This is a genomic window from Prevotella phocaeensis (genome assembly GCF_900065875.1).
Lineage (GTDB): Bacteria > Bacteroidota > Bacteroidia > Bacteroidales > Bacteroidaceae > Prevotella > Prevotella phocaeensis.
Genome location: NZ_LT160624.1, coordinates 115,343 through 173,013, shown reverse-complemented (window position 1 = coordinate 173,013; position 57,671 = coordinate 115,343). Strand labels below are relative to the sequence as shown.

General features: G+C 40.6%; 43 protein-coding genes, 2 tRNA genes and 3 pseudogenes (2 of these 48 running past the window's edge). 13 read left to right on the top strand and 35 right to left on the bottom strand.

All coding sequences use genetic code 11. The features are described 5' to 3' along the window. The 4 genes from BN3912_RS06140 to BN3912_RS06125 form a co-directional block, all read right to left on the bottom strand. Positions 1–87: the 5' portion of a glycoside hydrolase family 10-like protein gene (locus BN3912_RS06140; RefSeq protein WP_023983187.1), read on the bottom strand. Its footprint begins 1,425 nt before the window's first position; only the first 87 of its 1,512 coding nucleotides appear in the window; its start codon is at positions 85–87; its stop codon lies beyond the left edge, outside the window. A gap of 256 nt (positions 88–343) precedes the next feature. Continuing rightward, a complete protein-coding gene (locus tag BN3912_RS06135) occupies positions 344–808 on the bottom strand; it encodes a lipocalin-like domain-containing protein (protein ID WP_023983188.1) in 465 nt (154 codons plus the stop codon). A gap of 362 nt (positions 809–1,170) precedes the next feature. Then, positions 1,171–2,799 (bottom strand): hypothetical protein, encoded by a 1,629-nt coding sequence (locus BN3912_RS06130; RefSeq protein WP_023983189.1) that lies wholly within the window; start codon positions 2,797–2,799, stop codon positions 1,171–1,173. 61 nt (positions 2,800–2,860) lie between these two features. Next, positions 2,861–3,868, bottom strand: a complete 1,008-nt coding sequence (locus tag BN3912_RS06125; RefSeq protein ID WP_023983190.1) for a hypothetical protein — start codon at positions 3,866–3,868, stop codon at positions 2,861–2,863. A 140-nt stretch (positions 3,869–4,008) separates the two neighbouring features. Here BN3912_RS06125 and prmA point away from each other — a divergent pair, with 140 nt between their 5' ends. Further along, on the top strand, positions 4,009–4,869 hold the full coding sequence (gene prmA / locus BN3912_RS06120; protein WP_023983191.1) for a 50S ribosomal protein L11 methyltransferase: 861 nt from the start codon (positions 4,009–4,011) through the stop codon (positions 4,867–4,869). 17 nt (positions 4,870–4,886) lie between these two features. On the opposite strand, the gene BN3912_RS06115 is transcribed toward prmA, so the two are convergent. Both BN3912_RS06115 and BN3912_RS06110 read right to left on the bottom strand, forming a co-directional pair. Beyond that, entirely contained in the window at positions 4,887–5,717 is an 831-nt protein-coding gene (locus BN3912_RS06115) for a glycoside hydrolase family 25 protein (protein WP_023983192.1), read from the bottom strand. 113 nt (positions 5,718–5,830) lie between these two features. Further along, positions 5,831–7,471: a diphosphate--fructose-6-phosphate 1-phosphotransferase gene (locus BN3912_RS06110; protein ID WP_023983193.1), complete on the bottom strand. Its 1,641-nt coding sequence runs from the start codon at positions 7,469–7,471 to the stop codon at positions 5,831–5,833. A gap of 813 nt (positions 7,472–8,284) precedes the next feature. On the opposite strand from BN3912_RS06110, the gene BN3912_RS06105 reads away from it, so the two are divergent. From BN3912_RS06105 to BN3912_RS06080, 6 genes are read left to right on the top strand one after another with little or no spacing between them, the layout of a single operon-like run. After that, entirely contained in the window at positions 8,285–8,557 is a 273-nt protein-coding gene (locus BN3912_RS06105) for a hypothetical protein (protein WP_004370526.1), read from the top strand. A gap of 8 nt (positions 8,558–8,565) precedes the next feature. Further along, a complete protein-coding gene (locus tag BN3912_RS06100) occupies positions 8,566–9,123 on the top strand; it encodes a 1-acyl-sn-glycerol-3-phosphate acyltransferase (RefSeq protein ID WP_023983194.1) in 558 nt (185 codons plus the stop codon). 2 nt (positions 9,124–9,125) lie between these two features. Further along, entirely contained in the window at positions 9,126–11,729 is a 2,604-nt protein-coding gene (locus BN3912_RS06095) for a golvesin C-terminal-like domain-containing protein (protein ID WP_023983195.1), read from the top strand. Positions 11,730–11,779: 50 nt separating this feature from the next. Then, positions 11,780–12,112 carry a hypothetical protein gene (locus BN3912_RS06090; RefSeq protein WP_023983196.1) on the top strand — a complete coding sequence of 111 codons (333 nt, stop codon included), beginning with the start codon at positions 11,780–11,782 and terminating at the stop codon, positions 12,110–12,112. Positions 12,113–12,150: 38 nt separating this feature from the next. Then, positions 12,151–14,097 carry a YgiQ family radical SAM protein gene (locus tag BN3912_RS06085; RefSeq protein ID WP_023983197.1) on the top strand — a complete coding sequence of 649 codons (1,947 nt, stop codon included), beginning with the start codon at positions 12,151–12,153 and terminating at the stop codon, positions 14,095–14,097. Then, entirely contained in the window at positions 14,024–14,836 is an 813-nt protein-coding gene (locus tag BN3912_RS06080) for a hypothetical protein (protein ID WP_036858933.1), read from the top strand. Before BN3912_RS06085 ends, BN3912_RS06080 begins: the two co-directional genes overlap by 74 nt. 35 nt (positions 14,837–14,871) lie before the next feature. Here the strand turns inward: BN3912_RS06080 and BN3912_RS06075 are convergent, their stop codons facing one another. Continuing rightward, positions 14,872–15,918 (bottom strand): esterase-like activity of phytase family protein, encoded by a 1,047-nt coding sequence (locus BN3912_RS06075; RefSeq protein WP_023983199.1) that lies wholly within the window; start codon positions 15,916–15,918, stop codon positions 14,872–14,874. Between the two features lie 139 nt (positions 15,919–16,057). Here BN3912_RS06075 and feoB point away from each other — a divergent pair, with 139 nt between their 5' ends. After that, positions 16,058–18,613 carry a ferrous iron transport protein B gene (feoB, locus tag BN3912_RS06070; RefSeq protein ID WP_023983200.1) on the top strand — a complete coding sequence of 852 codons (2,556 nt, stop codon included), beginning with the start codon at positions 16,058–16,060 and terminating at the stop codon, positions 18,611–18,613. 104 nt (positions 18,614–18,717) lie between these two features. Here the strand turns inward: feoB and BN3912_RS06065 are convergent, their stop codons facing one another. Further along, positions 18,718–20,232, bottom strand: coding sequence for a DUF4301 family protein (locus BN3912_RS06065; protein WP_023983201.1), 1,515 nt, complete (start codon positions 20,230–20,232; stop codon positions 18,718–18,720). Positions 20,233–20,451: 219 nt separating this feature from the next. Between BN3912_RS06065 and BN3912_RS06060 the strand changes: the two genes are divergently transcribed. The 5 genes and pseudogenes from BN3912_RS06060 to BN3912_RS12625 all read left to right on the top strand — a co-directional run bounded on the left by BN3912_RS06060 (position 20,452) and on the right by BN3912_RS12625 (position 27,719). Further along, positions 20,452–22,662, top strand: a complete 2,211-nt coding sequence (locus BN3912_RS06060) for a RelA/SpoT family protein (RefSeq protein ID WP_036858935.1) — start codon at positions 20,452–20,454, stop codon at positions 22,660–22,662. 564 nt (positions 22,663–23,226) lie between these two features. Beyond that, the gene (locus BN3912_RS06055; protein ID WP_036858937.1) at positions 23,227–24,423 is read left to right on the top strand and encodes a hypothetical protein; all 1,197 of its coding nucleotides are present in this window, start codon (positions 23,227–23,229) and stop codon (positions 24,421–24,423) included. Positions 24,424–24,434: 11 nt separating this feature from the next. After that, positions 24,435–25,307 carry a nucleoside phosphorylase gene (locus BN3912_RS06050; protein WP_023983204.1) on the top strand — a complete coding sequence of 291 codons (873 nt, stop codon included), beginning with the start codon at positions 24,435–24,437 and terminating at the stop codon, positions 25,305–25,307. Between the two features lie 61 nt (positions 25,308–25,368). After that, on the top strand, positions 25,369–26,730 hold the full coding sequence (gene mnmE, locus BN3912_RS06045; RefSeq protein ID WP_023983205.1) for a tRNA uridine-5-carboxymethylaminomethyl(34) synthesis GTPase MnmE: 1,362 nt from the start codon (positions 25,369–25,371) through the stop codon (positions 26,728–26,730). 257 nt (positions 26,731–26,987) lie between these two features. Beyond that, a pseudogene (locus BN3912_RS12625) lies at positions 26,988–27,719 on the top strand (hypothetical protein). Between the two features lie 330 nt (positions 27,720–28,049). On the opposite strand, the gene BN3912_RS12490 reads toward BN3912_RS12625, so the two are convergent. From BN3912_RS12490 to BN3912_RS05910, 27 genes and pseudogenes are all read right to left on the bottom strand, one after another. Further along, positions 28,050–28,514 (bottom strand): transposase, encoded by a 465-nt coding sequence (locus tag BN3912_RS12490; RefSeq protein WP_230204671.1) that lies wholly within the window; start codon positions 28,512–28,514, stop codon positions 28,050–28,052. A 692-nt stretch (positions 28,515–29,206) separates the two neighbouring features. Then, positions 29,207–29,506: a hypothetical protein gene (locus tag BN3912_RS12485; protein ID WP_023983211.1), complete on the bottom strand. Its 300-nt coding sequence runs from the start codon at positions 29,504–29,506 to the stop codon at positions 29,207–29,209. Then, a complete protein-coding gene (locus BN3912_RS12480) occupies positions 29,484–30,398 on the bottom strand; it encodes a hypothetical protein (RefSeq protein WP_023983212.1) in 915 nt (304 codons plus the stop codon). The genes BN3912_RS12485 and BN3912_RS12480 overlap by 23 nt, the downstream gene beginning before the upstream one ends. 83 nt (positions 30,399–30,481) lie before the next feature. Further along, a pseudogene (locus BN3912_RS06025) lies at positions 30,482–30,796 on the bottom strand (bifunctional DNA primase/helicase); the annotation flags it as partial. Next, on the bottom strand, positions 30,793–31,191 hold the full coding sequence (locus tag BN3912_RS06020; RefSeq protein ID WP_023983214.1) for a hypothetical protein: 399 nt from the start codon (positions 31,189–31,191) through the stop codon (positions 30,793–30,795). The pseudogene BN3912_RS06025 and the gene BN3912_RS06020, both read right to left, overlap by 4 nt. Further along, a pseudogene (locus tag BN3912_RS06015) lies at positions 31,181–31,659 on the bottom strand (hypothetical protein). The gene BN3912_RS06020 and the pseudogene BN3912_RS06015 overlap by 11 nt, the downstream one beginning before the upstream one ends. 452 nt (positions 31,660–32,111) lie before the next feature. Continuing rightward, positions 32,112–35,033: a PD-(D/E)XK nuclease family protein gene (locus BN3912_RS06010; RefSeq protein ID WP_023983217.1), complete on the bottom strand. Its 2,922-nt coding sequence runs from the start codon at positions 35,031–35,033 to the stop codon at positions 32,112–32,114. Then, the gene (locus BN3912_RS06005) at positions 35,030–38,338 is read right to left on the bottom strand and encodes a UvrD-helicase domain-containing protein (protein ID WP_023983218.1); all 3,309 of its coding nucleotides are present in this window, start codon (positions 38,336–38,338) and stop codon (positions 35,030–35,032) included. The genes BN3912_RS06010 and BN3912_RS06005 overlap by 4 nt, the downstream gene beginning before the upstream one ends. 136 nt (positions 38,339–38,474) lie before the next feature. Then, a tRNA-Glu gene (locus BN3912_RS06000) sits at positions 38,475–38,546 on the bottom strand. A gap of 29 nt (positions 38,547–38,575) precedes the next feature. Further along, positions 38,576–38,662 (bottom strand) — tRNA-Ser (locus tag BN3912_RS05995). 179 nt (positions 38,663–38,841) lie between these two features. Continuing rightward, a complete protein-coding gene (locus tag BN3912_RS05990; protein ID WP_230204666.1) occupies positions 38,842–41,178 on the bottom strand; it encodes a TonB-dependent receptor in 2,337 nt (778 codons plus the stop codon). A 209-nt stretch (positions 41,179–41,387) separates the two neighbouring features. Beyond that, on the bottom strand, positions 41,388–42,260 hold the full coding sequence (locus tag BN3912_RS05985) for a GLPGLI family protein (protein ID WP_023983220.1): 873 nt from the start codon (positions 42,258–42,260) through the stop codon (positions 41,388–41,390). A gap of 57 nt (positions 42,261–42,317) precedes the next feature. Continuing rightward, positions 42,318–42,509 (bottom strand): hypothetical protein, encoded by a 192-nt coding sequence (locus BN3912_RS05980; RefSeq protein ID WP_023983221.1) that lies wholly within the window; start codon positions 42,507–42,509, stop codon positions 42,318–42,320. A gap of 21 nt (positions 42,510–42,530) precedes the next feature. Further along, positions 42,531–43,010 (bottom strand): cytidine deaminase, encoded by a 480-nt coding sequence (cdd, locus tag BN3912_RS05975; RefSeq protein ID WP_023983222.1) that lies wholly within the window; start codon positions 43,008–43,010, stop codon positions 42,531–42,533. Positions 43,011–43,018: 8 nt separating this feature from the next. Continuing rightward, positions 43,019–44,452 (bottom strand): right-handed parallel beta-helix repeat-containing protein, encoded by a 1,434-nt coding sequence (locus BN3912_RS05970; RefSeq protein ID WP_023983223.1) that lies wholly within the window; start codon positions 44,450–44,452, stop codon positions 43,019–43,021. Positions 44,453–44,702: 250 nt separating this feature from the next. Next, positions 44,703–46,031 (bottom strand): Na+/H+ antiporter NhaA, encoded by a 1,329-nt coding sequence (gene nhaA, locus BN3912_RS05965; RefSeq protein WP_023983224.1) that lies wholly within the window; start codon positions 46,029–46,031, stop codon positions 44,703–44,705. Positions 46,032–46,337: 306 nt separating this feature from the next. After that, positions 46,338–47,870, bottom strand: a complete 1,533-nt coding sequence (locus BN3912_RS05960; protein ID WP_023983225.1) for a calycin-like domain-containing protein — start codon at positions 47,868–47,870, stop codon at positions 46,338–46,340. A gap of 7 nt (positions 47,871–47,877) precedes the next feature. Further along, on the bottom strand, positions 47,878–48,645 hold the full coding sequence (locus BN3912_RS05955) for a porin family protein (RefSeq protein WP_023983226.1): 768 nt from the start codon (positions 48,643–48,645) through the stop codon (positions 47,878–47,880). A gap of 8 nt (positions 48,646–48,653) precedes the next feature. Continuing rightward, positions 48,654–49,775, bottom strand: a complete 1,122-nt coding sequence (locus tag BN3912_RS05950; protein ID WP_023983227.1) for a PCMD domain-containing protein — start codon at positions 49,773–49,775, stop codon at positions 48,654–48,656. A gap of 247 nt (positions 49,776–50,022) precedes the next feature. After that, positions 50,023–51,510 (bottom strand): NADH-quinone oxidoreductase subunit N, encoded by a 1,488-nt coding sequence (locus BN3912_RS05945; RefSeq protein ID WP_023983228.1) that lies wholly within the window; start codon positions 51,508–51,510, stop codon positions 50,023–50,025. 17 nt (positions 51,511–51,527) lie between these two features. Continuing rightward, complete coding sequence (locus BN3912_RS05940; protein WP_023983229.1) at positions 51,528–53,009, bottom strand: complex I subunit 4 family protein; 1,482 nt, start codon at positions 53,007–53,009, stop codon at positions 51,528–51,530. Positions 53,010–53,056: 47 nt separating this feature from the next. Then, positions 53,057–55,021, bottom strand: coding sequence for an NADH-quinone oxidoreductase subunit 5 family protein (locus BN3912_RS05935; protein WP_023983230.1), 1,965 nt, complete (start codon positions 55,019–55,021; stop codon positions 53,057–53,059). A 78-nt stretch (positions 55,022–55,099) separates the two neighbouring features. Then, positions 55,100–55,408 carry an NADH-quinone oxidoreductase subunit NuoK gene (gene nuoK, locus BN3912_RS05930; RefSeq protein WP_004370218.1) on the bottom strand — a complete coding sequence of 103 codons (309 nt, stop codon included), beginning with the start codon at positions 55,406–55,408 and terminating at the stop codon, positions 55,100–55,102. Further along, on the bottom strand, positions 55,405–55,926 hold the full coding sequence (locus BN3912_RS05925) for an NADH-quinone oxidoreductase subunit J family protein (protein WP_004370217.1): 522 nt from the start codon (positions 55,924–55,926) through the stop codon (positions 55,405–55,407). The genes nuoK and BN3912_RS05925 overlap by 4 nt, the downstream gene beginning before the upstream one ends. 14 nt (positions 55,927–55,940) lie before the next feature. Continuing rightward, positions 55,941–56,474: a 4Fe-4S dicluster domain-containing protein gene (locus BN3912_RS05920; protein WP_004370216.1), complete on the bottom strand. Its 534-nt coding sequence runs from the start codon at positions 56,472–56,474 to the stop codon at positions 55,941–55,943. A gap of 64 nt (positions 56,475–56,538) precedes the next feature. After that, on the bottom strand, positions 56,539–57,627 hold the full coding sequence (gene nuoH / locus BN3912_RS05915; RefSeq protein ID WP_023983231.1) for an NADH-quinone oxidoreductase subunit NuoH: 1,089 nt from the start codon (positions 57,625–57,627) through the stop codon (positions 56,539–56,541). A 2-nt stretch (positions 57,628–57,629) separates the two neighbouring features. Beyond that, a protein-coding gene (locus BN3912_RS05910; protein WP_023983232.1) for an NADH-quinone oxidoreductase subunit D-related protein crosses the window boundary here: on the bottom strand, positions 57,630–57,671 show its 3' portion. 1,530 nt of this gene lie beyond the right edge of the window; only the last 42 of its 1,572 coding nucleotides appear in the window; its start codon lies off the right edge, out of view; it ends in the stop codon at positions 57,630–57,632.

Genomic DNA, 57,671 nt, shown 5'->3' with positions numbered 1-57,671 from the left:
CTTTCCTTGCGCCATGCACTCTGGGTGGAACAGTAAAGAGGCAACCATGAACGCAACAAATAAAACAGAGAAAAAACTTTTCTTCATGATAGGTTATGTATATTTTTGGTCGCAAAGGTAATAAAATAAGGTGCAATCGCTTGAAAGGTTCATGCCATTTTTATTCTTTTTTAAGAGTTTATTTCCTCGAAATCATCCGCATTTCATTTATTATATCGCTCTCCGCATCTCATATCCGACTAATATTTCGGGTAATCTTCGGTGGTTAAACAAAAAAGCACCTACCGGCAATCGGTAAGTGCTTAATTATTCGGGTAGTTTTAACCGTACAAAAATAATTGTTTTATCTTACTTTTATGAATGTTATTCGGTGCGGATACCGCGGATCATTATCCAAATTATGCTCCACAATTGCACTATTTCCATTAATGGAGAGGACTGTATAAGCACTCTCAAGTACCCCTATAAGCGTATGAAAATAAATTTTATTTTCATTAATATCATACTTGTAAGTTTCCTTATCACTCCAGTCTTTGGTTATTTCCGAATAGGCTGATAAATATTGACATGTCCCGTCGTCTTTGAAAATAAAGCGTTCGGAATCTTCGCCCATAATATCTTTATCAACTTCGACAACTTTCTCATTTTTATCAAAAATATAACCAGACACATGAGTTGCTTGCCACGTTCCCACAATATTGGCCTTGATGGTGTCGGAAGATACCTTGTCATCATCTGAAGAGCAGGATAACAGTGCAAACGCACACATAAACAAACTGATAAAGCTAAATAAATGTAGTCGTTTCATTTATATATCTATTAAGAACATATTTGCCTATAGCTCCCTTAAATTAGGCAAGATTAATAATTTTATTCTTAGAAGCGAGGGAGCCAAAAGATACGCTTAAGTACGGTGCAAAGATAAACAAAATTTTTTATTATAGCCAAAGTTCAGTATAAAAATTACACAACAGACTCACTTTTACTGTTGTTATCAAGAATTACGTTACACAATTAATGCGAATAAACATAGCATATAAACTCAATAAAATTAGCTTCCATGCAAGATAGGCCGGCAATTTATTTCACGCAATAATGAGTAATAACATAAGAAAAGCCTGAAAGTATTATAGGAATACTTTCAGGCTAAAATATTTAACTTATCGATTATTAGAACCTGTAACCAAGCGTCAATAACAATTGATGACGCTTATTATTCACACTCACCGCATTTGTATAGTTGTTGATTTCTTCTTTTTCAATTTTATTAGTATTCGTATTCAGCGACCAGAAATCTCCATATGAATTCATGAATGGATAAAAATCACCCTCTGTTACGCTATACTGATATGCCAAATCTACAGAAAAATTCTTCACAGCATAACCAAGTCCGAGTGTTATACGGTTCGTGGCTTTCCAATTAGTATAATCTGTGGCAGAACTATAGTTTGTACTATAACTATCTATCAAACCGTTCTTAAACCCGTTTTTATTAAACATCGGCGATAAATAATTATAACCCATGCGGATAGCAAACTCCGGCGAAACCTTTACTTCGGCACCTATTTTGAAAGTAGAAACCCCTTTCAACGTTTCTTTCGTATGATCATTCATCGCCCGATCACTATGGCTCGCCTCATAATATCCACCATAAAAATAGCTATAATGCGTACCATCATTGACTCTATTATCCATACTTCCATAATCTGCATATTCATAACTTGCGCCTAAAGCAAGATATTTACCTACCGTATGCCCTAAACTTACACCGAATTTCCACGGAGTATATAGTTTGAAATCGTAAGAGGCACCCGTCGTATAGTTGGGATTATAACCCTGATATTGCGTACCATTTACTAAATAAGTATAGTTCTGCGTAGTGAGATTGTACCATGTAGGCGTCGCAATAGATAGACCTATACGGAAAGGCGACGATTCTATAGGGCGAAAAATCGCACCTATTTTTACGTCGAAGCCTGTTCCTGTAATCCGTCGTTCGTCGTTTATGGCAACTGTCCCCACATTTTCATTTTTATAATCGAGCAGATTTTCCGTATATTCACTTACCCCCTTGTAGTGTACATCATGAAGACCGAACGTAATACCGAGATATATACGGTTGTTGATATTACCGCTTACATTGAAATCATACTCTCCGATATAACCGGTGTTTGCACGGTTCATGACATAAGCATTGGCAGTGTTGCGTGCAAGTTGTCCGTTACTGTTCGCTAAAAAAGCGTTGTAATAGAGATTATCCAATTGACTTATTCGCGGATCTACACCTTTCAAATTACCATGATCATTCGCAATATTGAACTTAGATTGTGTGTCTTTATCTCCTCCTGCAATACCCTTAAGGAACGACTGCGTATTCTGAGAAGCATCTTTCAGACCGCCTGCCGCAGAAAGAATATAATCGAAGTTACGACTCTTATGATAGTTAAATCCTATATTAAGGAAAGAGTTACGACTTTCGCGCATGGTGTAAACAAAACCGACCTGATCAAAACTGGCGTTAGTTTTGTTTCCGTTGCGGAAGTTTTTACCGTCTTGCTGCGAAACCATGCCAAAAGAGATGGCCGCCATAGAACGTCTGAAGAGTCCGAGTCCTGCAGGGTTCGAACTAATCGTCGACAAATCTGCTCCCAAGGCATCCATTGCCCCTCCCATACCTACATAACGTGCAGTTCCATTTAGGTCGTTTTCTACGAGTTTGGTATCCTCATACGTCTCTTGGGCTGCCATAGGTAAAGCTGTCAGAGAAATCCCTATCAAGAAAAGATATTTCATTTTCATTGTTTATTCATTTTATGTACGAAAACTATTTTACTAATTACTCTCGTTAGTCGTATGCACTTTACCTACGACTACCACCGGCATATCCACCACCTGCAGGACGCATACCTCCACTGGGAGCTCCGCCTCCGCTGCCTCCGGAGAACCCTCCTCCACGCGAACCACCAAAGTTAGATGGCGGAGTAGTACGAATATTACCAAACGAATTGTTATTCTGATAAGCGGAACGGGAGTTATTGTATTCTGTTGAAGCTGGTCTTCTGCCGGCTCTTACACCACTACGTTGATAGGTTGTCCACTGTTCATTCCCGTTTGCATCATAACTCCTACGCTTGAATGTAGTGCCTGTAGGGTGTCCGGAAGTAGCAGAATTATTATACCTATAGTTAGAGCGATCGTAATATCCCAATGTGCCGGTATGTCCACTGTAGACTCTGTGAACGCCTCCCCAAGCATATCCGGGGTATCCGCCCCATCCCCAATAATAGTCATAAGGATATCCCCATCCATAATATCCGCCATACCACGGCGAATACCATGAACCGTGCCATCCTCTGTAACCATAATACCAAGGATCGTACCATCCGTAATACGATGTATACCAAGGATCATACCATCCCCATCGAGTACTCCAATAAGGTCCGTACCCCCAACGATAACTGTAGAACCAAGGATCATAAAAATTATCCCAACGGCTCATACGGCGAGTATAGGTATAGTCGTCATCGGCATTGTACACCCTGTCGTAATACTTTCCTACAAATGTCGTATCGATATAGGTAGAATCTGGATACACTCCCGTCCCCTTTTGAAACTGTATAATATCATTGCCCAATGAATCGGAACCCAATACTTGGTAATGGCTCCAATACTTCCCGTGACGATTATATTCATCAACATTACGATTGCTTCCGCTATAGTAAACCGGAGCATCTTCTACCTGATGAACATTACTGCGGGCAGATTTAGTGGCACTTTTCGGTACGAAATAAAGGTCATCGTCTTGGGCAAACATAGACAATGATGGCATCATACCGATAAATAGCGATAAAAATATAAACCTTTTCATATTGACTCCTTTTAATGTATTTACTGTCTTATAATGCAAAAATAAACTATCTTATAGTGCAAAAGTAAGGAAATTCCCTATTCGATGATAGGTTTTTCCCTATTTTTTATACTTTTGCAAATATTTATTTAACGCAAATAATGAAATACTACGTTGTTGATTTTATAATTTCCTGCAAAAAAGAAATCAAGAATATGGCTAAAGAACTTTTAGCCGATGCTGCCGGTGAAGCCGGCTTTGAGTCATTTGAAGATACCAAAAGGGGTATGAAAGGGTATGTACAAACCGACATGTTAGACCATAACATGCTTGAAGAACTGATTCAAAACTTTATTTTACCGGATGTAAATATCAGCTATACACTATCTCCAATGGAAGACAGGAATTGGAATGAAGAATGGGAAAAGCAAGGCTTCGATCCAATTGTTATTGGTAATGACATTGTTATATACGACGCAAAACACGACAGATTAACCGATGATGATAAGATAACGATAGGTATAGATACCAAACAAGCATTCGGAACCGGCACACATGAGACTACTCGAATGATTATCTCGGTCTTGTTAACAATAGATATTAAAGAGAAACGCATACTGGATTGTGGCTGTGGAACCGGCATATTGGGCATTGCTGCACTAAAATTAGGAGCGGCACAGGCCGTGGGATATGATATTGATGAGTGGAGTGTAAACAACAGTAAACACAATGCACAGATAAATAGAATTGACAACATGCAGATATTACATGGGAATGTGCATGTGTTGACACATGTTAACGGTATTTTCGATATCGTATTGGCAAACATCAATCGCAACATACTTCTTGCCGATTTGCCTGCTTTTAAAGAAGTATTATCCAAACAAGGCACAATTATCTTGAGCGGATTTTATACGGAAGACGTACCTGCTTTGACAACAAAAGCAGAAGAATTGGGATTATCAAAGGTAAAAGAAGTGACCAATAATAATTGGGCGTGCATTGTTTTAACTGCTAAATAACATGCACATGAGAACTTTTACCATTCTCTTCCCTTGCTACCAATGGTAAGTTTCTTAAGGTCGTAATACGAGCCGTTGTATATGTTAAAATCTACATATCCCTTAATACCGGGTAATTTACCAGCATCTGTATGCTGCCAAAACTTCCATGCACCCTTGTATTCCACCTTGTCTACATAATAATGAGCTATCCAATACGGATAGTCGTCGAATACAGGAGCACTGAGATATTTTTCCTTAAATTTATAATAGGTATAGATAATTGGCTTCACATGATATTTATCTTCAACAATATGTAGCCATGTCAGCACATCACGTTGGAAATCTTCATCCGAAACATCTTTAGGTTTATGCTCTACATCCAATACGGGGGGAAGATCACCTTCCTCAAGATGTACTTGTTTTAAGAAATAATATGCTTGATCACGAGCTGTAGATTTATTGCTCCAAAAATGATAAGCTCCCCTTATAAAACCGTACTCACGAGCTTGATAAAAATTATCGTTGAAGTTTTCATCCAAACTACCTGAGCCTTCGGTAGCTTTTATCATTATAAAACGCAGAGGACATCCTTCGATCATGGAGTTACGAAGTTCGTTCCATTCTATTTCTCCTTGATAATGGGATATATCAATTCCATGGATTTCATACCCTTCGGGATAGTCGGCATCTCCATATAATGCACGCCACCGGAAACCTGTAGGACCGACAAAAAAATAGTAAAATACCCATACATAAAGCACAACAATACCAATCCCACCAGCCCATATCGCCCACTTGGGATACTTTCCCAAAAAAGACGTATGCATCTTCTTTCGTCTACGAGAATTCGTTCGCCGTTTATTCATATATAGGTTCCTGCCTGATATAAAATAAGAATTACGCCAAAATCCATAATCCTAAACGATTGCAGAATATTGGCGTAACACTTTATCAACATTTATTTGATCCGGTTTTCTTATTACCCTTGCTCTAAAGCAAGTGTACGGGTTGTTTGATCGCAGACCTCACTCGGCCCCCAATATTGGATAGGTCCCGGGTATAGATAGCAAGTATTCTTAGCCCATTCATCGCGATAAGCGGCAAAAGTCTTAAACGGCTTGCCGTTAAGTTCAACGAGTGCTTTACGGATTACGGGCTTCATTTCGCCATTACGACGTTCCATATTCATCATCATAGTAATGGGTACGCCGCCTGCTTTCCATTCATTCGTACTTGCCGTAGTATTCTTTACGATGGCCATATAACCGGTCTTTCCGTTTGCAATGAGTTGCGCAGCACTTGTACCGAGCGCATAGCAATAATCTGCATCGAAATTAGAAGGAGCAGCACAACGTCCTTCATAACCAAAAAAGTGGTGCTGAGCTGCGAAAACACCATTAAATTTGCCTTCGGACTTCCACTGTGCCAACTTCGAAGCAACCATATCCGACAAAAGTTTTTCAGTCTCAATTAAAGAAACCTGTACATTTCCATGAGGATCGCGGTCTAAACTCAACTGACGAGCCACATCTTCAGGCAGGGTTTCGAAAGTAGCTTTATTTTCCGCAGACAAATGATTAAGAATATATTCACGCTGTGCATCTTTGTCAAGGTCTTTATAATCGTTACCATGAGCCGCAAGAAGATCGTTCAATTCCTGAATTAAACGACCGATGGCAGGAATAAATTCGATGAGTCCTTCAGGAATGAGAACCACACCAAAATTATTGCCTTGCTCCGCACGATGTGCCACAACAGAAGCTATGTTTTCAACAATATCGTTCAATGTTTGATCTTTAGCTTCAATCTCCTCAGAAATCAAACAGATGTTCGGTTGCGTCTGTAATGCACATTCGAGTGCGATATGAGAGGCAGAACGCCCCATCAGTTTGATGAAATGCCAATACTTACGTGCCGAATTACAATCGCGCTCAATATTTCCGATAAGTTCAGCGTACGTTTTAGTTGCGGTATCGAAGCCGAATGATGTTTCTATCTGTTCGTTCTTCAAATCACCATCGATAGTTTTCGGGCACCCGATCACCTGTACACCGTACTGCTTTGCAGCATAATACTCGGCGAGCACACAGGCATTTGTATTTGAATCATCGCCACCGATAATAACTATTGCTTTGATATCGAGTTGGCGGATTACTTCGAGCCCTTTCTCAAATTGGTCTTCTTTTTCGAGTTTAGTTCTGCCCGAACCAATCATATCAAAGCCTCCGGTGTTACGATAATCCTCCAAAAAATCGGCCGTAATTTCAATATAGTTATGGTCTACCAATCCTCCAGGTCCCATCAGAAAGCCATAGAGCTTATTTTCGGGATTGAGTTTCTTAATACCATCGAACAATCCACTAATAACATTATGCCCACCGGGAGCCTGCCCACCGCTCAGAATTACGCCGACATTCATTCTCGTAGTATTCTTTTCAGTACCGGGAACGAACTCTACTAACGGCATACCATAGGTATTGGGGAATAATTTCTTGATTTCTTCTTGATTGTCAACACTTCTTGTAGGTTCACCTTTTTTAATTTTCACAGCACCCTGAAGGGCTACCGGCAGCTTCGGCTGATAGGCTGCTCTTGCTTTCTGCAATGCACTTTTTCCCATTTTCGAATTAAAATAAATATAACATTTAAAGATTATTCTGCATAAAACACCTGCAAAAATACCTTTTTTTCATGAGATATAAAAAGAAATATAAAAGAAAACAATTTATTTAACGAGAATTCAATAAATCAACATTCTAAAATAGTATGTTTTTAAAACGTTGTATATCATTAAAATGCAAAGACTTTTCACATGAAGATATGACAGTAATATCATAGAATTGTTCTTACATCTTCTTTTCTCTCCATTTCGGACAAAACAGAAAACCACACCGCTAATATCTCCCCAAATAATTATTATATATCGTCACACAATAATCTACACTTTATTTAACACGATGTTGTATCATCAATATCACAATACTGTATCAACGATACAAGGTAGAGGTATGGTCGATATTCGGTAGTTGTAAAGCACAAAATAAATTACTTCCATACAGTATTCCCCGTCATTCTTTCGGCATAAATACAAACACTAAATTTCTTGCATTCAGCACTCTTTTTCTTTCATGATAACATGACAAGAAAATAAACAAACATAATATGTATATTAAAATCTTTTGTTGCTCATTAAATACATTTCATATCGTTGTTAAGACCATGAGATTCATTAAAAGAGATAACACAGTTTCTCCCCATCTCACTTGCCTATAAAATACGACATCAGTACATGTAAAAACCGTTTTATTCTAAAATTACATTGATTTCACATTAATTTAAAAGTTTTTATGCGATGGTGCTTGCCCTTTCCCTTTTTTTTCCTATCTTTGGCAGAAAATAATTTCACTGTTTTATCTATATTAAACTATATGATATGAGCAATAAAAGAGATTTAAAGCGCACTATCAATTATGTATGCAGCGATTTGTTTTCAGAATGTGTAGCTGCATCATTGTACAGCGGAAAACCAAACGAAGAGGATGTAGAAGCAATCCTGTCATCAATCATTATTATTCATAACGACTACATTCGTAGAATTTCTCACCAAGAACCGGGGATTGATGCACGGAAATATTATCATAGTTTGATCGGCGATTTCAATAAACAGGTGTCGGAAATCATTGACCAAATATCGAATATGAATTAAAGACCGTCATGCTACAGAAATTGTGTTCTTGGATTTTATATAAGCGAATGGGATGGAAAAAACATATCACTATAGACCATCCCGAAAAATATATTATTTGTTTAGCTCCCCATACCAGTAACTGGGATTTTGCCATCGGACAACTTTATATGCGTGCCGAAAGCATGTCGAGCAACTTTCTCATGAAAAAAGAATGGTTTTTCTGGCCATTGGGAAAGTTACTGAAAGCTATCGGTGGAATACCTATATGGCGAGATAAACATTCAAATATGACAGATATATTGGCAGCAGAAGCAGAAAAGGCCATAACATTTCATCTATGTATCACTCCGGAAGGTACCCGAACATTGAATCCTGAATGGAGAAAAGGATTCTATTATATTGCCTTAAAGGCACAAATTCCTATATTACTTTATGGTGTAGATTATCAGAAAAAACTTATACAATGCACCAAAAGTCTTATTCCTACAGGAGATATAGAGAAAGACATGAAAGAAATAAAGCTGTATTTTAAAGATTTCAAAGGTAAAAAACCTGAAAATTTCACGATTGGGGAAATTTCATAATAATGAGAATAAAGACTTTCATTTGTACTCTTGCTTTCTTTTCATCATTACACGTATTTGCACAAGACGATAGAGAAATAACGAATGCATGGGGAAGTATCGATTATAATGGCAAACCTTGGGTTGAGAATATATCAAAGCCCAACACCATTAAAGCGGGGCTGAAAAATCGGCATATCGCCTTATGGACAAGTCATGGAAAATATTACGATAAGACTAAAGGAAAATGGATGTGGCAACGGCCGAATTTATTTGGAACAACTGAAGACTTATTTACACAAACCATCGTTATTCCCTATCTCATTCCAATGCTCGAGAATGCAGGAGCTGTTGTATTCACTCCACGCGAACGCGATTGGCAAACAAATGAAGTCATTGTCGACTGCGACGGCAACACACATAAGAATGTTTATTCAGAAACAAATAAAGGAGAAGTATGGAAAGATGCCGGTGTTAAAGGTTTTGCTTTGCACCAAGGAATATACGTCGATGGAGAAAATCCTTTCGAACAAGGGCACGTCCGTATGGCCAAAGCTACCCGTAAAAAAAATGCAAGTGAAATATCTTATCAACCCGATATACCTAAGGCCGGTAGATATGCAGTTTACGTTTCTTATAAGACTGTAGAACATAGCGTAGATGATGCGGAATATATTGTGTACCACAAAGGGGGAAAAACTGTATATCGCGTAAATCAACAGATGGGAAGTGGTACATGGGTGTATCTCGGCTCCTTTGAATTTGACGAAGGGAGTAGTCCTTACAACCGTGTCATATTAACTAATAATTCACATATCCGGCGAGGTGTCGTTACAGGCGATGCCGTCAGATTTGGCGGAGGAATGGGGAACATTCAGCGTGGCGGCATTTTAAGCGGGCTCCCCCGCAGCCTTGAAGGTGCAAGATATTATGCTCAGTGGGCAGGAGCACCATATAGTGTTTACAGTAGCAAAGGGGGCGAAGACGATTATGGCGACGATATCAATACAAGATCGCTCATGTCGAATTGGCTTGCAGGTGGCAGTGTTTATGCACCAAGTATAGAAGGACTGCAAGTACCGATTGAATTGGCTCTTGCTATACATAGCGATGCGGGATATTCTACCGATTTCAAATCGTTGGTAGGTTCTCTCGCCGTCTGTACTACAGACTTCAACGACGGGAAACTGAATGCAGGTATTTCGCGAATGACTTCGAAAGATTTCGCCAGTACTCTCCTCAATAATGTAGTCAAAGACCTTTTATATAAGTACAAGAATTGGCCCAAAAGATATTTATGGGATAGGAACTATTCCGAAACACGCTTGCCGGCAATGCCTTCTGCCATCCTCGAAACAATGTCACATCAGAATTTTCCCGATATGATTATGGGGCAAGATCCCAACTTCAAATTTACTCTTGCCCGTTCTATCTATAAGACAATACTGAAATATATTGCTAAACAGCACAATAAGTCATACACTGTAACACCTTTGGCTCCTACGAATTTTAGTATAGAATTTCTTACCAAGAACAAAATCAGACTCTCGTGGAAAGCTCAAAACGACAGTCAAGAACCATCAGCTGTTCCAGAAACATTCAATATATATACCTCAATCGGTAATAGTTCGTTCGATAACGGGGTGAATACCGGTAATAACTCTTTTATCATGAAATTGGAACCGGGCGTACAATACAATTTTAAAATTACGGCATGTAACAAAGGTGGAGAAAGTTTTCCTACAGAAATACTCTCTGCATATTATAATCCCAATGCAACGAAGACGATACTCGTCGTCAACGGCTTTTATCGATTATCTGCCCCGGCTATCGTAGAAACAGACTCTACACAAGGTTTCGATTTAAATAAAGATATCGGACTTACCTATGGATTAACAGCTGGATGGAACGGTAGGCAGTTATACTTCGATAAGAGCCGATTAGGAATAGAAGGTGAAGGAGGCTTAGGGGATAGCGATGACGAACTTGCAGGTCACTTCATTGCAGGTAATGATTTTAACTATACCGTAACACACGTAGGAGCTATTGCCCATACACAAAAATATAATGTAGCAAGCTGTTCGAGCACATCTGTAATATCGGGAGAAGTAAAGATGCCAGATTATCATTGTGTAGACTTAATATTAGGAGGTGAGAAATATAACCGTTACGCTCTCGCTTATTACAAAACCTTCACACCACGCATGCAACAACTGTTACAAGAATATACTGCCCACGGAGGTTCGTTGCTCGTAAGCGGTGCTTACATCGGTTCGGACATGGTACAAGAATCCGAAAAATTATTCCTTAAAAACATATTAAAAGTTGCCTACACACCATCAGATTCGCTAATAACAGACGGGAATATCGAGGGATTAGGACTTTCTTTTGATTATTACAACACCCCGAATTCTGATCATTATGCCGTGAATATTCCGGAAATACTTCGGCCCGCAGGCGACGGGGCCTTCTGTGCAATGCAGTACGGTAGTGGCCCGTCGGCTGCCGTAGCCTACAATGGTAATACATACAGGAGTTTTACGATGGGAATACCTTTCGAATGCATTTCTTCGAAAGATATTCAGAATAAGATAATGCAGGGCATCTTAGACTTCTTATTGAAATAAGAATTGCACTTGACAACAATAAAAAACAATTCATAAAAAATAAAATCATTATGTACAAAATTCAAGCAAACCAATCGGGAACTCGTAATATAGAAGTGAGCGACGAGCATCTTATTACGATAGAGAAATATGCTTTGTTCCGCAATCTTGTCGACAGTAATGGCATTATAGACGAAAATGTACTCGACAAACTCAAATTCAACATTCGCTCACTGCTCGAAACAGAAGCGGGTGATAAGGCATTATTAGATCTATGCCTTGATGTGATATACAATAATAATATGAAGGCATTCGGATTACATCAACTCGTACTGTTATATATTGAATGGAAACAGAAGAGAGAAATAAACAGTACTGATGATGAGAATAATATAACAGACTAAATGACATCCTTATATCATAACAAAAATCTTCCTTCAATTTGAAACGATACCAGCTTACAGACTTCCTTCCCACCACTAAAAAGGAATGCGAACTTAGAGGTTGGAACGAACTTGATGTAATCCTTTTCTCGGGTGATGCTTACGTGGATCATCCTTCATTTGGTGCTGCTGTTATTGGTCGTTCGTTGGAGGCTGCCGGTTATAGAGTGGCAATTGTTCCACAACCGGATTGGCACGGAGATTTTCGAGACTTTAAAAAGCTGGGGCGTCCAAGACTATTTTTCGGCATTTCGCCGGGATGCATGGATTCTATGGTAAACAAGTATACAGCCAATAGAAGGCTACGCTCTGAAGATGCATATAGTCCCGATGGACGCCACGACTGCCGTCCGGAATATCCCACTATCGTATATACACGAATATTGAAGCAGCTTTTTCCAGATGTTCCGGTCATTCTTGGTGGCATAGAGGCATCTATGCGGCGACTCACTCATTACGATTATTGGCAGGACAAGATAAGGAAATGTATCTTATGCGACTCGGGTGCCGACATGATTTTATACGGTATGGGAGCAAAAGCGTTACTACAACTTTGCGAAAAACTATCCGACGGCCAAGATATCAAACACATTCATAGCATCCCGCAAACGGTGTATCTTTCGCATAAAGAGAACATTCCGGGAGGAATTACCAATGATGACATCGTATTGAACAGTCATGAAAAATGTCTTACCGATAAGAAAGCAGAGGCGGAAAACTTTAGGCATATCGAAGAAGAATCGAATAAAATCCATGCCCAACGGCTCCTGCAAGCTGTAGATGATGTTTACGCTGTTGTCAATCCACCCTATCCCACACTTACGATGGCAGAGCTAGATGCCTATTTCGATCTGCCTTACACACGCCTACCCCACCCCAAATATAAGGACAAACGCATACCGGCTTACGAGATGATCAAGTTCTCGGTTAACATTCATCAAGGGTGCTTCGGCGGCTGTGCATTCTGTACGATCTCTGCACATCAGGGAAAGTTCGTTACATGTCGCTCCAAGCAAAGCATTCTCAACGAAGTAAAGCAGGTTACACACATGCCGGATTTCAAAGGCTACCTATCTGACCTCGGCGGTCCGTCGGCCAATATGTATGCGATGGCAGGTAAGAATCAAAAATTATGTGAACATTGTAAACGGCCGTCGTGTATCGATCCACAGATATGTCCTAATCTGAATACCGACCACACACAACTGCTTGAAATATACCGAGCCGTGGATGCATTGCCCGGTATCAAGAAGAGTTTCATAGGTAGTGGTGTACGCTACGACTTACTTCTACATAAAAGCAAAGATGAAAAAAGTAATATCGCCGCCGAAGAATATACCCGCGAGCTGATATGTAAGCATGTGAGCGGACGATTAAAAGTAGCACCTGAACATACTTCAGATGCCGTATTGAAACTGATGCGCAAACCTTCGTTTCGATTGTTCGAAGAATTTAAGAAAGTTTTTGACCGAATCAATCGTGAAGAAAATATGCACGAACAGCTCATCCCCTATTTTATCAGCAGTCATCCCGGATGCAAAGAAGAAGATATGGCTGAACTTGCAGTAATTACCAAGAATTTAGATTTTCACCTTGAGCAGGTGCAGGATTTTACTCCAACACCCATGACAGTAAGTACAGAAGCGTGGTACACTGGCTACAATCCGTACACTCTCGAACCGATATTCAGTGCCAAGACGCAGCGTGAGAAACTCTCACAACGGCAATTTTTCTTTTGGTATAAGCCCGAGGAGAGGCAAAAAATAGAACAAGAGCTAAAAAGAATAGGACGTGCCGATCTGATCGGTAAACTTTACTCGAATACCCCATCTCGCGTCCATGGAAGAAAAACTAACAATTCCAACTTCAGAAATGAAGATTATAGAACAACAACTTATAGGAAAGCACAGCCAAGAAACTTGCGAAGACGGAATAATAGAGACTGATAATTTTATTGCCGTTATAGATGGAAGTACCAGCAAGACGTCCAATTGCATTAATGATAATACGACAAATGGGCGCTATTGTATGCAACTCCTTTCGACATGTATCAAAAATTTAGAGCCAACTATCGGAATTAAATCCTTTTGTGAATACGTAACATCCTATATCCATCAGGTATATATTTGCCACAACATAGATTTACATATGCTCTCGGAGCACCCGGAAGAACGGCTCACTGCGAGTTTAGCTATATTCAGTAAATTTCATAATCAGGTTTGGATGATAGGAGACTGCCAATGTATTGTAGACGGAAAATTTTATGAAAACCCTAAGCCGACCGAAAGTCTGATTGCAGAAAAAAGAGCTACATACATAGCCAAGAAGCTTGCTATCAATCCTCAACAGTCTCCAGAATCTCTGATGATTGATGGGCGTAATCACATTCTTCCCGACCTATTAGACAGCATGCAGGCCCAAAATCTTAAATATGCTGTTATCGATGGCTTCCCTATTTACCGAAACGGAATAAAAATTATACCGGTAATATCGCATGTAATTCTTGCTACAGACGGGTATCCATTTTTAAAACAAACACTTGCAGATAGTGAAAACGCTCTCCGTAAACAACTCGAACACGATCCCATGAATATCAGCTCATTTAAGGCAACCAAGGGATTAATGAGCGGAAACGTATCTTTTGACGACCGCGCTTATATCAGTTTTAGAACCATTGTTCCATAAACAAGCCTTCCTAAACATATGGAAAATTATTTATATTAGTATTTAATAACGATTGATTTAAACCAATCTTTTAGAATTCCACCATACTGATTCTGTGAATCCGAAAGCAATAACAGTACTTGGGAACCATCGTCTAATTTAGGTCCAAGGCACATTCCTTCATAATTGGCAATATCTCTTTTTGTAAGATTCAACTGAGTTTTCCATTCACAAACAAAGTGTTTATCCAAGTACTTCGTATCATCTTGAAGAGTATCAACACCTTCTATCGAAATTCCGACCGCACTAACTTGGTAAATCTTATTAATAACGAAGGCACCTATTTTAGAAGGAGGAGTATAAAACTCACGCTCCAAAACCAACAGATCACCGTTATCTAAAGCTGTTATCTCACTAATCCCCATCCCATACAGATATGCTTCTTTTGCAGATTTAGGCTTATCCATGAGATAAGCATATTGCTTAGCAGGCAATAAATCTTCAGTGAACGATTGTATACGTATTCTATTTCTTACACCGTTAGTTGAATTTGCCTCCATACCGTCACCTTTCAATGTGCTTTCACTACAAGTCCAAAATAAATGGGATGCAACAGAATAAGTCAAAGACTCAAGACCATAATTCTTACTTGCTCGTAAAAAACAGTCGGGAACCTGTAATCTCCGCCCTGTATATTTACCACTCATATCATATTCTATAATCTGATTATCAGCCTCCCCCGATATAAAGATCGTATTAGCCATGGAAAAATATGCCACACCTTCCATATCTCTGTTTGGCTTACCTGATGATCGATAACCTAAATTTACCACTTGTTTGATATCTCCCGTTACAGAATCTATGTCGATCTCAAATACGAAGAAGCCATCTTCAGGAGCCTTGTCACTGACCACAACATACCGATTACCATCGATATGGCAGAGTCCGCTATAATTGCCTGCAGGTACAGTCTTCGGAAATGCATGCTGCTTATGTATCTTTACCACCTGCACCCCATTTTCTCCTTTCATTCCCAAAAAGGAGAAAAGAGAAAGTAACATTAAACAAAATCTATTCATGTTTGCAAAAATAATATAATTCATAATAATCAATATTTCTCTTAATAACATTTAACGGTATCATTCATCACCATTTTTAGGTATTTTGAATGTCGGCCATACATTTGCAACACCGTTGCAAAGGAAAATACGTAACTTTGCAAATATTTTAAGAGGTACATTTATGAGACTAAGCGAACTTAAGACCGGAGAGAATGGGGTTATCGTAAAAGTATATGGACATGGCGGCTTTAGAAAGCGAATTATAGAGATGGGCTTCATTAGAGGAAAAGTGGTAGAAGTACTTCTCAATGCCCCATTACAAGATCCAGTAAAATACAAGATCATGGGATACGAGGTCTCACTCCGCCATAGCGAAGCCGAGCAAATCGAGATTATATCAATGCAAGAGGCCGAGCAACTCAAAAAAGGGTATATACATACCGAAACTTCATCGACTTTTCCTGTACAAGAGAATGATGATACCATTGCTTTAACCGATAAGCAATTACATGATGCCGCCATGAAAAAGCGTCGCACTATCAATGTTGCTCTTGTGGGTAATCCTAACTGTGGCAAGACTTCATTATTCAACTTCGCTTCCGGAGCCCACGAAAGAGTAGGAAATTATTCCGGTGTAACGGTAGATGCAAAAGAAGGATTTACAGAATACGAAGGCTATAAATTTAACCTTATCGACCTCCCCGGCACCTATTCTTTATCGGCCTACTCACCTGAAGAACTTTATGTAAGGAAACAGATTATAGAAAATACGCCCGATGTTATCATCAATGTAATAGATACATCGAACCTTGAGCGCAATCTATACCTTACGACACAGCTCATCGACATGCATCAGCGCATGGTATGCGCACTGAATATGTTCGACGAAACGGAAAAACGGGGTGATAATGTGGACTATGCTAAATTGGGACAGCTTTTCGGCGTACCGATGATACCTACCGTTTTTACATCCGGCAAGGGTGTAAAAACGCTTTTCCACACTATCATCAGCGTATACGAAAACGAAGACTATGTAAACGATAATGAACAATTAAATAAAAAAGAGGTTGAAAAAAATCGACAGTTACATAAGGAAAATAAAAGGAATAGTGATAAAATCACACACTCTGAAGATTATGCAAGTGGCAAACAACCACAAAATGAAGTGTTCCGTCATATCCATATTAATCATGGACATGAAATAGAACAAGGTATTGCCGATATACAAAAATATCTAAAGACTGATGAAAATATACGCCTACACTATTCCACCCGTTACCTTGCCATCAAGATTCTCGAAAGAGATAAAGATACAGAAAATCTTTTAAACTCTTTGCCTTATAAAAAGAATATTGTCAACATACGCAATCAAACTGCCGAAAGAGTAAGAGAAGAAACCGGAGACGATTTGGAGACGGCCATTATGGATGCCAAGTACGGTTTCATTCACGGTGCCTTGCAAGAGGCACACTACCACACCGGCAATAAAAAAGATACTTACAAAATAACCCATCTGATCGACGGGATCATCACAAATAAATATTTCGGATTTCCTATTTTCTTCGTTTTCTTGTTTATCATATTTACAACGACTTTCGTTGTCGGGCAGTTTCCTATGGACTGGATTGATGCCGGTGTAGCATGGTTAGGCAATTTTATCAGTACAAATATGCCTGCCGGACCGGTGAAAGACATGCTCGTAGATGGTGTTATCGGTGGTGTCGGAGCCGTCATCGTATTCTTGCCACAAATACTCATACTTTATTTCTTTATATCCTATATGGAAGATTCTGGCTATATGGCACGCGCTGCTTTCATCATGGATAAACTCATGCATAAGATGGGATTACACGGCAAATCGTTCATTCCGCTCATTATGGGCTTTGGTTGTAATGTGCCTGCTGTTATGGCCACTCGCACTATAGAGAGCCGTCGTTCACGTCTTGTTACCATGCTGATATTACCTTTGATGAGCTGTTCCGCACGCTTACCAATTTATATTATGATAACAGGCACATTCTTTGCCATGAAATATCGTTCACTGATTATGATGTCGCTGTATCTTATCGGCGTACTCATGGCCATACTTATGAGCCGTCTGTTCACCAAAACGGTTGCTAAGGGGGAGGATACTCCATTTGTAATGGAACTGCCTCCTTACCGTTTCCCTACTTGGAAAGCCATAGGCAGGCACACTTGGGAAAAAGGAAAACAATACTTGAAGAAGATGGGAGGCATCATCCTCGTGGCAAGTATCATTGTATGGGCTTTGGGATATTTCCCACACAACGACAGTTTGGATCGTCAAGAACAACAGAAGCAAAGTTACATTGGACACATAGGTAGAGCCATCGAACCAATATTTCGTGCACAAGGTTTTGACTGGAAATTAGATGTAGGGCTTGTGGCCGGTGTGGGCGCTAAAGAAATTGTGGCCTCTACAATGGGCGTACTATATAGTAATGACGAGACACTTGCCGAAGATAATGGAGATAATACGAATAATCGAAAATACCAAATACTCAACAAAGAGATGAGTGCAAACGGTATCACGCCGCTGACGGCTTACTGTTTCTTACTTTTCGTATTGCTTTATTTTCCTTGTATTGCTACTATTGCTGCAATAAAGGGAGAAACCGGTTCTTGGAAATGGGCACTCTTTACCGCATGCTATACCACTCTATTGGCATGGTGCGTGTCTGCCGCCGTGTATCAAGTAGGAATGTTGTTTGTGTAATAATATAAAACGGCAATAATAAATATAGCCTCTAATAAAGATAAACCATACCCATATCATCGTTAGGTGCAAGGTTTATCTCTATTAGAGGTTTTGTCTGAATATTATTGGTGTTGTTCTCTTAGTAAATCGTTCACAGTCTTTACAGGATTGAACGTCGTCAACGGAACTTCTACGAATACTGTATTCCAATCACTCATAGCACCGTTCCACAGTCCGGGAAGCTCCAGTGCTTTCAATTCTTTACCATCTTTGCTCTTCGAACTAATGAAACCGGTGTTCTTATCTACAAAGTCCGGCAGATGGAAACACTCTCCTTTATAGTTCTTGATGGCACAAACCAAATCGACAGGATTAAAGTGTGTACCCTCTGTAAACATCTTTACATAGGCTGGATTTGCCTTATCGATTTGGTTCGACTCAAGTATTTGAGGACTAACCGTACCGTCTTGGTTATATGCAAGGAACGGACCGCCCCCCGGTTCCCCCTCATTCCTTACTACACCGCAAACTCTTATCGGTCTATTAAGTTTCTTCCGTAAATAGTTCACCAATTCCGCATCTTCGAGTTCCTTTATGTCTGCCTTCCTACAGCATAAATTTCGTTGCACGAAACGTATAATTTCTTCCAACTTTCCATGCGTATAACAGCCCGCTTCAAGCTGTCCCAAATATTCGAAAACCTGCTTTTGAACCGCTACGAGCACTCCTGCTATCAGTTGCTTATAAGTAACTGTATCACCTTTCAGCCTGTCAGGCACCACATTATCTATATTCTTTATGAACACAACGTCTGCATCTATCTCGTTTAGGTTCTCTATCAATGCTCCGTGTCCGCCCGGGCGGAAGAGCAATGTGCCATCTTCATTGCGGAAAGGTGTATTGTCCGTATTCGCTGCAATGGTATCCGTGCTCGGTTTCTGCTCCGAGAACGACACGTTGTAATGCACATCAAACTTCTTGGAATAATAATCTACTTTCTCTTCAACTTTTTTCTTGAACAATTCAAGATGGTCATGAGAAACCGTAAAATGCACATTAGCTTCTCCATTTGAGCCGGCATACAGCGCTGCTTCTACAAGATGCTCCTCCATTGGCGTACGTGCACCGTCGTCATAATTATGGAATAGGAGTAATCCCTTAGGTAGTTGGCCGTAATTCAAGCCTTTCGACTCCAATAAATTAGCCACAATAGCCTTATAATTCCCATCGGATAAGAGTGTACAAACGTTCTTGCCTTCGTTTTTCTTGCACTGATCACAAAGTTCTTCTCTAAAGGCGAACTCTCTGATATGGTCGAAAAACATCTTCTCGAAATCGGTCGTAGGAATATTATAATCGGCATTCAAAAAAGCAAATAAATCTTTAAACATGCGACTTGCAGCACCGCTTGCCGGTACAAACTTCACAATTTTATGTCCTTCTCGCTTATATTCGTTCCATAAGTCGATATATTTATCCCGTTCATCCACTGTAGGAGCAGTTATTCCATTGCCCACAGAAGCGGCCGAATCAATACGCAAGAATGGAAAGCCCGTCCTTATTTCTTCCAACTGACGGTTTACCTGATCTACTGAGATACCTCTGGCTGAAATTTGATCAATGTCTTGTTGTGTCATAATTATATAGTTACATTTGAGAATTTCCATATTAAAAAATAGTGAAAGTACACGTACTTTTTAACCTTAGCATAACATATTTCGACACAAATATAGTTACTTTTTCTGAAAACAGGAAATGTTTACATGGAAAATGTTACCTTTGCAATAGCGATAAATAGAATACCCTTCAGGTATATGCAGCATCGTCTGCACCCATCACTCAATAGGAAACAATGCATGGAAGCAAAATTTGTATTTACAGAACAGGAACACGAAGCTTCGAAAAAGATTATTGCCGGTCTGCGTAATGCCATAGGCGACTCGTTAAAAGATAACGACTTTGAAAACATTCATAAACATTTGGAAGCGGCTATCGGTAATAATCACATTCATAGAGATGTATTCGGACTAAACCCTATACTGAACGCATTGCAGACAGCAGAAATTGCTGTTAACGAAATCGGGCTGAAACGCGATAGCGTAATTGCGATATTGCTCTACACCAGTGTACTCGATAAGAATACAGACCTTGATACTATTCGTAATACTTTCGGCGAAAGTACGGCTCATATTATTCACGGATTGGTACGCATCCACGATTTGTACAGTAAAAATCCGGTGATAGAAAGCGAAAATTTCCGCAATCTGTTATTGTCGTTTGCAGAAGATATGCGAGTGATACTCATCATGATTGCGGACCGAGTAAACCTGATGAGGCAGATACGCGACACTTCTAACATGCAGGCTCAACGAGAAGTGTCGGAAGAAGCAAGCTATCTATACGCCCCTTTGGCACACAAACTCGGGCTTTATAAACTGAAAAGCGAACTTGAAGACCTAAGTCTGAAATACCTTGAACATGATGCCTATTACATGATTAAGGATAAGCTGAACACCACGAAGAAATCGAGAGATGCTTATATTGAGCGTTTCATCAAACCGATAGAAGAAAAGTTAGATGCTGCAGGGCTGCAGTATCACATGAAAGGACGTACGAAGAGTATCCACTCCATTTGGCAGAAAATGAAAAAACAGCGGTGTGGCTTCGAAGGTATCTACGATCTCTTTGCCATTCGTATCATACTAAATTCTCCGATCGAAAAAGAAAAAATGCAATGCTGGCAAGCCTATTCGATCATCACGGACATGTATCAACCTAATCCCAAACGGCTGCGCGACTGGCTCTCAGTACCTAAATCAAATGGCTACGAAAGTCTCCATATCACGGTCTTAGGCCCCGAAAACAAATGGGTAGAAGTACAGATACGCACTGAACGTATGGATGATATAGCAGAAAGGGGACTGGCTGCCCATTGGCGCTATAAGGGAATTAAGAGTGAAGGGGCGCTGGACGAATGGCTCACAAGCATCCGAACAGCTTTAGAGGCCGGCGATAACATGCAGGTGATGGATCAATTCAAGCTCGATTTGTACGAAGACGAGGTGTACGCCTTTACCCCGAAAGGCGACCTGTACAAATTCCCCAAGGGGGCAACTGTGCTCGATTTTGCCTACCACATTCATTCGGGTGTGGGCAATACATGCGTGGGCGGACGCATCAACGGAAAAGTTGTTCCCATGCGAGAAATGCTGCATTCGGGCGATCAAGTAGAGATTATCACCCAAAACAATCAGAAACCAAAACGGGATTGGGTAAATATCGTCAAGACCTCACGTGCTAAGTCGAAAATACGCCTCGCCTTGAAAGAGACACAAGCCAAGGATGCCTTATACGCCAAGGAATTGCTCGAAAGAAGATTTAAAAACAAGAAAATCGAAATAGAAGAGGCTGTCATGTCGCATCTCATAAAGAAGATGGGCTTCAAAGAGGTCTCAGATTTTTACAAGCAGATAGCCGATGATAAACTCGATCCCAACGAAATCATAGAACGCTACGTAGAAATAAGAGACCACGATTTCAATATCAATTCCAACAAGACGGCACAGTCGGCAGATCAATACAGCTACGAAAACCCCGACGAAGAAATCGTAAAACAGAACGAAGATGTGCTGGTAATCGACCGCAACCTGAAAGGTATAGATTATTCTTTAGCTAAATGTTGCCACCCCATTTATGGTGATCCGATCTTCGGTTTCGTTACTGTCAACGGAGGCATAAAAATCCATCGTTCCGACTGCCCTAACGCTCCTGAACTAAGGAAACGTTTCGGCTACAGAATTGTGAAAGCCCGTTGGAGCGGAAAAGGCAGTAATCTGTATAGCATCACGCTACACATTATCGGTAACGATGATATTGGCATCGTGAATAACATCACAAGTATTATCTCAAAAGAAGAAAAAATCGTGATGAGAAGCATCAATATCGACAGCCACGACGGCCTTTTCAGCGGCAATCTTATCGTTCAATTGAACGACACTTCCCACCTCGATGCCCTTATTAAGAAAATCAGAACGGTAAAAGGCGTAAAACAAGTAACCAGAATTTAACGCAATTTGAGCAAAATAATTCGTTGTTTATCTTTGAAATACAATTGTTCTCTGTATAATGGCATGACGCCAACACAGCGAAAAGTCCATGTATCGAGTATCTTGAAAATAATATTTACTCTTCATATTGCAATGGTATATGCATCTTACAAATAAGCTGTATCGTCAGTATAAGAGTGGTACACGTTTGTTGGCAAATAGGTATGATATCTGTCTAAATCAAGTTCATACGATATTTTACTTTTATATCATTAGCTTTCATTATAGCACAATTCGTTTGTTATCAATATCGTTGATTTATTATAACAGTATGACAGCATAATAATGAAGAAGTAACAGTATATATGTATAGAAAAGCATTTAACATTGATATCATTGTTTTGAACTGATGTATATCATCAATAAAAAAGAACTTTCTATATTTCAAAATCTTTGTAACTTCGATTATAGAAATCAACTTGTATGGTCGGCTGTAAATTTTTCATGCAATTTTTAGTTGTGAAACGACAGAGAAAGATAGAAAGTATTAAGAATTTAGTGTTAAAAACATAGGCACAATCCAAAATGATGATAATATTTGGCATACTTAGATATTTTTCTTATTTTTGCGACATGAAGAAATTGGCAAAACTAATACTGCCGATAATTTGTTTACTAATATTGGCAATACCCTCGTTTGCACAAACGAAGAAAAAAGGAACAAAGAATAAAAGCAACCGGAAGGAGATAAGAATAGAGTTATCACCTTCCGAAAAACTCTACGAAAGCATGCTTGCCGCAACAGCAAAAGTAATGTTCGTAGATAGTATAGTCGTTGATAAAGCCTTATTTATCAATTCTATTCCGCTTACTAAAGAGTGTGGAATGATTACTTCCGAGAACAATGGAGAACGTATCGTATACACAAATGAATTTAATAACCATAAAATATATTCGCAAGGCGACTCTGTACAACGATATCTTTATATAACCGATCGACTGGTCGATACATGGAGCGCTCCCAAATTAATAAATGAATTGGCAGACGGACTTACAGATTTTAATTACCCATTCTTAATGCCTGATGGTGTTACGCTATATTTCTCGGCAAAGGGAGAAAAGAGTCTGGGGGGGCTTGATATATTCGTAACTCGCTTCGATTCACGAAGCGGAAAATTCTATAAAGCTGAGAATTATGGCTTACCATTCAATTCCAAAGCTAATGACTATTTCATTGCGTTCGACGATATCGACTCTGTAGGATGGCTTGTTTCAGACCGCTACCAACCAGAAGGGAAAGTCTGTATATACACTTTTGCGACAACGGCTTCAAGACAGAATTATGATAATGATGGGCTCACTCACGCTCAATTAAAAAAATATGCCGATCTAAACAGCATCCGAGATACATGGGCATTCGGAAACAGACAAAAAATACTTAAACGTTTGGCCCTTTTGAAAGGTAATACACAAAGATCGGAAAGTACAATCAACTTTGCTATCAACAATAAATTGATATACCATCGTCTAAGCGACTTTAAGACAATTAAAGGCAGGCAAGCATTCGAAAGCCTTATGCAAGAAAGAAATCAGTTGCAGGAAAAGGAAAATGCCCTGCAATCTTTGAGAGAGCGTTATGCAACGTCTTCCAAACAAGAAAAGCAGAAACTAAAACAAATAATCATTCAAGAAGAACAAACAATACTAAAGCAAAGAATAGAATTAAGCGAATTGGAAAAGAGAATTCGCAATTATGAAAATAATTTATCAATAACAAATTAAATTATCGGATCATGGCAAAATATTTTGCGGAATCAGAACTAATCATCAACCAAGATGGAAGTATATTCCATCTACACCTAAAACCGGAACAACTTGCTGACAAAGTAATTCTTGTAGGCGATCCCGGACGTGTGGCTTTGGTAGCATCCCACTTCGAAACAAAGGAATGCGAAGTTAGTAATCGAGAATTTAATACAATAACAGGTACATATAAAGGAAAGCGTATCACCGTGCAAAGTACAGGCATAGGTTGCGATAATATCGATATTGTAGTGAATGAACTTGATGCGCTTGCCAATATAGACTTCGATACTCGTACCGAGAAAGAACAAAAACGGAAACTCACTCTTGTAAGAATAGGTACTTGCGGGGGCTTGCAACCTTTCACACCGACAGGAACATACATTGCCAGTGAGAAGAGTATCGGTTTCGATGGTTTGCTGAACTTCTATGCAGGACGCAACGAAGTTTGCGATTTAGATCTTGAAGAGAATTTTAAACAGCACATGAAGTGGAACCCTTTGCTCTGTGCACCATATATAATTGACAATGATAAAGAATTGATAGACCGTATCGCCAAAGACGATATGGTACGTGGTGTAACTATTGCATGCGGAGGTTTTTTCGGTCCACAGGGTAGGGAACTTAGAATACCTCTTGCTGATCCGCAACAAAATGAGAAAGTGGAGAGTTTTGAATATAAAGGACTCAAGATAACAAACTTCGAGATGGAGAGTTCGGCTTTGGCAGGTTTAGCCAAATTGATGGAACATCAAGCGCTTACATGCTGTATGGTAATTGCTAACAGAGTTGCCAAGCAGGCAAACTCAAATTATAAGAATTCTATTGACGGACTAATCCTTGAAGTACTCGACCGTATCTAATTTTTCATTAGTAATGGGTAGCAAGTATCCATGAGCTTGCTACTCAAACATTTTTTACAGGATGATAACAGAAACTATCTGTGCATTGGCAACACCATCAGGAGGTGCCATAGGAGTAATAAGAATATCGGGGCCACAAGCTATATCCATTACAGCTAATGCCTTTCATTCGGCAAACGGCAGGTCTCTTACTGAAGCTAATCCTAATACCATACATTATGGAGAGATTATTAACAGAAAAGGAGACGTTATTGACGATGTGTTAGTATCCATTTTCCGTGCCCCCCACAGCTATACAGGTGAAGACAGTACGGAAATATCATGCCATGGAAGTCATTATATTATAAATCAGATACTCCATACCTTAATAGATGCTGGCTGTCGACAGGCCAAAGCGGGCGAATATACTCAACGTGCGTACTTGAATGGAAAGATGGATTTAAGTCAGGCAGAAGCTGTGGCAGACCTTATTGCAACTACCAACCGTGCTACTCATAAAATAGCCCTAAGTCAATTAAAAGGCAATTTCAGTAACGAATTGTCTATCCTACGCGACCAATTGCTAAAGATAACTTCACTCATAGAACTGGAATTGGATTTTAGCGACCAAGATGTGAATTTCGCAGACAGACAAGAACTGTTGGAGTTAGTACAAAAAGCCGAACAACGCATTGGTACCCTCGCAACCTCTTTTGAAACCGGTAGTGCCTTGAAAAACGGAGTACCTGTAGCTATTGTGGGCAAAACGAATGTTGGAAAGAGCACTCTGCTCAATCGTCTGTTACACGAAGATAAGGCTATCGTAAGCGATATCCATGGTACTACACGCGACGTTATTGAAGATACAACTGAAATCCATGGCATAACTTTCCGTTTCATTGATACTGCCGGTATCCGTCATACCAACGATAAAATCGAACTGTTAGGAATCGAGCGTACCTATCAAAAAATAAATGAGGCAACTATTATTTTATGGCTTATCGACAAGCAACCGACCAATGAAGAAATTTCCGAAATCAAAAAGAACATACGTGGCAAAAAACTCATTACCGTATGGAATAAAATTGATTTAGAGAACACTTCACCTATTCCTATATCTCTCCAATCACCGATTATATACATTTCTGCAAAACAAGGAACCAACATTCCTCAATTGGAAGATGCCTTATTCCAAGCTGCAGATATTCCAGAAATAAAAGAAAATGATATCATAATAACGAGTGTACGTCACTATGAAGCCCTCACGCATGCTCATGAAAGCATATATAGAGTAATCGAAGGATTACAAAAAAATCTAAGTGGCGACCTATTGAGCGAAGATCTTCGTATCTGCATCGATCACTTAGCAGAAATCACAGGAGGTCGAATCACAACCAACGAAGTTTTAGAAAATATTTTTTCACACTTTTGCATCGGGAAATAAATATTCTGCGTGGGAAAATAGAAAATTGAAAAGAAAACCATACAATGAGCGAATATACCTCTGTAAAACAACAATTATCAGCGTTTTATAATCGGATGAGTATTTGCTCTTTTTCTTCATGTTTTCTATATTGTTTCGTTCTTTTTGCATAATTTTATCCCTGTATTATCCCTCGAAGTAGAAACGGGGGATAAAAAACTGTCCCTCGGGGGACAAAGTTTCGTCCCCGACTATTAACCGGTAAAGCAGAATGAATTATGGCAAAGAAGACAATTACACAGAAAGAACTGGTAAAGCTCCGTGAGAAAAAGTTAGCTAATGGAAGCATAAGCCTTTATCTCGACATCTATCGAAACGGCAAACGAAACAAAGAGTATCTGAAGCTATATTTGATTGATGCGAAAACCCAAACAGAACGTGAGCAAAACCGTCAGACATTAGCCACCGCCCAAGCTATTAAAGCCAAACGGACAATTTAAATATAGAATGGCAAGTATTCATTCACAAGACAATTCAAAGAGGACACCCCTTTCTTGGAGTATTATCGTAAAAGACACTCATAAGCGTACCGGACCACGTAGGGAACACCTGACATTGGAAGAAGTCAAGCAGTTGGCTGCCACTTCCTGTCGCTTCCCTATTCTGAAAAGAGCGTTTCTCTTTTCGTGTCTTACCATTCTTCGTAAAAGCGACATCCAAAAACTGATTTGGAGTGAAGTACAAAAATTTGGAGACTTTACCCGAATTATCTTCAACAGAAGAAAGCAAGTGGACAAGAATATCTGGACATAACCTCACTGGCAGAAAAATACCTCGGAGAAAGAGGAAAGCCGGAAGACAACGTTTTCTCAGGTTTCACATACGGCTCATGGACTTCGATTGAGTTGAAGCGTTGGAGCTGGCAAGCAGGGATTAAAAAGGACTTGACATTCCACCGCGCTCGCCATATAAATGCGGTACAAAAACTTATTTATTTGATTATTTATTAAAATAAACTCATTAGTGTCCCATTAAAATTGGGACGAGTTAAAATATTAATCAATCAATCCCGGAAAGAGGGGATAATCGAGTTCTTTGACATCGTTGAATTTTGTCTTATCGAAGAGATCAGTTAAGCGAGTTTTGTCCGTTAGTGATATGCTTAGGATTTGCAAGACTTCATAGGTAGAGCGTTCCAAATTCATATCATGATGGATGATAGCCACAAGACAATAGGTTATAATGGCGACAGCAATCTGGATGCGGACGGCATTCTCCGTAGTGCCCCAAAACTTCTTGACCTTGAGATACTATTTTAGCCATTTGAAGAAGAGTTCGACCTACCATCTTTTCTTGTAAAGTTCTGCAACTTCAAGAGCTGTAAGCTGCTTGGCATTGGTGGGAAAAGTGAACTCACGCTCTTCCTCCTCATCATAGTATCTTACAAGTCTAAATGACTCTGGATACTTCTTATCAGACAGACAGCCTGTAAGTTTCACCTCGGCATCGGTCAGCACGTTCTTTGGCGTGCGTCTCTTACATTTGACTATCTTGTATTTCAAGTTAGTCTTGGCTCTGACTACACAGAAAGAACCTGTTAGATGTATCCCGTAGAGTTCCTTGAAAGAGTCATAAGCCCTGTCGAATATGTAGTAAGCATTTGGCTCATAAGGAATTGAAGACATTGCCGTAGAATCGTGCTTTGATGCAGTGGTTACCGTGTAGAAGGCTGGCACCTGAGCCTCAATGTCATATAAGACATGAGCTTTGACACCGCCTTTCTTCTTTCTGAATCTTGCCCACAGAAACGTAGAGAGACATAGAGGAATGGTCGTTGAATCAAATGCATATTTCTTTCTATTGCTGTCCAGTAAAAAATATGATTTCGGGCTAAGTGCTTAAAGCACAATGCTCTGCGATTAAATGCAGGCCGTATAGGTAATGATTTAGAAATAAGCGGAGTGCTTGGAAGTTCATAGTTTTGTATAACCGAAGAACGCTCACTATTTCAATTGCAAAGGTAATACTTTGCGTGGAAAAGTGAGCGTTCTTTCGTGTTTTTCTTCTTTACCGATGAAAGAAAAGCGATTACAGTCGTTGTGAAAAATGTGAAATTATGCAAATTCGTATTCTTTACCGTCAGTTCTCAAATCTAATTGCACATACTCATCAAGCCGATGATACGTCAGGTATATACAGAATCTCATTTTATAAGTATTGTAACCTGCGCCGTATTGAACACCTCTTCTACGACCTTGAAAACATCTGCGTCTCGTCCCATTCTCTTTAAATGATTGACCAAACACAAAACTGTATCACACAGGACATAAGCGTTACCCTCCTGCTGGAATAAGTGTAACATTCCCTCTATGCGTTCGTCTATACTCGACAAGTTAGAGATCTTGTGTATCATCATCAACCTCAGACGCGTATCCATGTGATACCATTTCCTAAACATTATAGAAGCCAACTCAGACCCATGATACTTTGCTAAAATCTATCCTGCAAACCTATAGTCGTTAGAATAATATTTCTGAAAGTACTCTCGTACATCCTGACGCTCTGAATAGTTCCCAATGATGGCTTTCTGTATGCCCCATTTTGAACCGAAAATATGGTCGTTCATCGAGATTTCGCCATTGAGTATCCGTGGTATGTATCTTTCTGCAAATTCGTCTTTGTAATGTTCTATATACACAGAAGCGGCCCAGTCCTTCTTTATACTTTCGTTTGCATAATTGATGCATTTGTCTAGATACGTCTTGATTCGTTCGTCATCGCCTTGGTATATTTGCATATCCTGCTATCCACGAAGATTGGTCTAATGGCATCTCTTCTAGACATCTTTGTAGTTTTTCGATGACATCAGCATCTTGCCCCCAGTTTTTGACGAGAGGATAGACAACAATATGCTGATAACTTGTCATTCCCTCTAATGCTTCAAGAAGTTTGGTTTTGATTCGAGAATCATTCACGATCGTATTTACAATGAAGGATTCAGCACCCCACATAATATGCTTTTTGTCCCTATTTACAGCCCAATCGGTTATCACTTGATATAAATCGGGTGATATTTCTTGTCTTTGAATAATCTCCCACAATTCATAACTAGTACCGAGATTAAAAGGATACTCCTTATTGAGCTCTTCTTTAATAGCTTTTATAACATGTGGATGATTCAACCAGCAAGACAGCAGATATCTCCAAGCCATGTTCCTGTCTATATTTCCACGTTCTCTGAATTTGGCGTTCACTGACTTTAGAGCTTTCTGCCTAACCGTCTCATCTTGCGCAAAATATTTCTGCATCACCCTTGTTGCTTCCTCTTGTATTGAAAACGTAAGTTCTGAAGCTAATTCAAGAAAATCATCAACAGAAACAGACTCACCTTTAAATAATGAGAATTCTAACTTATATAATTGTGTATAGATATCCCCCGATACAACTTTCTTAATTAATTTGTCTTCATTGTCTATATCAATTCCATTTACAATGACACTCCTGATGAAGAATGCCACCACCTCAGGTGTCGTTGATGGTTTTATATATGAATTAACTCGCTCAAGTAGCTTTTCATCGTTGATGATATGATTCTGTATCACCTTTGATGCTAGTATTTTATTATTCACATCACCATTTATAACAGTCTGAACAACAAACAGTCTTTCCTCTTCTGTTAAGCCAGCCACTTGTGTTTGGGTTTACTTTTCTTATGCACAACAAGAGGAGTAGTAGGACGCTTTGTGACACCTATTTCTGTTCCCCAACTTCCTTTATTCTCAAAGGAAATATTAAGATTTAAGTCATGTATAATGGTTGCCAATACTTTCATAAAATCTGTACGGGCATCAAGTCCCAAAATCGTGGCCGCAAACCAAAAACAATCGCCAGAGTATGCATCATTTCCAAAGTCCTTCATACGGTAGCATTGTGCCTTAGTGTCAAAGAAAATATTGCATGAGGCCCGTTTGCCCTCATATAGTGGATTTCGGAAATTCCATTTTGGAACAAAATCAATCGGCATGTAGAAACAGAAGACTTCCACCCCCCTATTTGTGCGTTCCAATATTTCTTCCTTAATGTTCATAGTTCCTCGAATAAGGTTTGCGAGTCTCCCATGTAACCTTTCAGGATACCATCCTTGTAGGCATTGAGCCTTTGCAAGGCTTCCACTCTCCGAAAACCTTTGAAGGAAGCGCGTCCCGTTTTGATTGCAATGTATACCCCTTTGAAGGGATAGACCACGTGATTGCAGGAGATATAACGGTAGGGGATGACCTTGCTGTCTCTCCATCGTGCCAATGAAGCCCTGGATATGCCGAGAAGCCGCAGAACATCGGAAGAATTCAATTCGATTTTTTCTTCCAAAACTGCATAGTCCCGTTTAAGTTCAAGCATGAAGCCTGTAATCCGATCCATACTTTCTTTCAGGGAATGTATCTCTTCCAAAAGGGAGGTGGGGAGCATTTTACTATCTGTCATCACGTGTAAGTCTTTTGATAAGTTTCTCAATAGCCTCCATCAAGTCACGGAACTCGGACAGATTGTCTTGCTTTTTTACTATGCGGTGGGCAAGAAGTATGATGTGTTGAATCATTCTTTTGTGCTCCACATGACAGAGCCTGTTCAACAAAAAGATGAGATCTTCTTTTTCAATTGTAAAGAAACGCTGGTCTTTATCTTCAGTGGTATGCACCAAAGAACCTATCATCCCTTTGGGAAGATGCAAAAGAAGCACATCCATGTCGAATGCGGATGCACATTTGGTATAGGTGTCAATTCTCAAATCTGTCTCTGCATCTTGCAATGCTTCCTAAAATTGGAATATTCCATACCGGCAACTTGGGCTCTCATCTTGCTGTTATCGCAAGAAGACAGCATGATTTCAAGAGTGGAAAGCACGATAAACAAACGCCCCTCTTCCCTTTGAGGTATCATCTTCTTATCCATTTTGTGTGTTAATTTGATTTCTAAGTGCAAAGTTCCAAAGAAATAAACCTTTTTTAAGAATATTGGATTGCCAATGTTGGCAAAATGATACCATTTGTACTTTTTTTGTCTCTCCAATGCATAGGCCGTCAGTGCACGGTGCAAGTCCCTTTTATATATTAAGGACTTGCACCGTACACTGAAATTGTAGCCGGAATCTTTCTAAAAGATCTTTAATCAAATATTTGGCGGTGGTCCATGTTCTTTGTATCTTTGTACCAGAAATGACATAGGCGATGTCTATTAGAGTGGATTATTTATGTACTCTCAAAATACTCTATTTGGGCTACAAGTTGGCTACATAGATAAATGAGACCGATAAAAGTAGTTATGATACAAGGTGTTACAGAATCAAGTTCGAGTCTCGTACGCACCGCAAAGAGCCGTTAAGATTGTCTTAACGGCTCTTTTGTTTATATTCCGCATAACCGATTGTACGGACAGGCATTGCATCTCTTGGTATCAGGCGTTGGACTAAAGTCTGTTTTTGGATCGAATATCTCCCTCAACACATTCTTCAAACGCTCCTTAAACTCTTCATAGTACTCCTCCACATCATTGATCTTCTCCTTACCCAGCTTCAAGACAGGATCATAATTCTCGCCCATCGAATGCTGTATAAATAGCAATGCCGGACTTACAGGCAGTCTTCTATCGTTCCACTGTTCACTATGCCGCACGATAATTGAGTAAAGAATAGACTGTAGAAAATAATCCGTATGCCTCAAAGAAATATCATCCGTTGAAAATACATCTTCAATAGTATTGGTTGTTTTCGATGGCATATTGCCCGTTTTATAATCTATCACCCGTATGTACCGCCCCGTTTCATCACGCTTCACCTCATCCAATCGGTCGATATACCCGCCGATCTTAAGTACTCTACTTTCTCCCAAGACGGGGAACTCTATGGTTGCATAGACGTCTTGTTCCAATGCTTTAATCGTAAACGGCACCAATCGTTTGTCTATCTCTAACAATTGTCTCAAATATCCAATAATAACTTCCCGATTAATTATCTGAAGGCCGTTATATTCTATCGATGCATGCTTTTCTTTCAACTTAAATAATTCTTCGGCAAAAGCTCTGTCTACAATCTCTGCAATCACAGCTTTATTGTTCAACAAGGCATCCAAATCTTCCTTACGTATTTGCAACGGACGGATTAGTTTTAATTTGCCATCTGCTTCTTCTATTTCTTCTTTCGATGCAAAATGCAAATATGCCAGTTCTGCACTGCGATGGAAGATATTACCGAATATACGATTATCGATCTCACCTCCTTCGTCCTCGTCTGGTTCCTTTATCCCCAATACCATATTATAGTAGAATTGAAGCTGACAACGCAGGTATCTATTGATCGCCGTGGGCGATATCTTTGTAAACGAATCCAGTATCGTTATTATCTCATCCGTCTTTTCTATCGGTGTTCGGTGTGGCATTACGACCTTTTGCCCAGCCCTTAACATTACGTATTTGATATTGAATTCGCTCTCTATCATCAGCTGCAACATGAAACGGCTCATCTCTCCGGTCTTTCCATCTTCGGCAGCCGTATTGTATGCAAGCGTTATATCGGAACTTCGTTGCAGCAGACTATAGAAATAGTAAGCGTATATCGCCACCTTATTATCTATGGTTGTCAAGCCGAATGCCTTACGAATAGAATAAGGAATAAATGAGGCATCATTCACTCCCTTGGGCATGTTTCCTTCGTTGCATGACAATACAAGAATGTGATCGAAGTCGAGATTTCGCGTTTCGAGTACCCCCATAATCTGCAAGCCAATGGCTGGTTCTCCGTGAAAAGGTATACTCGTAGACTGTATCAACTGCGAAATCAGCCGCTGAAAAGTAACGCCATCTACCGTAAGATCACCATTTTCAATGAGCCCCGCCAGCCTGTTAAGCAGCGTGTACATACGGAATAAGGACTCCTTAAACAGCGGATCGTAATCTTCTTTTGCCCGAATGCCGATACGTCTTAGCAATTCAATCATCCAATTTGCCAACTGTAAGTTGCGATCACCGTCAAGACGACTGATATCTTTGAAAAGAAAGGCTAAGTTATCATCCGTTGCAAGCTCTCGTATCGAAGGATAATAACGTCTATTCTCCTGTAAATTCTTTAGCAAGTCTACACAGTTTTCCGATACAAATACCGCATACGGATGCCTTAACACCGCACTCACATTACGCAAACGAAACTTATCCGTATTCGAAACATGCCCCACGGTCTGCAATTGAATCAATGTATTTATGAAAGAAGAAACCGGTGATAACGTTAATGGATATCCCGTGGTTATGTTCACATTCTTAACAGTATCCGGCAAACAATGGATAACTGTTTGAAGCAAACCTTCATCTGCAAGCACTATAGCGGTCTTTCGTCCTGCCTGCACGCGCTTCTCGTCTTGCAGCCATCGGCTTATATATCGGGCTTGAGCATCTTCTGTCGTTGCTGACAGGTAGGTTATCTCCTGTTTTCGGTTCAAATTATCATAAATAGCTCCATCCGTCACATCGAGTTCATTAGGATAACGAGACAGGTACTGTGATACGAAATGACCGGCCTCATGGGTATTATGTGCCGGTGACTTAGGCATAAAATAGCGGTCGAAATCCCAATAAAACCGGGCTTTCCCCTCCTTCATTAGCCGATCACAGATGGTTAATTCCGCTTTCTGCATCATGTTGAAGCCGACAAATATATAGGTATCATACTCAAAGACGATATCTTTATCTAAAGCAACCTTACGATACAAGGCTCCTTCATAGGCCAATCCCTGACGTTCCAAACAAAGATTATAGTCATGATAGATCGTTTCAAAATTGCTCCAAAGCGACAAGAAACGCTGCTTTAACTCCGAATTATGATCTTCATTGAAATTGTTGAAGAATTTTTGTAAGGCTTTTTTCTGATTATCCGTAAGGTAAGAAACATCATCAAACTCATGAATATTCTTCAGATTAGCGAACACCTGATGAGCATCTGCCATGTTCTTATCCAAATCATCAAAATCGGCCAACAGCAATTGTCCCCATCCATAAAAATGATCCAATGTCTCGTCGATTTTAGTACAAGCAGTGAATGTTTTATGCAAATCGCATATCAACTTGATTTGATCGCCTTCCATTAACTTGGAATGCCGTCTGAATAATTCGCTTACAGTGATGTATGTCGGGGCCCAAATGGGCTTTCCGGCCACACGAACCAAATATTCATTCATGAAAAGCGAGGCACGTTTGTTCGGAAAAACGACAACTATCTTCGATAGGTTTGTGCCGTATTTACAAATGATGTCCTCTGCCACATATTCTAAAAATGCTTTCATCTCACTTCGCTTATTATATTACTATACACATACCATAGATATCCCGACACATTCCGGTACCCCATATCGCGAAGCAATGCCATGTATTGTCTTACTTGAGCATGGTGCTCTTCTCGCTGTGCAGCAAACTTAAAGTCGATGACTATCATCTCTTTACCATCAGTCAGCACCCTGTCGGGACGGTGTTCCACCACCCTATCATTGCTTCCATCAAGATGTACGATCGAACATTCATTAAATATCGTCCATCGGTCTGAGAACCAATCTTCCACACGCTTATCTTTAAGTCGCTCTCTCAGCATAGTAATCAATTTCTCCTGCGTAAGGTTATGATCGTAAAGCACACCCTCTTTTTCTAATTCGGTCAATGCCGAATTAATGTCCGCCGCCGTCCTGATATTGGAAAGCACGTTATGCAGAATACTTCCAATCTTGACATAATCGGGCAAAGTCTCCTCTTCTTCTTCCACATTCTCTATAAAACTGCGGCTTTTATTGCTCTGCCGGAACTCTACATTCATATCAAAAGATACGATATCAATATTCTCCGTATCTATTGGTTGCTTAAACACATTACGCGAGATATTCGTTTTTTTATTATTCTGCGAATAATCTTCCAATGATCCGTACTCCAAACTTACGATTTCTTCAGCATTTTCGATATCGCCGACTAATACACATTTCTCCAACGTATCGGCCACTATAGGCAGACAAGTCTCTATCAACTCTGTTCTGATACCGCTCTTTCCCCGCTTTCCGAACACCTGCAAAGAACATTTGGCACGCGTAAAAGCAACATAAAGCAGGTTCAGATTGTCGACCACATTCTGCAAATGTTCGTGCAGGTAATCTTGTTCATAAATGGTACTTCGCATCTGCTTCGCAACGAAGTCTATCGGAACGAGCGGTAATTCATCGAAAGGAGCCTCGGTGGGCTTGCACCATATCGTAGATACTTTTTCCAATTGCCAATCACAGAACGGCATGATAACATGCTCAAATTCCAAGCCTTTACTCTTATGAATGGTGATTAGCCTAATTCCATCTATCTCGTCTCCTGCGATGGTCTTACTGTGAATAGTCTCATTCCAATACTCTACGAACGAATCTATATCCGAAACATTGTCGCTGATGTATGAATTCAACTGATCATAGAACGAACATAAGTACGCATCTTCATGCTGCAACGAACCGAGATTGAATATGATATAGAGTTTTTCTACCAAATCTCTGAGCGGTAGACGCACCAAACTATCGGTATAATTCGAGAAATCTTTGGGCAACAATGCTGTCATATCTTCCCTATCCCCAATCATCGTACTCTCCGAATACACGGAACCGGAAGTAACTTTACAATAGGCTTTAGCAAGATTTGCAATTGCTAACCGATCATTAGGATGCATCAACACATGCAAGGCATCGATAATTATGTTTACAGCAAGCGACGCATCCAAGCGAAAAGCCTCATCGGAAACGAGACGTACATCGGGCATCTCGCGCATAAAATAATCGGCTACCTCTTGTATAATGCCATTGGAGCGTATGATAATGGCTATCCTATTCAATGGAACATGATGTTCTATCAGTTCTTCCACGGCCTCTTTCAGGCGTACCATCATTTTATCGTGATAGTCCTTTTGCGGTAAAAGTTCGATATGCACATAACCTTTCGTCGGTTTACCGGCCGGAAGTTTCTGCTCCACATCGGCATAAGCCCTGTTCAACTGTCCGGCTTCTGCAGCATTATCTTCTTCCACCTTTCGATACTCCCAATTTGCAGCGGCCTTAAAAAAGGCATTATTAAAATTAACCACATTGGCTTCCGAACGATAATTCACATCCAATCTCTCGATCATCGTACTTGTATCTGCCGTAGGAAACTCTTTTTCAATATCATTCAGCAGACGCCAGTCACCCGATCTCCATCGATAAATGCTCTGCTTCACATCTCCGACAATCAAATTCTCGGTATCTTCATGACTCATACACTCATCCAACAACACCTTGAAGTTGCGCCACTGTATGGTACTTGTATCCTGAAACTCGTCTATCATTACATGGTGCAGCTGCGTACCGATCTTTTCAAAGATGAAAGGAGAATCGCTTTCATCTATCAAAGACGATAGCAACGCCTGCGTATCGCTTAACAAAAAACGGTTGGCATCGGCATTCATCTCTCTTACCTTTGCCTCAATACTGCTCAACAAACGCAACTGATTTAAATGTTTCAATGTAATATCTGCCGATTTATAAAGCGTAAGCTGCTTCGGACGTATGCGTTCAGCATCCAAAAGCAGTGGCAACAGTTCCGACTGAACCAAATTAAGCAACGGCGATCCCTGAATTCTATCTCCCTTTTTTACCCAATTCATCGGCTCTTCAAGAGCGTCTGTTACACGAGTTTTCAACAATTCGTTATCCTCGAATACGCCATTTCGTAACTTTATAAAATACCCGCATACCCCCGACTTACCATAATTAAAATCGGCAATATCGATACCATTGGCAGACAAGATATCGAAAAATGTCTCGGCAATTGTCAACAGATTATCTTTAGCCTTGTCTCTTACCGCACGTAATTTATCCGTATATTCCTTGAAAAAACCTTTCTGTTTAAGTTTTTCGGTCAGTTCGCCCTCGTTTTGTCTATAGAAATCCCTGAAAATATTCTCACCGAACCGCTTTAAAAGACCGATTATATTCCAACTCTTATCATCGGATATATTCTCGCGAATATAACTCATGATCCATCCAAGCTCTTTACTTGCCGGCACAAGTTCCTCTATCAACGTATCTACAGCCTGCTGCTCTATCTGACGATCGTTCAGTTCAATGCGTAAATTTGCTGTAAGATCGAGCTCTCGAGCAAGGTTTCGTAAGATGCTCTGAAAGAAAGTATCGATAGTTTCTACCCTAAAATAGCTATAATTATGTACCAGATTAGATAGAGCCACCTTGGCTTGAGAGGCAATATATTCCTCGGTTGCCCCCGTCATTTCAATCACCTTATTCAAATATTCCTCTGAATCCGGAAGATGGTGGGCTATTCCGTACAACTGACTCAATATGCGCATCTTCATCTCTTCCGTAGCCTTATTCGTAAAAGTAACGGCTAAAATATTGCGAAAGCTGTCAGGATTGTTGATAAGCAGTTTTATGTATCGCGTTGCTAAAGTAAAAGTTTTTCCGGTACCTGCACTCGCTTTATACACTGTTATCGGACGGTATCTGTTCTGCACGACACCGCTGCATGTCTGCGTTTCAAGACCTTTATGAAACAAATCCAAGCCAGAATTATTTTCCATATCAGATAATATCGTTGTATCTGCAAATTTAAGAAAAAAAATGAAATAAACAGAACGTAATAACCAAAAGAGAGAAAGCCCTTTATAAAAAATAAATGCCAACAGCAGAACTGTTGGCAAAACATCTTAGTTTTAGTAGTCGGTACGAGAATCGAACTCGTATGCCAAGATTGAGAATCTTGTATCCTAACCGTTAGATGAACCGACCATCACGGAAAACATTATTTGTATCCCTTGCGGAAGCTGGGGGATTCGAACCCCCGGTACGCTAACGCGCACGGCAGTTTAGCAAACTGCTGGTTTCAGCCACTCACCCAAACTTCCTTGTTTGTATTTATTGCTGATAGCATTTTTTCCAAACGTGGTGCAAAGGTAACGGTTTATTTTTATTTATCCAAATCTTTTGACTTGTTTTTTAAATTCATCTATCTATGTCGAACACTTGTTTTTAGCGTTGAAAACATTCTAATTCTAACAAGTCTTTATATACAAAAAATATTATTTTAATATTTAACACTTAAACTAAACATAACTTCTCTTCCCCTTAATGGAAACTCAAAATATTGGTAATTAGCACCACTATATAAAGATTCAGTATAGTATTTACGATTTAAAAGATTTGTCGCACTAAATTTTATGGCAAGAAACTTTAAAACATCATATCGTAATCCTGCATTAAGAAAATAGTTAGTAGAATAATGTTTTTGTGTGATTTCAATTATTGTTTGCGAGAAATCCGTATATAAACGTAACCTCTTTATCGGGAAAAAATCTAATCGTATTGCATAATAAGCATTTCTTAAAATACTATGGTCATACGAAAAACGATCTTTACCTTTCCAACTTATATTACCAACACCTGAAACATTGGCATGTAGCCAACTCAATTTATTCCAATTAAAAGATAGATTACTGCTAAATACATTATATCTGATATAATCTTCGACCGTATTCTGTGAAAGAAACGACTTATTATATGAATAACGATTTCCATAATTAAATGTTATACCCAAAGAGCGAAATATCTTTTTTAACGACATGGCTACACTCCACGATGATCGGTCATTATCTCTCCAGACAGGCCGAATAAAGGTTGCATCATCTGTATAAGAATAATTCAGGAAATAATCATTCTTAGCATGCATCCACCCTATATAGATATTCCATGACAGCATATCGAAAGTATTAATATAGGCCAAACGAAGATTTGCTATCGACATTCGTTCTACAGACAAACTGTCTATCATCTTAGAATAAGTACGATAATTATGATTAAGAATACCATTAAAGAACATCTTTTCAGTATCTCCATTCCGGTTATATCCCAAAGATATATCAGCAGTCAGCATATTATTTAATTTATATTCTAAATCTACAGATGGAGAAAATAACACTTTATTGCTATTTTTATACCTCCAGCCATAGTTATAAGAAAGATATTCCACCGGTAAAGAAATATCCATATATCCTTTATCAAAACTGATTTCATAAGTTGGCTCTATAGTATTGAGCCAATACCTACTCGCTTGATGCGAGACTTTATCCGTTGCCAAAGTATTATACTTATATTCAAGTATATAGCCGAAAGTAAGACTATTACCAAATACATCAAAGGCCGTACTCACACGATTGCGCATAAAAAAGTTATACATATCTATCGGTTGAAAGCTTCTATCCCACCCCTTAAATAAAGATGTTAGTTTTTCTTTAGCTTTATATGCTCTGATAACGGAAGAAAAAGTATAAAGATGATTGGGAGTATTCAAATCTGCATTAAACGTATTTTGCAGAAAATAAGGGTTACTCCACACCCTTTCACCCACACTGCCAATATTTGATTTTATCTCATTATGCGCATCTTTCAGACCAAGACTGCCAAGCACTTCATCATAAAGATACAGTTTTTTCGTGTTTAGTTCATAACGTATTTGTGCTTTTACAATATCATTTCTGTCCTTTATGCCATTTCGTTCGAAGATATTTACGGTATCATTCGATACATAACGTACGAAAGTACTGTCGTCTTTAAACGTTGTATTGTGATGATACAGCAAATTAGTCCGCAAATTGGCATATTTTGAAAACGCATGAAGATAATTCCCACCTATATAATAAGACTTATTATTCAAATAATAAAGTTGCGATACCGGAGGCGTTTTTACCGTGGGGGAATATAAAAAAGAAGTCGGCAACGGCTCTGCAAGGTATTTATCACTCATTACAGTCATATCTTTCGTCAACGGACTTAAATCTATTCCACTATTATTCATCATAGCCGAAACAAAAAATTGATTTTTGGTTGCTATCCCTATAGATGTCAGTCTGTTATCCCATATCGTTGCCGGAAATCCGATGCCTCCCTCAATCTCTCCAAACGAACGCATCTTATAGTCCTTTTTCAGCTTGATGTTAAGTGTAGCACGATTACTGTTCACCTTATCCTCTAAGGCTCTGATCGGCTGATTATTCTCCATTATTTGTATCTGTGCCACTGCCTCTGCAGGCATATTCTGCGTAGCTTGATTATATCGGTTGCCCATAAGATCGAGCCCCTCGATATTAAACTTATTAATACTCTTGCCTTGATAGATTATTTCTCCGTTACTACCAACTTCGATACCCGGCAGCCGTTTCAGCACATCTTCAAGGTAACGATCTTCTTTCTGGCGGAATGCATCCGCATTATATAGCAAAGTATCCTTATTTCGCTTAATCGGTTCAACCGTAACCGTTACTTCTTTCAGTTTAATGGCAGAGGATATTAGAGTCGCATCATATCCGTATCTATCAGCTTTTATCAATACATTTTGCTTTTTATAACCGATAGCAGAAAACTCCAAACGATGTGCCGCAGGTTGCCAAGCTATAGTATACGTTCCGTCTTGCTTCGTAAATGTATAGGCAAGCAGCGAGTCTTTAGCGTCGAAAAGCTTACATGTTACATTAAAAATAGCTTTGTTATCTGCACTCTTAACCTTTCCCGTAAGCATTTGTGCAAATACGGAAACAGGTAATAGTAGCAGAAAGAACAAATACGAAACAGCTTTCATTACCATTTCAACTCAAGCATATTACTGGGGCGTTTAGGATATGTAGGCTGTTCTTTCCTACCTATCATGGTCCATCCTATAATTTCTTTCGCAAGGTTCATATGATCTTCAATCTCATTCCGATATGCCGTAAGCGCCTTTTCCTTGGTTGTCTTGATAATCTCTTTTCCGCCATATAAATACATTTCCCGAAGTTCTTTCGCTTCACCTACACCGTTGTTGATAAATATCCAATTTCGTTTGGTATCGTAGAGATTGATAACCAGCCCGGGCAATCCATAAAACAAATAAGGCCCATAAGGCAGATTTATGCTCTCCGCATACCATGCAATATAATCACGCCCCGCATAAGAACAGGTTGCTTTCTTGCAAACAATATTATTGATAACACTGTCTTCCTGCACTAAAGTCCAATTAATCGCCGGCGTAGGTATCGTATATTCATACTTCCGCAGATTTCGGCATTGCACAGTGGTTTGCTTTGTCAGCAAATTCGTTAAAGTTACCCAATAGTATCTCCGTTTAAATGCAGCAGCATTGAAACTCTTATTTGCCTCCGGGTTATGCGCATTCTTTCGGCTTTGGGTACAAAAATCATTGATAGAGTCGGTTAATATACAATAATAATCGGCAAATCGCACATATTTATCCGATATCTGCAAGATGGTTTGCGCCTCAGTATATTTGCTTTTAGTAGAATCTCTTAAAAACAAAAGTTTATAATAAGCAGAAAACCGTGCAGAGTCGCAACGCACCTTTTTAGTCTTTTGGTATGCATACATTCCCCCATCAGGGCTTTGCAGTTGGGGTACCTGTGCTCTTATCTGTACAGAAGATATAAATAACAATAAAAAAATCGACAAACTCTTCATTCTTTTTAAGAATAAAGGCCGTATAGCCGATACCGCAGCTTTATAATTATAATAGAATTATTTAACAGCAAGAATTCCGCCATTAGGTCGTGATGTCAAAACCGCAGGCTCTTCTAAATTTTCACTTTCGAACATTGCAATAGCCTCCTCTTTATTTTTTGCATGGAACATATGTTTTGTTCCGTCAGCATACGTCACATAATACTTATAAGCAGATGCCGTTTCCGGAACGAGTGCACCAATAGCCATAAAAGCTACTATTCTTTATTTTCATCGCATATTCTTGTCTATAAACGATAACGGGAGCAAGTCTTTCACGCTATCGATGCAATATACGCCCTCGGTACCATAGAGTAATATGCGTATCGGACTTTTATACCTGTCTTCTATCTCCAGTATAACTTGCCGGCATGCACCGCATGGCGTTACCGGTTGCTTAAGCAGGCCATCGCTGTTCTTTGCGGCAACAGCCAACGTTCGTATAGGCTGGTCGGGGTAATTGGCCTGTGCTGCAAAGATGGCAGTACGTTCTGCACAGAGCCCTGAAGGGAACGCCGCATTCTCTTGGTTGGCACCTATCATAATCTTACCGTTGTTTAACCGCAAGGCCGCCCCCACATAAAACTTGCTATAGTTGGCATACGAGTTATCGGTAGCTCGGATGGCTTCGGTCAGTAGCTCTTGCTCTTCCTTGGGAAGTTCGGTAAAATCGCACAGCTTTATGCCGATTTCTATCTTAATATTTTTCATGCTTTTATTTATTGTTTAACGTATTCGAATGCTCCGATATCCGGCTTATCATCGCGTGCAGTCCCGCTCCTGTCGGTAGGTAAAGACGTGGCGAGAGAAGCTTTACCGATGGCCGAAGACACACTGTCTAACCGGAAATCGTAACTAAGTTTATCGGTATCTATCTTTACAAAGTGCTTTCTTCCGTACTTCGTCGTATCTCTTACATTCTCGTAATCTACCCCAACGAATTTCAAACTGTCGGCCGTAGTTGGTTTGGGAGTTCTGATAACACAGTGATCGAACAGATAATCAACCGCCAGATCATCTTTCTTTCGGGTAACCATCAACTCATCGTCGGCATAACCGGTTATCAATGTATTGGCACAATTCATAGCCAGCAGCGGTTTCAAGGCACTGCAACGAAAGGCAACACCCCGCTTAGAATCGAACGGATAGAACTGCGCCATGGTACATCCGTTCACAATAGCATCGCCACCATCTATAAATACGCAGTCTTTCAGTGTATTCGTGAACTGCGAATTGCGCAATACAACCTTGCTTTCGATACTCATCAACCCGTATCCCTGACAATTGTGAATGGTACAGGCATCGAGTGTAAGGGTGGTACGAGCCACATCCGACGAGTCTGCCAGCACACCATTGAACGTGCTGTGTATATCGGTATAAGCAAGAACATTATCATACGAGGAACCACGAAACCTTATTCCTTGCCATTGTCCGCTTACTCTATCATACGGCAGGTAGGAAAACAAACGGTCGAGCCTGTCGCCTCTTAAAACAACATTCTCCGAGGGTGTACCTTCTGTAACCAGCTTACCATACACGTTGATGCCCGCATCATGATGGAAATACAGCACAGTTCCCGCCCCTATCTTCAACGTTGCAGCACTGTCTACCGTAATACCGCCATAAACAATAATCGGTTTCGTACTCGAAATAACGGTATCGTTCTTTACTTTCAGCGACCTTATCACATCGGCATCCCACGAATATGCATTCAGATTAACCTTCTGTATCCGCCCGCTTTCGAGCGTTATAATAAGATTATCTTCTATTTTCTGCGGAGCTTCTTTGCGGGTGTACGCCGACGTGAGTTCTACAAAAACGCGCACGCTGTCTTTGTTTCTTACCTCAATACCGCCTGTCTGATAGCCTGCCTCCTTACCTAAATACACGCCATCTATATTAACACGGAAGCCTGACTGGTTGCCCCGTTCCAAACGAATGTTGCTGCATCTGATGCCATCTCCCGAATAATTGTATATCCAAAAGGACTTTGCCGCCGTTGGAACGTTCGAAAACGTGGTGTCCAACTTCAATGTATCGGTAGAAAACGATAGCTGATGGGCCGGCGACGTAGTAAAAGAATCGTCGTCGGTGCATGCAAACAGCATCATTGCCAATGCTATCGAGGCCAATATTTTATAATATAATTTCATCAATAGTAATAACGTTCATTCTTCCAATTTATTTTCAAAAGCCTATTATTCTATGTGAAAAAATATCGATATCCAGCGTTTTTTTGCCCTATCTTAAACGCTAATCGAACTTACAGTCTACCGCATATTCGGATAAATACGCCGCCTATATTCTACAAACATATCCTCTAAAGCTATCAGGAACACTATATAAGCATGATAGGAACATGGTATATCTCCGGCGGAAAGACAAAGTATGCCTTTTGCCCCTTTATCGCGCCGATGTATGCAGAAGTTTATATCCAATCAATCCGCCGAGAATAGAAGCGGCAAAGATACCCACCTTGGCCTGTACCATATGCGTTGCATCGGCAAAGGCGAGGGTGGTGACGAACATAGACATGGTAAATCCGATCGATGCAAGAAAGCCGAGTCCCAGCAATCTGCGCCGTGTCATAGAGCGCGACAGTTCGCCTAAGCGCAATCGGGTGAGCAACCACACAGAGAAGATGATGCCTATCGGCTTGCCGAGCAACAAGCCCAACATAACCCCCATGGCCACATGATTGGAAAAAACATCGGAAAGATGCATATCGACAAACGACACACCGGCATTAGACAGTGCAAACACCGGCATAATAACGAACGACACCAACGGATGCAAACTGTGTTCAAGGCGCTGCAACGGCGGTATGGCGTTCGCAGTCTCGTCTTTTACTTTAGATATGATTTTCACCTGTTCCTCTTCCAGCGTAATCACATCGTTGGCAGCCGCTTTCTCAAACCTGTTCATCTGCTTTTTTATGCGAGCGATAAAGGCCGCTTCGGGGATCGAAGAATCGGCAGGTATCATAAACGCAGTAAGCACGGCAGAGATTGTAGCATGTACTCCGGACAACAAGAATGCCATCCATACGCCGCCGATACCTACGATGCCGTAGAACCATACATTTTTTACACCGAATTTATTTGCCAAGAACATGACGAAAAGAAAGGCCATCCCGATGCCGATATTGGAAAGAGAAATTTCGGAAGTATAGAAGAATGCTATGATTAAAACGGATCCTAAGTCGTCTACAATGGCCAAAGTGGTGAGGAATACCTTAGCCGAAAGCGGCACACGATCGCCTAACATATAAAGTATGGCGAGGGCGAAGGCGATATCTGTGGCCATCGGGATACCCCAACCATGTGCAACTATGGGATTGTTAAAGTTAAACAACAGATAAATGAATGCCGGAACAATCATACCGAACACGGCAGCACCTACGGGAAGAGTTACTTTACGGATGCGGCGGAGCTCTCCTCCGATAAATTCACGCTTCAGCTCTAACCCTACTACAAAGAAAAATAGAGACATCAGACCATCGTTAATCCAATGTTCCAAACTAAAGTTAAGCAGTGGCCTACCATTGAATAAGAAGCCGAAATGTTGCTCGAAGAACGAGAAATATTGCTCTCTGATAGGAGAATTAGCCAAAACAAGGGCTATAATAACGGAAAATAGGAGGACTATACCACCGGATTTCTCCTGACGCATAAAGTGTTGGGTGGGAATTATTACCCGATGGTTGATTTTTTGTTGATACTTTTCTATCATGATGTAATTGTATTTACGGAAACTGCTTTGCCCATAAATACAAGATGGGAAAAGCCTTTTGCAGTTTTATTTCGAGCTATCCTGAGTTAATTATCGGTTTCCTGTTCTAAAATGCAGACCGTTCCATTTATCATATTTCGGCTACAAAGTTACGAAAAAAAATGAAAATACCAAATCTACATGCTTGTGTAACAGGAGCATAACAGGTAGAATATTCAGATATAAAGAAATGCGTGTCCGGAATATTTACCGAACACGCATTTTAAATCTATACCGTGTTTATCCCTCCAAAAGAGTAAACCGTTATTATTTTCCTACAACCTTAACTGTTTGACCGTTGGCTTTCTTCACAATGTAAACACCATCTTTCTGCATTGCATCGACTTTTACACCCTGCAGATTGTATATTGAATTGACCTGATCGCCGGATGTTCCGTCAACGGTACCGATACCGCTCGGCGTATCTTTAGTGAAGTGAAGCGTGTAGACGGTTTGCGATTTCAAATCGTTCGACAGCGATGTAAGCGTAACATCCCAACCTTCCGCAGTTGTTGCTATGGTTTTCTTGATTAAGGCACCATTTGTTGTGGCCACAATTTTATCAGCCGTCGGCTCTTTATCTGTCTTGAGTTGGTAAGAAAGCGTATTCGGATCAAAATTAGCCACCTGTGTACCATCGACAGAGATACCGCGTAACTGTGAATTATAGACAAGTTCGATATCGTCTACATACAACTTATCACCCTTGCTGCCCTGCCCGGGATCGGCATTAGTAGAAAGAGTAACGAGGATGGCCTTGCCCTCGACCGACTTATTAACGTAATCGAAAGGCACCACAATGCGCTGCCATGCGCCGCCCTTGCTCTCTATCTTGTTATTCTTCGCTTTGGCCAACACATTACTGTATGCTTTATCCTCGGGATCTTGGTAATAGGTACCGTCGGTAATGGCCGCGCTCATCGTTGCATAGGGGTGCGCTGCAACGGCTTCGCCCTGCGTGAACTTCACCCATACGGCAAGCGAATCGGGCCGTCCGTTCATCAGTGTATAGAAAGGATCGCCGTTACTATCCTTTTCTGTAGAACTCATATCGAGCTCCGCATGGTTCTTTTTATCTGACGCAATCGTCGATCCAGCTATCATACAGCCTGTGGTCATGGTCCCATTTGCAACTATAAACAAGAATGAAGCCGATTGAAGTAATACGCTTTTATTCCCATTTGAGCCCGGCCGCATTATTCCTTCAGCGATGAATGTGTAAGGGCCTAAACTCTTCGCTGTACCGGCATACACTCCTTTAGCACTTGCAAAAGAATGCCATGCATTGGGTTCGTCTACGGTTCCTTCCTTATGGAAGTTTTCAAAACCCGCATTGGGTAGCTGATAACCACGCCCAAATACGACTTCAATGACCTGCCCTAACGTCGCTTTCATATCGATGTGAATAACAGTATAGAGCTTTCCACCCTGTATCTTCGCCTTTAACTCGATAGGAATATCTTGCAAATTGGGGCCGAGCCATGAGCCTATAGATGGATCGTCACCCTCGGTGATTTTTACCGTTTGCGACGTTTCCAGCAGCGTAGCGCCATCAACGGTCTCACCTGTAATATCGGGTAATACGATATTACCAACACCTATCTTCTGACCTCCCTGAGACATTACGAAATTCTTCAGACTCAACGTGTACTTATCTCCTCCTGTCGGTTCTACGGAGATTGTAGCTTCTTGCTCACTTGACACTCCATTTACAGAAACTGTCAGCAAGTCTTTATAATCTGTTGCCATGCCTATAATCGAAACAGTCAACAGAACAATACTCATAAAAAACTTTTTCATCTTCTACCTATTTTAATTTGTGTGTTATACCCACTGTAGCAAAAATGGGATAAAGCGTTTGCTCTATGGTTTTGAAACTGCTATGATGAATACCGGTAAGCCCCCAGTTCAATTCCGCATAAACACCGAAGTGCTTGTATATGCGCCAATCTGCACCGACACCGATCCCGTACTGCATTCTGCGCATATGTTCCGAAAAATCGTAGTTACCCCGCGTTCCTTCATCGCTTCCGAGTTCTATTTTCGCTCCCGTAGGGTTCCCCAAACGCAGATAACCGTCGTGAGCATAGCCCGTAAATCCGCGTGAAACCACATACGAAACATAGGGGCCTACGCGTAAAGTAACTCTCTCATTTACAGAGAATACAGCCTGTACGGGTATAGTAAACATCCATTCTTTTACTTTGGTGGTTTCGTCGCCTGTGAACATACCACTGATAGATTCTCCTCCACGTACCATATCCATGTGATAATTCTTCACCCTTGCATCTTCTTCCATATCTTTGGTTTCGAGCCGAAGGCCCACAAAAATACCCAATCTGTCGGTTAAAGGCTTCTTGGCATCTGCCCCTAACACAATATTCGGTTGCAGTGTGTAACTATTCAGCTTTCTGATACTTGCGGGAAGTCCAACAGGTGCGGTCCCTCCAATGTTATAACCAACGCGGGCATTCACCGTTACATCATCGATCCATGATTGCGCTGACGCCACATGGCATAAGCCAAACACCATGAGCAATACCACAAAAAGCCTTATATTTATCTTGCAATCCATTTTCTTTTCTATTTCTCGCATATTACCTGAATATCGTCTATCAGCAGCTTACTGCCTATCGCACCCTCGAAATGGTCGCCATTTTTGCTCGAAGAGAACACGATGGCTAGACTGTATCCTTTGTTCTCGAGAAGTTGTTTGTCGATCTGCGCCGAATATTCGAAGTTTACATCGAAGAGTGTCCATGTTTCCACCGTCTTTATGTCATGCAGTTCGGCAATGGCAACGATAAGGGGACTTGTCTTGATATTACTTCCGTCAAGCGTAACCGCAGCTCCCGTATCATCATGGTTCCTATAAAACACGGCATAAATGGCAGCGCTATCAACCTTGGTTGCGACAGGATTGCCGTTTACATCTTGAAACTTAGGCCCCGGCACATACTGATAATATCCCTTGAACGAAAGGGGATGTTGGTCGAAAGGTACACCGAAATGAGTTGACTTCAACGGATTTCTCAACGCTTCTCTTAGATCGAAAGAGCCAAGGAAGAAATTTCCTGCCGCCAATCTCTTATTCGCCAATACACCGAATGGGCCGGTATCACGGGTTATCAATTGGAGGCCTGCGCCCGTTCTCCCTTTTTCAAGCGGGACAGATGGATATTCATCGGGCTTTGCAGAGCCCATACTCAAAGCAAATCCGGCATTGCCATTCGCCCAAGAATCGCCGTTCGAAAGGGCATTATGCCAAATATAATATTTCTTTCCTTGGGGTTCGAGTTCGTAGTTTTCGAAACCGAAATCTATCGAACTCACAAAAGGTACGAACGAAACTTTATATGTACGATGCCACATGCCATCTTCCGAAGTAACCGTATAGTCTACAGATGACAACGAAAAATCGTGCACACTACCGCTCTGCGGAACAATCGTTGCCCCATTCGTGGTTCTGAACATCGGGGCGAGGGCTGTCAGATCGGCACCGTGCCGCACACTGAAAACAATTGTGCTGTCTGTAGATGGCACATTCTTCAACGTATCTGTAGCATTGAAGAATACGCTTTCAGGCCGGTCAACATGCACAAAAACCTGTTCTATATCGCATTCGGCATTCGGAGCTTCCTCTTTAAAACATGATGAAAGCAATAAGCAAGAACTGATAAAAAGGTATGTTGAAATCTTTGTCATCCGATTGAATCAATTTTATTTACGCGGCAAAGTTAGGTATTTTTTCTGAAACCCACCAAATAATATAAATAAAAATCGTTTTACACCGGCGACTGACTTATCGAGAGCATAAATCATTTCGCATCATAGAAAGTGACTTACCGAGACCAAAAATTATTCCGAGATGCAGGAAAGTAACTTATCAAAGCAAAAATCCTTTCGTTCCTAATAAGAAACAAAAGGATTTTTATACCGATAAAAGTTCGCTCTACTGCCCTATGGCAACAATGTCTATCCAATCGTAAACCAGAGAACAGACGCCGAAAAGTACAATGCCCGCAGTACACAGGGCAAGGGCAACTTTTGTATTTACATGGGATTTGAAAGCGGGCAGTGGCGTATCGGACTGCTTGATGTACATGGCTTTCACAATCAACAGATAGTAATACAACGAAATAACGGTGTTCAGCAAAGCTATGAATACGACTGTATAGGCAAGAGCACCAATCGTGGTATCGACAGATGCGCCCTTAACGGCGGCCATGAATACGAAGAACTTACTGAACATACCGGCAAAAGGCGGAATGCCCCCTAGCGAAAACAATGCAAGCGTCATTAAAAAAGCCAGCTTGGGGTTGGTGTGGTAGAGCCCGTCATAACTATCCATATCTGTCGTGCCGCCGTTATGTTCTTCTACCGCACTGATAATTGTGAATACGGCCATATTGGCAACAACGTAAACCAGCACGTAATAGGTCAGTGCCGAAACGCTCATAGCCGAGTTGCCAATCACGGCAAGCATGATGTAACCGGCCTGTGATATGGAACTGAACGCCATGAAGCGTTTGAGCTCGCTTTGGCGGATAGCAAACAGATTGGCTATGGTAATGCTCAAAACAATAACGATATAGAGCAAATATTGCCAATACTCTACCATCGGGGCGAACACTTTCATGAGAATTACGCAAAGGGTAAATGCCGCAGCACCCTTGGAAACGACACTCAGATAGCCTGTAACCGTGGTGGGCGCACCTTGATAAGAGTCGGCAGTCCAAAAGTGGAACGGTACAAGAGATATCTTGAAGCCAAGACCGCTGAAGAAAAATACCATGCCCATGATGCTGAGTGGCGACACTGTAAGGCGGGTGGCCATGTCATCAAAATACAGCGTACCCACGGCACCGTAAAGAAATGAAATACCGTAAAGCATGACTCCGCTTGAGAAGGTGGCGGTAAGAATGAACTTGGCACCGGCTTCGGCAGAATGATGACGGTATTTGTCGAATGCTACCAAGCACGCCATAGGCACACTGGCCATTTCGAGTCCGAGGAAAAACAGTATAAAGTGGTTGGCACTGATCATCATGTTCATACCCAACAGAGTTGAAACTATCAGCATGTAGAACTCTCCCTCTTTGAAAGAAGTATCGGTGCGCGACAGCCATTCTTTAGCCTGTACTACTACGATCAGTGTGCCCAATGCGAGAATGGTTTTGATAACACCGATAGAAGCATCGGTATGATACATCCCGCCAAAAGCCGTCATCGGTACTGTAGGGCAGACATTCAGCAGGATGTGGACTGCTAACAGAATGCAGACCAATGTGTTGAACCACGGACGAGAATGAGAAACTTTCCCCACTCCTTCGGCAAATGCCGGTCTCCTTACCGTACAGAAATCTACGATGAAAGTTATCAGCAAGATAGCCATCAAAGTGACTTCCGGCATCATATTTAGAAATTGACTATAATTCATCTTCTTATGATTTTAGTTTACAAGATATTCTGAAGGATCGGCCCCACTGCATCGGAAATAACATTACCTGCCCACAGAGGGAACAAACCCAAGCCTGCGACACAGGCAATCAGACAGATAACGGCAACGCGCTCATCCCATGTGGCATCGGTAAGCGTCTCGTAATGTGGATCGGCCACTTTCTGATAAAGAATCTTTCCGACAACGCGCAAGATATAGACCGCCGTGATAACGATGGACGTGCACGCAATAATCGTAGCCGCACGGTGGAAAGTATCGTTATTAGCAAACGATCCTACGAATATAGTCATCTCTGCGATGAAACCTGAAAGGCCCGGAAGGCCAAGATTAGCCAGACCGGCAATAACATATCCTACACTCAAAAACGGCATGATTTTCATCAGACCACCGAGCTTACGTACATCGCGGGTGTGGGTACGCCCATAGATCATTCCGATAAGGGCAAAGAAAAGAGCCGTCATCAAACCGTGAGAAAGCATCTGGAGCACAGCCCCTGTACACGAAGTCTGTGTCATCATCAACAAGGCGAACAATACGAGTCCACAATGAGATACGGACGAGTAAGCATTGATATACTTTAAATCTGTTTGTACACAAGCAGAGAATGCACCATAGACAACAGAGATAGTCGTAAGAATAAGGAATATCCATGAGAGTTGCTGTGCCGCTTCAGGAAGGAGATACATAGCGATGCGAAAACATCCGTATCCCCCTAATTTCATCAACACACCTGCATGAAGCATCGATACGGCTGTAGGCGCCGAGGCATGACCGTCGGGCGACCATGTGTGGAATGGAAATAGGGCGCCGAGCACACCGAAACCAATAAAGATAAACGGGAAAAATATCTTCTGGATATGAACGGGAATATTATGCATAGCCGCAATAGCCTGTACATCCATTGTGGTTGCTCCGCTGAAGAAGTAGATGCCAAGAATACCGAGAATAAGAAGCGCAGAACCTCCCATCAACATCAGAGTTAGCTTCATGGCCGCATATTCTTTAGGGCCACTTCCCCACACACCTATTAACAGATACATAGGAATGAGTGCAACTTCATAAAACATGAACATGGTAAACATGTCCGTAGATATAAAAAATCCGAATACCCCTATACTTAATAAGGTAAACCAAAGGAAATACTCTTTCTTCATGGGCTGCAACTGCCAAGAGGCAAAAGTTCCGGTAAAGACGATAATTGCCGAAAGCAACAGCATGACGACAGAAATACCGTCTACACCAACACTGTAAGCAATGTTAAGCGGTTTGAACCACGGAATACTGTATGTAAACAACATTGCCTCATGGTTGCCAGCATTGCGCAATTGAATGAATGTAATAGTAAGCCACACAGCCAAAGCAAGCAAGCAAGCAGAACCGGCAACCATTACACCACGTACTTGGTTATCGTTGCGTGCTATCCAAAGACCGAGCAACATCAGTACGGGTATTACTACGAATAAAGTTAATATACTCATTTTTATTTCAATTCATTATTCTTAATCCATAAATCCATGTTGATGCATCACCCGAGAATAGCTAAAAGAATTAATGTCAAGGTGACGGAACCGGTAAGAAACCATATTACGTATTGACGCACATCTCCACTCTGCCACGGTCGAATGGTTTCGCCGGCCTCGTTTGCTCCCCATGCAACAAAGTTGAATGTGCCGTCAACAACATGGCGATCGAACCATGCAATAGGCCTACTTACACATCGGAAAATGATTTTATGCGTTACGAACTGCCAAATTTCATCCATATAGAAACGCTTATAGGCTGCACGATAAAGCGTGGGAAACATCTTGGCAAGCTTGTCCGCAACGGGAGTTGCCTGTCCTGCATACATGAAGAATGCTGTTCCGATACCGATAAGAGCAAGCAGAATAGAAATTCCGGCAACAGTCCAGTTGATATGAGTATCGAAACTCAATCCATTCGCCGAAATAAAGTGTCCGAAAGGAATGAAACCGCAAGTAAGGGTAATAAGAGAAAGAAATATCAAAGGGAAAGTCATCGTAAGAGGTGCTTCATGAGGTTTCTTAGCTCCGTTATCCTTATTTGTCTCATAATAACTTTTTCCCAAGAAAATGACACAGAAGAGGCGTGTCATATAGAATGCTGTCATCAAAGCAATACCGCTCATAATCATTCCCATAGGTTGAGAATAATTGTAGCATGCCACAAGAATTTCATCTTTCGAGAAGAAACCAGAAAATGGCGGTATACCCGAGATTGCCAAGCATGAAATGGCAAAAGTAATGCAAGTAATAGGCATATACTTCCATAGTCCTCCCATATAAGCTTTCTCATTAGAATGTACGGCATGAATAATACAACCGGCCCCAAGGAATAAACATGCTTTAAACATGGCATGAGTAAACAAATGGAACATTCCCGCCATATAGCCCAAGCCATTCACATCTGCATATTCTTCTGTCATTGCAACCCCTCCGGATACAGCGTCTGGTAGACAGACTCCTAAAGCTACAAGCATAAAACCAATTTGAGAAATGGTTGAAAATGCAAGTACACGCTTGATATCGCTCTGGACACATGCAACGGAAGCAGCATAAAAAGCGGTAAATGCTGCGATATATGCAATCCAATGTAATTGTTGCGGTGCAAATTCTACAAATAAAGGGAATAGACTTGCCACGAGATACACACCGGCTACCACCATCGTTGCTGCATGGATTAAAGCACTGACAGGCGTAGGACCTTCCATCGCATCGGGCAGCCAAATATGCAGTGGGAACATTGCACTTTTACCAGCACCACCAATGAACATAAGGAACAGAGCTAAAGGCAACACCCAAGCTGCACCGGCAACTCGCTGTGCAAGATCGGGCATTGCGGTAAGATCATAATTGAATGTTCCTACATAGAAACTATAAAACAAAATACCGATTAAGAAAAACAAATCGGCGAAACGTGTTACAATAAAAGCTTTCTTAGATGCTGCAACGGCAGTATGCATCGGATAATAAAAGCCAATAAGTAGATAAGAACTAACTCCAACAAGTTCCCAAAAGAGATACATCTGGAATATATTCGTAGCAACCACCAAGCCAAGCATGGACATCGTAAAGAGCGAAAGAAACGCATAATATCGCTGAAAGCCCTTCTCCCCATGCATATATCCGAAAGAATAGATATGTACCATAAAACTGACGGTACTTATCACAATAAGCATCATCACCGAAATGGGCGTAAGTCTAAATCCGATATTGAAAGTCAGTAATTCGGAAAACCTTAACCATGTAAAATCGAACACGGTAACGGTGGGATACATTGACGTAGCAGCATCACGCCCAACTACAAAGAAGTACTCATAAGCCGTATAGCATGCCAATGTAAAGACGATACCAAGTACACTTGTTCCGATTAGACCGGCAACCTTATGGCTCATCTTCATACCCGCAAGTCCCAACACAAGAAAAGACAGTGCCGGCAAAAGGAGTATCAAAAATACAAAACTGTAATTCATATTATTAAAATGTTGAGATCAAATGATCAATTTCCCCAATAACTAAATTAAGTAATCATTTAATCTTTGAATTTTCTTTTAATTTTTCATTTCTTCAATAGCATTCACTTGGTCACTCTTGAAATTACGATAAACATTAATTATTATTGCAAGCGCAACCGCTGTTTCTGCCGCACTCACACCTATCGAGAACAACGTAAAGAAAAATCCCTCAAGCTGTCCCGGATATAAAAGACGGTTAAATACCGCAAAATTTATATCCACAGAATTAAGTACAAGTTCTATCGAAATGAGCATTGCCACAAGATTACGACGGGTAACAAAACCGAATACGCCTATGAAAAACAACAAGGCACTTAACACGAAAAAATATTCTACCGGTATCATTTTTTATCCTCCTTTCTCGCAATCATAAGTCCACCTATAATACATGCCAACAAGAACACCGATATGAACTCGAAAGGCAGAACATACTGATACTTCTCAGAACCGACCAAAGCCGTACCTATCGTGTTCATCGGAACTTCCGTATCGCTCACAGAAGCAGACATATCTAAAAATTTATTCTTCAACAAAACTATTACAACTGTTGCCAATCCAAAAAGTGAAACCAGCAATCCGGCAATCAAACGGGAGCCTTTAATGCGTTCAACGAGTCCTTGCAGGGTTCTTTTAGACACAAGTTGAATTGCAAATATATACAACACGGTAATTCCACCTGCATAAATCGAAATTTGCGCCGCGCCTAAATACGTATAGTCCAGCAAGAAATAAAGGCCTGCCACACCAAAAAGAACAAATATCAGAAAAGTAGCGGCACGCATAATCCTTTTCGTCATTACACACATAATTGCCGAGCCAAGAATGACAACAGACAAAATGCAAAACATTATCAAATTAGCCATAATTGCAACCTCTCCTATTTGGTTTTAGTATTAAACTTCCCGATGGTCATCGGTGCTCCTCCCTCAATGAGTTCGGGAAGGCTTCCACCCTGATAAACTTCTTTATCAAGGTGCAACACAAGAGTATTTCGATCGAAAACACTGTTCTCAAAATCGTTGGTAAATTCTATTGAATCGAAATTGCAAGCATTCACGCAGAGTTGACAAAACATGCAATCACCCAAATCATATTGGTAATCTACCAACTGTCGCTTTTTCCTTCCGGTTTCCTCATTGGTCACCATTTCAGACATAATCTTTATGGTTCCGTTCGGACATGCCTTCTCACACATTAAGCAGGCCACACATTTATGGTTTCCATCATCATCACGCTTAAAAACAAGGCGCCCACGATGACGCTTGGCTACATGAAGCGTAGTCTTGCGGTTCTCCGGATATTGTTCTGTACTCTTGGGTGTGAGATACTCTTTAAAAGTAACTCCCAGTCCGGTAGCAAGAGACTTGACGCCATCCAAAATGCCACTGAAATATGATTGTTTATTTTCCATCTAATTGAAATTATAAAATCATGATGCTAAAACATCACTTCTTTCATTGTCATCTTACTATATTTTACCAAAGGTTGAAGTTGAATGCCACCCAGATTGTCGCCAATACAAGATTAAATAAAGCGAATGGCATAAGATACTTCCATTCAAGTGTAAGAATTTGATCGATACGCAAACGTGGAAATGTCCATCGTACCCACATCAACAACCATACCACAACAAATGTCTTACCCAAGAACCATATAATACCGGGAATATAATTCATAACAGTATCAAAGCCATCAATTCCGATATTAAGAGGTGCCCAGCCACCTAAGAATACGGCAGCAGCAATACCGGAAATCACAAAGAGATTAAGGTACTCAGCTAAGTAATAAAACCCGAAGCCCATACCAGAATATTCCGTGTGATAGCCTGCTGTAAGTTCACTTTCAGCCTCAGCCAAGTCGAACGGTCCCCTGTTAGCCTCGGCATTTCCTGCTATCAGAAACAGAATAAAGGCAATGATTGCCGGAATATTCCACTTGCAAATCAGCCAGTTACCCGGTCCGGTCTGACTCTCAACAATACCTCCCATTTGCATGGTACCTGTCATTGCCACTGCAGCAATAAGGCAAAGCCCAAGAGTCATTTCATACGATATCATCTGTACGGCACCGCGCATAGCCGAAAGAACCGAATATTTGTTATTGGACGCCCAACCGGCAAGAAATATTCCCAAGACACCAATGCTTGAGATGGCAGTAATCATAAAGACTCCCACATTAAAATCAAGTATATGGGCGCCTTTATTCCACGGTAAAAAAGAGAATGTTCCAATAGAAGCAATAATCACAAGAAATGGTGCAATGTAATACAAAAGCTTATCTGCTTTATCTACAGCAAAGATTTCTTTGATAAGCATTTTCAATACATCTGCAAACACTTGAAAGATCCCCCACGGACCTACACGCATAGGACCGAGGCGGCATTGGAAATATGCACAGACTTTACGTTCCATGAAAATCAAGATAATGGCAAGTACGGCATAACCGATAAGTATCAGCAAGCCAACAACCACGCACTCAATCAGAACTGTCCAAAAGTCTCCCAAGCCAAGTGTTTGGCGCAGAAGAGAGTCGAACCATGTCGTTACTATACTAAAATCAAACATAATTATCTATCAATATCAGGTATTACAAAATCTAAAGCGGCACC

Bases quoted from the DNA above. Each gene is read 5' to 3' on its own strand.
- nuoK (WP_004370218.1), bottom strand. From the start codon at position 55,408: ATGATACCGGTAGAATATTTTTTCGTGTTAAGTGCCTTGTTGTTTTTC.
- BN3912_RS06135 (WP_023983188.1), bottom strand. From the start codon at position 808: ATGAAACGACTACATTTATTTAGCTTTATCAGTTTGTTTATGTGTGCG.
- mnmE (WP_023983205.1), top strand. From the start codon at position 25,369: ATGATAACAGAAACTATCTGTGCATTGGCAACACCATCAGGAGGTGCC.
- BN3912_RS06060 (WP_036858935.1), top strand. From the start codon at position 20,452: ATGGAAGCAAAATTTGTATTTACAGAACAGGAACACGAAGCTTCGAAA.
- cdd (WP_023983222.1), bottom strand. From the start codon at position 43,010: ATGAAAAATATTAAGATAGAAATCGGCATAAAGCTGTGCGATTTTACC.
- BN3912_RS05985 (WP_023983220.1), bottom strand. From the start codon at position 42,260: ATGAAGAGTTTGTCGATTTTTTTATTGTTATTTATATCTTCTGTACAG.
- BN3912_RS06125 (WP_023983190.1), bottom strand. From the start codon at position 3,868: ATGAAAAGGTTTATATTTTTATCGCTATTTATCGGTATGATGCCATCA.
- BN3912_RS06090 (WP_023983196.1), top strand. From the start codon at position 11,780: ATGTACAAAATTCAAGCAAACCAATCGGGAACTCGTAATATAGAAGTG.
- BN3912_RS06100 (WP_023983194.1), top strand. From the start codon at position 8,566: ATGCTACAGAAATTGTGTTCTTGGATTTTATATAAGCGAATGGGATGG.
- feoB (WP_023983200.1), top strand. From the start codon at position 16,058: ATGAGACTAAGCGAACTTAAGACCGGAGAGAATGGGGTTATCGTAAAA.
- BN3912_RS06055 (WP_036858937.1), top strand. From the start codon at position 23,227: ATGATGATAATATTTGGCATACTTAGATATTTTTCTTATTTTTGCGAC.
- BN3912_RS06050 (WP_023983204.1), top strand. From the start codon at position 24,435: ATGGCAAAATATTTTGCGGAATCAGAACTAATCATCAACCAAGATGGA.
- BN3912_RS06065 (WP_023983201.1), bottom strand. From the start codon at position 20,232: ATGACACAACAAGACATTGATCAAATTTCAGCCAGAGGTATCTCAGTA.
- BN3912_RS06095 (WP_023983195.1), top strand. From the start codon at position 9,126: ATGAGAATAAAGACTTTCATTTGTACTCTTGCTTTCTTTTCATCATTA.
- BN3912_RS06020 (WP_023983214.1), bottom strand. From the start codon at position 31,191: ATGACAGATAGTAAAATGCTCCCCACCTCCCTTTTGGAAGAGATACAT.
- BN3912_RS06080 (WP_036858933.1), top strand. From the start codon at position 14,024: ATGAAGATTATAGAACAACAACTTATAGGAAAGCACAGCCAAGAAACT.
- BN3912_RS06010 (WP_023983217.1), bottom strand. From the start codon at position 35,033: ATGAAAGCATTTTTAGAATATGTGGCAGAGGACATCATTTGTAAATAC.
- nuoH (WP_023983231.1), bottom strand. From the start codon at position 57,627: ATGTTTGATTTTAGTATAGTAACGACATGGTTCGACTCTCTTCTGCGC.
- BN3912_RS06115 (WP_023983192.1), bottom strand. From the start codon at position 5,717: ATGAATAAACGGCGAACGAATTCTCGTAGACGAAAGAAGATGCATACG.
- BN3912_RS05925 (WP_004370217.1), bottom strand. From the start codon at position 55,926: ATGGCTAATTTGATAATGTTTTGCATTTTGTCTGTTGTCATTCTTGGC.
- BN3912_RS05970 (WP_023983223.1), bottom strand. From the start codon at position 44,452: ATGAAATTATATTATAAAATATTGGCCTCGATAGCATTGGCAATGATG.
- prmA (WP_023983191.1), top strand. From the start codon at position 4,009: ATGAAATACTACGTTGTTGATTTTATAATTTCCTGCAAAAAAGAAATC.
- BN3912_RS06005 (WP_023983218.1), bottom strand. From the start codon at position 38,338: ATGGAAAATAATTCTGGCTTGGATTTGTTTCATAAAGGTCTTGAAACG.
- BN3912_RS05960 (WP_023983225.1), bottom strand. From the start codon at position 47,870: ATGAAAAAGTTTTTTATGAGTATTGTTCTGTTGACTGTTTCGATTATA.
- BN3912_RS05950 (WP_023983227.1), bottom strand. From the start codon at position 49,775: ATGACAAAGATTTCAACATACCTTTTTATCAGTTCTTGCTTATTGCTT.
- BN3912_RS05955 (WP_023983226.1), bottom strand. From the start codon at position 48,645: ATGGATTGCAAGATAAATATAAGGCTTTTTGTGGTATTGCTCATGGTG.
- BN3912_RS05980 (WP_023983221.1), bottom strand. From the start codon at position 42,509: ATGGCTATTGGTGCACTCGTTCCGGAAACGGCATCTGCTTATAAGTAT.
- BN3912_RS05935 (WP_023983230.1), bottom strand. From the start codon at position 55,021: ATGAATTACAGTTTTGTATTTTTGATACTCCTTTTGCCGGCACTGTCT.
- BN3912_RS06075 (WP_023983199.1), bottom strand. From the start codon at position 15,918: ATGAATTATATTATTTTTGCAAACATGAATAGATTTTGTTTAATGTTA.
- BN3912_RS06130 (WP_023983189.1), bottom strand. From the start codon at position 2,799: ATGAAAATGAAATATCTTTTCTTGATAGGGATTTCTCTGACAGCTTTA.
- BN3912_RS06105 (WP_004370526.1), top strand. From the start codon at position 8,285: ATGAGCAATAAAAGAGATTTAAAGCGCACTATCAATTATGTATGCAGC.
- BN3912_RS05940 (WP_023983229.1), bottom strand. From the start codon at position 53,009: ATGAGTATATTAACTTTATTCGTAGTAATACCCGTACTGATGTTGCTC.
- nhaA (WP_023983224.1), bottom strand. From the start codon at position 46,031: ATGATAGAAAAGTATCAACAAAAAATCAACCATCGGGTAATAATTCCC.
- BN3912_RS06110 (WP_023983193.1), bottom strand. From the start codon at position 7,471: ATGGGAAAAAGTGCATTGCAGAAAGCAAGAGCAGCCTATCAGCCGAAG.
- BN3912_RS05945 (WP_023983228.1), bottom strand. From the start codon at position 51,510: ATGAATTATAGTCAATTTCTAAATATGATGCCGGAAGTCACTTTGATG.
- BN3912_RS05920 (WP_004370216.1), bottom strand. From the start codon at position 56,474: ATGGAAAATAAACAATCATATTTCAGTGGCATTTTGGATGGCGTCAAG.
- BN3912_RS12485 (WP_023983211.1), bottom strand. From the start codon at position 29,506: ATGCAAATATACCAAGGCGATGACGAACGAATCAAGACGTATCTAGAC.